This is a genomic window from Curtobacterium sp. MCPF17_051 (assembly GCF_003234595.1).
Classification (GTDB): domain Bacteria; phylum Actinomycetota; class Actinomycetes; order Actinomycetales; family Microbacteriaceae; genus Curtobacterium; species Curtobacterium flaccumfaciens.
Map to the genome: position 1 here is coordinate 1 of NZ_QKSE01000023.1, position 42,060 is coordinate 42,060.

The 42,060-nt window shown below is 69.0% G+C and carries 36 protein-coding genes and 1 rRNA gene; 20 read left to right on the forward strand and 17 right to left on the reverse strand.

Features of this window, described 5'->3' with window-relative positions:
- From rrf to DEJ35_RS15485, 4 genes are all read left to right on the forward strand, one after another.
- Window positions 1-103, forward strand: a 5S ribosomal RNA gene (gene rrf / locus DEJ35_RS15470); the annotation flags it as partial.
- Between the two features lie 127 nt (window positions 104-230).
- A complete protein-coding gene (locus tag DEJ35_RS15475; protein ID WP_111193099.1) occupies window positions 231-1,361 on the forward strand; it encodes an ROK family transcriptional regulator in 1,131 nt (376 codons plus the stop codon).
- Window positions 1,362-1,466: 105 nt separating this feature from the next.
- Window positions 1,467-3,482: a beta-galactosidase gene (locus tag DEJ35_RS15480; RefSeq protein WP_111193100.1), complete on the forward strand. Its 2,016-nt coding sequence runs from the start codon at window positions 1,467-1,469 to the stop codon at window positions 3,480-3,482.
- On the forward strand, window positions 3,479-5,638 hold the full coding sequence (locus DEJ35_RS15485; protein WP_258378509.1) for an alpha-galactosidase: 2,160 nt from the start codon (window positions 3,479-3,481) through the stop codon (window positions 5,636-5,638). The genes DEJ35_RS15480 and DEJ35_RS15485 overlap by 4 nt, the downstream gene beginning before the upstream one ends.
- Before the next feature lie 433 nt (window positions 5,639-6,071).
- Here DEJ35_RS15485 and DEJ35_RS15490 read toward each other — a convergent pair whose 3' ends face one another.
- Window positions 6,072-8,633, reverse strand: coding sequence for a glycoside hydrolase family 2 protein (locus DEJ35_RS15490; protein ID WP_111193101.1), 2,562 nt, complete (start codon window positions 8,631-8,633; stop codon window positions 6,072-6,074).
- A gap of 116 nt (window positions 8,634-8,749) precedes the next feature.
- Between DEJ35_RS15490 and DEJ35_RS15495 the strand changes: the two genes are divergently transcribed.
- From DEJ35_RS15495 to DEJ35_RS15530, 8 genes are all read left to right on the forward strand, one after another.
- Window positions 8,750-10,435 (forward strand): ABC transporter substrate-binding protein, encoded by a 1,686-nt coding sequence (locus DEJ35_RS15495; RefSeq protein WP_111193102.1) that lies wholly within the window; start codon window positions 8,750-8,752, stop codon window positions 10,433-10,435.
- A gap of 34 nt (window positions 10,436-10,469) precedes the next feature.
- Window positions 10,470-11,459 (forward strand): ABC transporter permease, encoded by a 990-nt coding sequence (locus tag DEJ35_RS15500; protein WP_110862798.1) that lies wholly within the window; start codon window positions 10,470-10,472, stop codon window positions 11,457-11,459.
- 14 nt (window positions 11,460-11,473) lie between these two features.
- Window positions 11,474-12,514 carry an ABC transporter permease gene (locus DEJ35_RS17485; RefSeq protein WP_110862799.1) on the forward strand — a complete coding sequence of 347 codons (1,041 nt, stop codon included), beginning with the start codon at window positions 11,474-11,476 and terminating at the stop codon, window positions 12,512-12,514.
- Window positions 12,511-13,467: an ABC transporter ATP-binding protein gene (locus DEJ35_RS17490; protein WP_110895219.1), complete on the forward strand. Its 957-nt coding sequence runs from the start codon at window positions 12,511-12,513 to the stop codon at window positions 13,465-13,467. Before DEJ35_RS17485 ends, DEJ35_RS17490 begins: the two co-directional genes overlap by 4 nt.
- Entirely contained in the window at window positions 13,464-14,357 is an 894-nt protein-coding gene (locus DEJ35_RS15515) for an ABC transporter ATP-binding protein (RefSeq protein WP_111193103.1), read from the forward strand. The genes DEJ35_RS17490 and DEJ35_RS15515 overlap by 4 nt, the downstream gene beginning before the upstream one ends.
- Window positions 14,354-16,447: a glycoside hydrolase family 36 protein gene (locus tag DEJ35_RS15520; protein WP_111193126.1), complete on the forward strand. Its 2,094-nt coding sequence runs from the start codon at window positions 14,354-14,356 to the stop codon at window positions 16,445-16,447. Before DEJ35_RS15515 ends, DEJ35_RS15520 begins: the two co-directional genes overlap by 4 nt.
- Before the next feature lie 265 nt (window positions 16,448-16,712).
- Window positions 16,713-17,018, forward strand: coding sequence for a hypothetical protein (locus DEJ35_RS15525; protein ID WP_111193104.1), 306 nt, complete (start codon window positions 16,713-16,715; stop codon window positions 17,016-17,018).
- Window positions 16,976-18,175 carry a hypothetical protein gene (locus DEJ35_RS15530; RefSeq protein ID WP_111193105.1) on the forward strand — a complete coding sequence of 400 codons (1,200 nt, stop codon included), beginning with the start codon at window positions 16,976-16,978 and terminating at the stop codon, window positions 18,173-18,175. Before DEJ35_RS15525 ends, DEJ35_RS15530 begins: the two co-directional genes overlap by 43 nt.
- On the opposite strand, the gene DEJ35_RS15535 is transcribed toward DEJ35_RS15530, so the two are convergent.
- From DEJ35_RS15535 to DEJ35_RS15560, 6 genes are all read right to left on the reverse strand, one after another.
- The gene (locus DEJ35_RS15535; RefSeq protein ID WP_111193106.1) at window positions 18,176-18,808 is read right to left on the reverse strand and encodes a response regulator transcription factor; all 633 of its coding nucleotides are present in this window, start codon (window positions 18,806-18,808) and stop codon (window positions 18,176-18,178) included. It lies immediately after the preceding gene.
- Window positions 18,805-20,007 (reverse strand): sensor histidine kinase, encoded by a 1,203-nt coding sequence (locus tag DEJ35_RS17410; protein WP_181435603.1) that lies wholly within the window; start codon window positions 20,005-20,007, stop codon window positions 18,805-18,807. The genes DEJ35_RS15535 and DEJ35_RS17410 overlap by 4 nt, the downstream gene beginning before the upstream one ends.
- 29 nt (window positions 20,008-20,036) lie before the next feature.
- Window positions 20,037-20,858, reverse strand: a complete 822-nt coding sequence (locus DEJ35_RS15545; protein WP_111091028.1) for an ABC transporter permease — start codon at window positions 20,856-20,858, stop codon at window positions 20,037-20,039.
- Window positions 20,855-21,694, reverse strand: coding sequence for an ABC transporter ATP-binding protein (locus DEJ35_RS15550; protein WP_181435604.1), 840 nt, complete (start codon window positions 21,692-21,694; stop codon window positions 20,855-20,857). Before DEJ35_RS15550 ends, DEJ35_RS15545 begins: the two co-directional genes overlap by 4 nt.
- Window positions 21,695-21,824: 130 nt before the next feature.
- Window positions 21,825-23,321 (reverse strand): M23 family metallopeptidase, encoded by a 1,497-nt coding sequence (locus DEJ35_RS15555; RefSeq protein ID WP_181435605.1) that lies wholly within the window; start codon window positions 23,319-23,321, stop codon window positions 21,825-21,827.
- A gap of 154 nt (window positions 23,322-23,475) precedes the next feature.
- The gene (locus DEJ35_RS15560; protein ID WP_111193110.1) at window positions 23,476-24,048 is read right to left on the reverse strand and encodes a hypothetical protein; all 573 of its coding nucleotides are present in this window, start codon (window positions 24,046-24,048) and stop codon (window positions 23,476-23,478) included.
- A 139-nt stretch (window positions 24,049-24,187) separates the two neighbouring features.
- Between DEJ35_RS15560 and DEJ35_RS17615 the strand changes: the two genes are divergently transcribed.
- Together DEJ35_RS17615 and DEJ35_RS15565 are read left to right on the forward strand one after the other, a co-directional pair.
- Window positions 24,188-24,367 carry a hypothetical protein gene (locus tag DEJ35_RS17615; protein WP_258378510.1) on the forward strand — a complete coding sequence of 60 codons (180 nt, stop codon included), beginning with the start codon at window positions 24,188-24,190 and terminating at the stop codon, window positions 24,365-24,367.
- Between the two features lie 9 nt (window positions 24,368-24,376).
- Entirely contained in the window at window positions 24,377-25,120 is a 744-nt protein-coding gene (locus tag DEJ35_RS15565; protein ID WP_258378511.1) for a zinc-binding dehydrogenase, read from the forward strand.
- An 81-nt stretch (window positions 25,121-25,201) separates the two neighbouring features.
- Here DEJ35_RS15565 and DEJ35_RS15570 read toward each other — a convergent pair whose 3' ends face one another.
- The gene (locus DEJ35_RS15570; protein WP_110862812.1) at window positions 25,202-25,723 is read right to left on the reverse strand and encodes a hypothetical protein; all 522 of its coding nucleotides are present in this window, start codon (window positions 25,721-25,723) and stop codon (window positions 25,202-25,204) included.
- Window positions 25,724-25,858: 135 nt separating this feature from the next.
- Here DEJ35_RS15570 and DEJ35_RS15575 point away from each other — a divergent pair, with 135 nt between their 5' ends.
- On the forward strand, window positions 25,859-26,365 hold the full coding sequence (locus DEJ35_RS15575) for a hypothetical protein (RefSeq protein WP_146244818.1): 507 nt from the start codon (window positions 25,859-25,861) through the stop codon (window positions 26,363-26,365).
- Window positions 26,366-26,371: 6 nt separating this feature from the next.
- Here DEJ35_RS15575 and DEJ35_RS15580 read toward each other — a convergent pair whose 3' ends face one another.
- Together DEJ35_RS15580 and DEJ35_RS15585 are read right to left on the reverse strand one after the other, a co-directional pair.
- Window positions 26,372-27,019, reverse strand: coding sequence for a nuclease-related domain-containing protein (locus tag DEJ35_RS15580; protein WP_111193112.1), 648 nt, complete (start codon window positions 27,017-27,019; stop codon window positions 26,372-26,374).
- Window positions 27,016-28,215 carry a hypothetical protein gene (locus DEJ35_RS15585; RefSeq protein WP_111193113.1) on the reverse strand — a complete coding sequence of 400 codons (1,200 nt, stop codon included), beginning with the start codon at window positions 28,213-28,215 and terminating at the stop codon, window positions 27,016-27,018. The genes DEJ35_RS15580 and DEJ35_RS15585 overlap by 4 nt, the downstream gene beginning before the upstream one ends.
- 213 nt (window positions 28,216-28,428) lie before the next feature.
- Here DEJ35_RS15585 and DEJ35_RS15590 point away from each other — a divergent pair, with 213 nt between their 5' ends.
- The 5 genes from DEJ35_RS15590 (at window position 28,429) to DEJ35_RS15610 (ending at window position 35,650) form a co-directional block, all read left to right on the forward strand.
- Window positions 28,429-30,588 (forward strand): McrB family protein, encoded by a 2,160-nt coding sequence (locus DEJ35_RS15590; protein ID WP_181435606.1) that lies wholly within the window; start codon window positions 28,429-28,431, stop codon window positions 30,586-30,588.
- A gap of 91 nt (window positions 30,589-30,679) precedes the next feature.
- The gene (locus DEJ35_RS15595; protein ID WP_146244819.1) at window positions 30,680-31,765 is read left to right on the forward strand and encodes an McrC family protein; all 1,086 of its coding nucleotides are present in this window, start codon (window positions 30,680-30,682) and stop codon (window positions 31,763-31,765) included.
- 252 nt (window positions 31,766-32,017) lie between these two features.
- Complete coding sequence (locus DEJ35_RS15600; protein WP_111193116.1) at window positions 32,018-33,136, forward strand: DNA cytosine methyltransferase; 1,119 nt, start codon at window positions 32,018-32,020, stop codon at window positions 33,134-33,136.
- Window positions 33,123-34,202 carry a DNA cytosine methyltransferase gene (locus tag DEJ35_RS15605; RefSeq protein ID WP_111193117.1) on the forward strand — a complete coding sequence of 360 codons (1,080 nt, stop codon included), beginning with the start codon at window positions 33,123-33,125 and terminating at the stop codon, window positions 34,200-34,202. The genes DEJ35_RS15600 and DEJ35_RS15605 overlap by 14 nt, the downstream gene beginning before the upstream one ends.
- Window positions 34,199-35,650 carry a restriction endonuclease gene (locus DEJ35_RS15610; protein WP_111193118.1) on the forward strand — a complete coding sequence of 484 codons (1,452 nt, stop codon included), beginning with the start codon at window positions 34,199-34,201 and terminating at the stop codon, window positions 35,648-35,650. The genes DEJ35_RS15605 and DEJ35_RS15610 overlap by 4 nt, the downstream gene beginning before the upstream one ends.
- A 44-nt stretch (window positions 35,651-35,694) precedes the next feature.
- Here the strand turns inward: DEJ35_RS15610 and DEJ35_RS15615 are convergent, their stop codons facing one another.
- From DEJ35_RS15615 to DEJ35_RS15645, 7 genes are all read right to left on the reverse strand, one after another.
- A complete protein-coding gene (locus DEJ35_RS15615) occupies window positions 35,695-36,486 on the reverse strand; it encodes a MupG family TIM beta-alpha barrel fold protein (RefSeq protein WP_181435607.1) in 792 nt (263 codons plus the stop codon).
- 231 nt (window positions 36,487-36,717) lie between these two features.
- Window positions 36,718-38,226 (reverse strand): PTS transporter subunit EIIC, encoded by a 1,509-nt coding sequence (locus DEJ35_RS15625; RefSeq protein ID WP_111193120.1) that lies wholly within the window; start codon window positions 38,224-38,226, stop codon window positions 36,718-36,720.
- A gap of 44 nt (window positions 38,227-38,270) precedes the next feature.
- Window positions 38,271-39,209 (reverse strand): N-acetylmuramic acid 6-phosphate etherase, encoded by a 939-nt coding sequence (gene murQ, locus DEJ35_RS15630; RefSeq protein WP_111193121.1) that lies wholly within the window; start codon window positions 39,207-39,209, stop codon window positions 38,271-38,273.
- 8 nt (window positions 39,210-39,217) lie between these two features.
- Window positions 39,218-40,105, reverse strand: coding sequence for a MurR/RpiR family transcriptional regulator (locus DEJ35_RS15635; protein WP_181435608.1), 888 nt, complete (start codon window positions 40,103-40,105; stop codon window positions 39,218-39,220).
- A gap of 64 nt (window positions 40,106-40,169) precedes the next feature.
- A complete protein-coding gene (locus tag DEJ35_RS17415) occupies window positions 40,170-40,763 on the reverse strand; it encodes a hypothetical protein (protein ID WP_181435609.1) in 594 nt (197 codons plus the stop codon).
- A gap of 5 nt (window positions 40,764-40,768) precedes the next feature.
- On the reverse strand, window positions 40,769-41,371 hold the full coding sequence (locus DEJ35_RS15640) for a hypothetical protein (RefSeq protein ID WP_111193123.1): 603 nt from the start codon (window positions 41,369-41,371) through the stop codon (window positions 40,769-40,771).
- A 101-nt stretch (window positions 41,372-41,472) separates the two neighbouring features.
- The gene (locus DEJ35_RS15645; RefSeq protein ID WP_111193124.1) at window positions 41,473-41,952 is read right to left on the reverse strand and encodes a DUF4395 domain-containing protein; all 480 of its coding nucleotides are present in this window, start codon (window positions 41,950-41,952) and stop codon (window positions 41,473-41,475) included.
- Between the last annotated feature and the right edge of the window lie 108 nt (window positions 41,953-42,060).

Here is a 42,060-nt window from a genome sequence, read left to right on the forward strand (position 1 = left end):
CGAGAGGGAAACGCCCGGTCACATTCCGAACCCGGAAGCTAAGCCTCTCAGCGCCGATGGTACTGCAAGGGGGACCTTGTGGGAGAGTAGGACGCCGCCGGACTTAACGTAGAAGAACCAGGGAACCCCTGACCATTCGTGGTCAGGGGTTTTCTGCATTTGCGGCCCGTTCTGGGTCCTTGTCGCCGGGGCCTGGACAGGCCGTAGGATCAGCCGACGACGGAGGAACGATGACCGAAGCCTGGCCGGCCCTGCCCGACGGCTCCCGATTGGCGCTGCGGGAGATCCTCATCCACGGGGTGCTCTCCCGTGCCGAGATCGCTCGGTCACTCGGGCTCTCACGGGCGAGTCTCACCCGGGCCATGCGCATCCTGGTGTCGCAGCGCCTCGTGGTCGAGGTGGGGACGGACGTGCGAGGTGCTACAGGTCGCCCGTCGGAGCTCCTGCAGGTGAGCAGTGGGCAGTGGGAGTTCCTCGGCGTCAAGCTCACGAAGGACCGCCTGTACGCCGCGGTCACGGACCTGGGCGGACGGGTCCTCGCCCTGCACGAAGAAGGCATCGACGACACCGCCGCCGAGCCGCTCGCGGAGCAGATCACGGCCGTTCTGGAGCGACTCCTGGTGGCCCACCCCGCGATCTGCGCGATCGGCGTCTCGCTGCCCGGTGACGTCATCGTCCGCGAGGGGGAGTCGGTGGTCGCCGGGTCGGTGTTCCTCGGGTGGCACGAGGTGCCCTTCGCCCAGATGCTCGAGGAGCGGACGGGCATCGCCACGTTCACAGCGAACGACGTCCACGCGTTGACGGCGAAGGAGCACTGGTTCGGCGCCGGCGCGGGTCGTGGATCGATGGTGCTGGTGACCGTCGGTGAGGGCATCGGCCTCGGGCTGATCGCGAACGGGCAGGTCTCGACCGGGGAGCACGGGCGCCTGGGACGGATCGGGCACCTGCCGGTCCTCGGCGGTGGGCCGGACTGCGGGCTCGGGCACGCCGGGTGCGCCTCGAGCTACCTGCCGAGCCCGGTCATCGTGCGGAACGCCGGGCACGAGGGGAAGACGTACGACCAGGTGGTCGAGCTCGCGCGGGACGGCGACGAGGGAGCCCTCGCTGCGTTCGAGGATGCCGGCCGCGCCCTCGGGGTCCTGCTCGCCACCGCGGTGCACATCGCCGACCCCGCGGCGATCGTGCTGACGGGGGATGGGCTGCCCGTGTACGACCTGGCGCGGGCGACCGTCGACGAGTCGATGCGGGCCGCCCTGGCGCCGTACAACGAGCCGGTCACGGTGGAGGTGCAGCCGTTCGAGTTCTCTGAGTGGGCACGCGCTGGGGCGGTGCTCGCCATCCGCCGGCTGCTGGGGGAGTGATCCGCTGAGTGACCAGGCAGAGGTATGGAGGCGTTAGTTACACACGTTGACAAACGCGCGCGCAGACGGGAGGCTTGAGCGGTCCACACCATCGAAGGAGATGCCGTGACCGCTGCCCCCACCGTCCCGTGGCCGACCGACGGCCTGTCGTTCGGCGGCGACTACAGCCCCGAGCAGTGGCCCCGGGAGACCTGGCTCGAGGACGTTCGCCTGATGCGAGAGGCCGGCGTGAACCTGGTCACCGTCGGGGTGTTCTCGTGGGCACTGCTCGAGCGGTCGCCGGGGGACTTCACGTGGGAGTGGCTCGACGACGTGCTCGCGCTGTTGCACGCGCACGGCATCGCGGTGGACCTCGCGACGCCGACCGCCGCCCCGCCGAACTGGCTGCTGACCGCACACCCGGAGATCCTGCCCGTGGACGCCACGGAGCGGCGGGAACGACCCGGTGGGCGACTCGGGTGGTGCCCGGCCTCCGAGCTGTTCCGGGAGCACGCGCTCCGCATGGTCGACGCGCTGGCCGAGCGGTACGGCCGACACCCGGCGGTGCGACTCTGGCACGTGAGCAACGAGCTCGGCGGCGGCAACGGCCGGTGCTACTGCGAGGAGTCGGCAGCGGACTTCCGTCACTGGCTCGTCGCGAAGTACGGCGACGTCGAGGCCGCGAACGACGCCTGGGGCACGGCCTTCTGGGGGCACACCTACACCTCGTTCGACGAGGTCTCGCCGCCGCGCGGGGTCGGCGGTGCGCCGAACCCCGGGATCGCGCTGGACTTCGAGCGGTACTCCTCCGACGCCCTCCTCCGCCAGTTCGACGCCGAGAAGGCCGTCATCGAGCAGCACTCGGACGTGCCGGTGACCACGAACTTCATGGTGGGAGCCGGCTCACAGGTCGTCGACTACGCCGGGTGGGCGAAGCACGTGGCGATCGTCGCGAACGACCACTACACGCTCGTCGACGACGCTCGCCGCGAGCAGGACCTCGCGCTGGCCGGTGACCGGATGCGCGGGATGTCGGCGGATCGCCGTCCCTGGCTGCTCATGGAGCACTCGACGGGTGGCCCGAGCTGGCAGCAGCGCAACCGCGCCAAGGAACCCGCGGAGCTCGTCCGGAACGCCCTGGCGCACGTGGCGCACGGTTCCGACGGGGCGATGTTCTTCCAGTGGCGGGCCTCCACCGCGGGCGCCGAGCAGTTCCACTCCGCGATGCTCCCGCACGCCGGCACCCGCACGCGCATCTGGCGCGAGGTGCTCGCCCTCGGCCGGGCGCTGCAGGACCTCGCACCCGTGCAGGGCACCCGAGTCCAGCCGGCCCGGGTCGCGATCGTCGTCGACGAGGCCTCCGGGTGGGCCGTGCAGTCGGGCCTCAAGCCGCACCGGGGTCTCCGTTACGGCCGGGAGCTCCGCGCCTGGCACCGCGCGTTCCACGACCGGCAGGTGCTCACCGACGTGGTCCCCGCCGACGCCGACCTGGACGGCTACGACGTGGTCGTCGTGCCGACGATGCTCGTCGTCGACGACGCGACCGCCGCGCGGTTGTCCGGCGTGCTGGACCGCGGCGCCACTCTGATCGTCACCTACCTGTCCGGCGTCGCCGACGAGACCGCGCGCATCCGCACCGGCGGGTACCCGGGAGCGTTCCGCCAGGTGCTCGGCGCCTGGAGCGAGGAGTTCACCCCGCTGCAGCGCGACGAGCGCTGGACCCTCGACGACGGTGAGGTCGTCACCGACTGGGCCGAAGCGGTCGTGCTCGAGGACGCCGAGTCCGTGCTCCGGTACACCGACGGCCCGCTCGCGGGCCGGCCCGCCGTCACGCGCCGCGCCGTCGGCGGCGGCGCCTGGTACGTGTCTGCGATGCTCGCGGACGACAGCATCCAACGGCTCGTGGACGGGGTGATCGCCCAGCGGGGGATCCTGCGGACGGTCACCGGGCCTCCCGGCCTGGAGGCGGTGCGTCGCGTCGGCGACGACGGTTCCGCCTTCCTGTTCCTCGTCAACCACCGTGCTGACGACGTCACGGTCGTCGCGTCCGGGACGGACCTGCTCGACGGGTCCGGCCACGGGCCGGACACCGTCGTGCCGGCCGGACGCGTCCGCGTGCTGCGCGAGGAGCGGGTCTCGTGACCGTCGTGGAGCGCGAGTCGACAGCCGTCGGTGCAGGCGATCGACGCGTGCACGTGCTGCGGTCCGCCGGGGTGTCGCTGGTGCTGGCATCCGCGGCGGACGGCCTGCCCGAGGTCCTGCACTGGGGTCGGGACGTCGGGCCCGTCGCGCCGGACGACACGGCCGACCTGCTGCTTGCACTCGGCCGGCCGCTCGGACCGAGTGCGCTCGACGCGCGGTGGCCGCTCACGGTGCTGCCGACCGAGCGCGACGGGTGGGAGGGGCGGCCGGGGATCGCCGGGCACGTGGACGGGATGCCGCTGGTGCCGCGGTGGCGTGACGTGATCGTCCTGGCGGATGACCGGCGGATCGTCGTGACCGCCGAGTCGGACCCGTTGGCGCTCCGGAGCGAGTTCGCGCTCGACACCGCGGGGGTGCTGCGGGTGCGGCACACGGTGACGAACACGCACGCCGAGCCCGTGCACCTGCAGGCGCTCGAGGCGACGCTGCCCGTGGGGGAGCGGATCACCGAGGTGCTCGACCTGGGCGGACGGTGGACCCGTGAGCGCACACCGCAGCGCCGGGCCGCGACCGCCGGGAGCCACGCACGCGAGAGCCGTCGCGGGCGCACGGGCCACGATTCGCCGACGTTGCTCGTGCTCGGGACGCCCGGGTTCTCGGATGCCGAGGGCGAGCTGTGGGCGGTGCACCTGGCCTGGAGCGCGGACTCCGTGTACCGGTACGACCAGCTCGCCGAGGCGCGGCCGCTGCTCGGCGCCGGGGAACTGCTGCGCGCGGGCGAGGTCGTACTCGTCGAGGGGGAGTCGTTCACCGCCCCCGACGCCGTGTTCGTGTGGAGCGACACCGGGATCGACGGGCTGTCCGACCGCCTGCACGATTCGCTGCGGAGTCGCCCGGGGCACCCGCGACGGCCCCGGCCCGTGGTGCTGAACACGTGGGAGGCCGTCTACTTCCGGCAGGAGCTCGAGCCCCTGGTGGCATTGGCCGAGACCGCGGCGGACATCGGGGTCGAGCGGTTCGTGCTCGACGACGGGTGGTTCCTCGGCCGGCGGTCGGATTCGACGTCCCTGGGGGACTGGCGGGTCGACCCGACGGTGTGGCCGGACGGGCTGGCGCCGCTCGTCGACCGGGTGCGTGCGCTTGGCATGGAGTTCGGGCTGTGGTTCGAGCCCGAGATGGTGAGCCCGGTGTCCGAGCTCGCCGCGGCGCACCCCGAGTGGATGCTGCAGCGCCCCGAGGACGACGTGCGGACGTGGCGGAACCAGTACGTGCTCGACATGGCGAACCCGCTGGCCCGGCACCACGTGCTCGAGAGCATGTCCCGTGTGATCGGTGAGCACCACGTCGACTTCGTGAAGTGGGACCAGAACCGCGACATCGTGCACGCGGTGCACGCGGGTCGAGCTGGCATCGACGCGCACACCCGCGGCGTCTACGCGTTGATGGACGAGCTGCGTGCGCGGCACCCGTGGCTCGAGATCGAGGCGTGCGCGAGCGGCGGTGCCCGGATCGACCTCGGCGTGCTCGAGCGCACCGACCGCGTGTGGCCGTCGGACTCGAACGACGCCTTCGAGCGACTGCCGATCCAGCGCTGGACCGAGGCGCTGCTGCCGCTCGAGCTGATCGGCTCGCACGTCGGGCCGGAGATCTCGCACACCACTGGCCGGCACCTCGACCTGGACTTCCGGATGGCGGTGTCGCTGTTCGGTTCGGCCGGCATCGAGACCGACATCACGAAGCTGTCGCCCGAGGAGCTCGACCGGCTCCGGGCCTGGACAGCGCTGTACCGCCGGGAACGCGGGCTGCTGCACTCCGGGCGGGTGCGGCACCTGGACCTCGGGGACCCGGGGACGGTGGCGACGTCGGTGGTGGCCGTCGACCGGTCGCGGGCGCTGGTGCGGGTGGCACGGACGGAGACGGGGCCGAGGTCGTTGCCGGTGCCGCTCCGGTTCCGTGGACTCGACCGGTCGCGGCGCTACCGGCTCGCTCCGGTGTCCGGGCTCGCTGTGCCGCACGGGCTCGACATGGTGCCGCCGGAGTGGATCGTGCGCGGGCACCTGGAACTGACCGGCGCCGTGTTCGAGGACGTCGGCGCACGGCTCCCGCTGCTCGCGCCCGCGACCGCGATCGTGCTGGAGCTCAGCGCGCTCGACTGAGCGCCGCCAGCCGCGCGGTCCGCTGCTGTCCGGCGCGAGCGGGCGGTGGGCGAGCGGGCGGAATGCCGGGGTGACGGCGGTGGGTGACTCGGGTGTTTCGCCCGTTCGTCGTGGGCGGTGAGCGAGCGGGCGGAATGCCGGGGTGACGGCGGTGGGTGACTCGGGTGTTTCGCCCGTTCGTCGTGGGCGGTGGGCGAGCGGGCGGAATGCTGGGGTGACGGCGGTGGGTGTCCCGGGTGTTTCGCCCGTTCGTCGTGGGTGGTGGGCTCGTGGGCGGTGGGCGAGCGGGCGGAATGCCGGGGTGACGGCGGTGGCTGACCCGGGTGTTTCGCCCGCTCGCGGGATGGGGGGCGAGGAGAGCGGGCGGGGGTGACGGTTCCGGTTCGCGAGCCCGGGGGATCGTGAACCGGAACCGTCAGGGCGCCGCACCGGGTCAGGGTAGGAGCGAACCCGCGTGGCGGAGGACGAGCGGGTGGACGAGGGCCTCCGTCGCGACGCCCGGCACACCCGTCACCGTGAAGGTCACCGACTCGCCGGGGAGCAGGGACACCAGGCCGTCGTCGACGCGGGCGGCCGCATCCACGCGGTCGGGGAACAGCGAGACGTCGCGTGCGTACGCCGTCGCCGTGACGGTCACCGTCGCGCCGTCGGCCGTCGGGGTCACGACGGTCTGCAGCGGTGCGGGCTCGAGCGCCTGGTCGACGACCTCGGCGAAGTCGTGCACCGTGCGGGTGCCGGCTCCCGTGACGACGAGGACCTCGGTACCGCTGTCGCCGGGCACCGCGAGCGACGACGGCAGCTGGACTCGGGCGGCATCGGCGGGGGCGGCTGCGAGCATGAACGACGACGACTCGAGCACGGTGCCGTCGAAGGCGACGCGGGAGACCGTGACCTCGTCGGCGACCGACGCCCCGGACGCGTTGACGAGGACGACGTCGAGACCGCCCTCGCCCCCGGACGACGGCTGCACGGTGAGCAGCACGGGCTGGTAGGCCTGCCGGACGGCGTACCAGACGGGCTTCCGGATGCCGGCGTGGTCGACGAGGGCCCAGGACACCACGGGCCAGTCGTCGTTGAGCTGCCAGACGATCATGCCGGTGTTGTCGGGCGTGCGGGAGCGGAACCACTCCATGCCGAAGCGGATCGCGTGCGCCTGGTTGAGCTGTGCGGCGAAGTGCCAGTCCTCGATGTTCGTCGGCGAGGGCAGGTGGCCGCGCATGCCGTCGGCGAGCTTCCGGTTGCCCTGGTCGGCCTTCTGGTGCACGAGCATCTCGTGGCCGTCCGGGTCGAGGGGCTCGTCGTGCACCACTGCGGTCAGGGTCGACCACGCCGGCGGGCCCTGGAACCCGAACTCCGCCACGAACCGCGGCTCCCAGTCGGCATAGGCGCGGTAGTCGAGGCGGTTCCAGACGTCCCAGATGTGCACGCTGCCGTTCCGCTGGTCGTTCGGCGTCAGGTACTCGTCGAACGAGAACGGGCTGCCCGGCGTGTACGGCCGGGTCGGGTCGAGCTCGGCGACGACCGACGGCAGCAGGGAACGGTAGTAGCCGTTGCCCCAGGTCCGGCCGACGAGCGACGGCCGCCAGCCCCACTCGGCGTAGGCGACGAGGTTCTCGTTGTTGCCGTTCCACACCACGAGCGAGGGGTGCGGGCTGAGGCGGGTGACGGCCTCGCGGACCTCGGGCTCGACCTCGTCGGCGAGCCAGGGCTCCTCGGCGTAGGCGGCACAGGCGAACAGGAAGTCCTGCCACACCAGGACGCCGAGCTCGTCGCACCGGTCGTACAGGTCGTCGGACTCGTAGATTCCGCCGCCCCAGATGCGGAGCAGGTTCATGTTCGCGTCGATCGCGTCCTGGATCCGGTCCGCGTACCGGGCGGGTGTCATCTCGGTCAGGTAGGCGTGGTCGGGGATCCAGTTCGCCCCGCGCACCATGACCGGACGGCCGTTCACGCGGAGCAGGAACGGCGCACCGCCGGCGTCGGCCGCGGTGTCGAGCGTGACCGTGCGGAAGCCCACGCGGCCGGTCCAGACGTCGTCGCCGACCTCGACCCGGACGTCGTACAGCGGCTGGTCGCCCTCGCCGCGGGGCCACCAGACGGCGACGTCGGGGACCTCGAGGCGGACGGTCGCTGCGCCGTCCACGACAGGGCGCGCGCCGACCACCCGGTCGGTGGTACCGACGGGACGGACGGGAGGCTCGGTGTCGGAACCCGGGCGCCCTGCGGACGCGGGGTGCGGGGCCAGGGTGATCCGGGCCTCCAGGCCGGTGCCCGCGGAACCGTCCGCGGACGCGACGGGCGCGCTGCCGATCGCCTGCGAGAAGGAGCCGGTGGAGCCGGCGTGCTCGACGTCGACGTGGGCCGTCAGCACACCGGTGGTGCCGTCGAGGTCGACGAGCGGGCGGACGGCCGCGATGCGGACGCCGCTCCAGGACTCGATGCCGATCGACTTCCAGATGCCGCTCGTGGCGACGTCGACGCCCCAGTCCCACCCGAAGTTCGACGCGTTCTTGCGGAGCGCGTTGTAGGGGTGGTGGTTGACGTGCGGCAGCTCGCCGCCGTGCAGGGCGGACAGGCGCTCGGCGGCGGGGACGGGCGCGTCGAAGGTGACGACGAGCTCGTTCGTGCCCGGGCGGAGCAGGTGCCCGACGGGGAACCGGTACGAGCGGTGCTGGTTGGCGGTGGTCGCGACGACGATGCCGTTGAGCGCGATCGTGGCGAGGGTGTCGAGGCCCTCGGCGACGAGGTCGTGGCGGGTCTCGTCGGGCGCTGCCCAGTCGAAGGTGCGGCGGTAGCGCCAGACCGTGTCGCCGATCCACTGGGTGGCGGCCTCGCCGTCGCCGTCGAACGGGTCGGGGATCCGGCCCGCGCGCAGCAGGTCGGTGTGCACGCAGCCGGGGACCTGCGCCGCGATCGGTTCGCGGTGCTCCGCCGACTGCTCGGGCCCGGTCACCGCCTCGAGGGTCCACGTGCCGTCCAGGGTGGTCCGCTCCATTGCGTCTCCTCATCGTTACGGGGCCGTGACCCGACCCCTTGACCGCCTTAGTTTACGCGTGTAACAATCACGCTCACAACGTGGACTCTGCGACGACGCAGACCGAGAGGACAACGATGTTCAACCCAACCCGTTCACGGCTCGCCATCGGCGGCGCCGTTCTCCTCGCAGCCGGCCTCGCGCTCAGCGGCTGCAGCTCCAGCGGCAGCGCCAGCACGAACGACGCCGCTGCCTCGACCCTGGTGGCGTACACCGGCCAGTCCGGCGACTACCAGATCAACTTCAACCCGTGGTCGCCGTCCAACATCGGCGGCGTCGGCACGATCTACGAGTCGCTCTTCTTCATCACCAACGTCAACACGAAGGACCCGAAGCCGCTGCTCGGCAAGTCCTACGAGTGGAACGACGACGGCACGCAGCTCACGATCACGCTGCGCGACGGAGCCACCTGGAGCGACGGCGAGCCCTTCACCTCGAAGGACGTCGTGTTCACGCTCGACATGCTCAAGAAGCAGAAGGCCCTGAACTCGATCGGCTACGACGGCACCGCCAAGGCCGACGGCGACGACAAGGTGGTCGTCTCGTTCGACAAGCCGTCTTTCGTACTCGGCCCGAACCTGCTCGGCAAGACCTGGATCGTGCCCGAGCACCTGTGGAAGGACATCGACCCGACCACCGACGTCGTGCGCGAACCCGTCGGCACCGGCCCGTACGCGCTCGGCACCTTCAAGGCGCAGGCGTTCACCCTCGAGGCGAACAAGAAGTACTGGGACGGCGCCCCGGCCGTGAAGACCATCCGCTACCTGTCGCTCTCCGGCAACACCGCCGGCGCCGACGCACTGAAGCAGGGGTCGATCGACTGGCAGACCGGCCCGGTGCCGAACATGGACGACATCCCCGCCAACTACAACGGCTACGACGGCATCACCGTCGGCCAGAACCAGATGGCCCTGCTGACCTGCGCGAACACCGACCTGGGCTGCGCCGGCCCGCAGACCGACCCGGCCGTCCGCCACGCCATCGCCGACGCCATCAACCGCAAGCAGCTCAACTCGCTGGCGTTCGAGAACACCGCGAGCGAGATCTCGCCGACCTTCGCGCTCACCACGACGCAGAAGGACACCATCTCGAAGGACATCGAACCGGCCGTCATGCCGGAGACCCCCGACACCGACGCAGCGGCATCGGCGCTCGAGGACGCGGGCTACGCGAAGGGCGCCGACGGCATCTACGCCAAGGACGGCAAGAAGCTGTCCCTGACGGTCGAGGTCGTCACCGGCTGGACCGACTACATCACCGCCATCGACACCATGACGCAGCAGCTCAAGGCCGCTGGCATCGAGCTCAAGGCGCAGCAGTCGTCGTGGAACGAGTGGACCGACAAGAAGACCAAGGGCAACTTCGAGCTCGCGATCGACTCGCTCGGCCAGGGCCCGACGGCGAACCCGTACTACCTGTACAACAACTACTTCACGACGGCGAACACCGCGAAGGTCGGTGAAGCAGCCCCGATGAACATCTCGCGGTACAGCAACCCCGACGTCGACGAGGCCATCGCGAAGCTCGCCACGATCAACCCCGAGGACACCGCGGCGACGCAGCCCGAGCTCGACACGATCCAGGAGCACATCGTCGAGGACCTGCCCTACATCCCCGTGATGACCGGCGGCACGACGAGCGAGTTCCACGCGGCGAAGTTCACCGGCTGGCCGACGGAGGACGACCTGTACGCGTTCCCGGCGGTCTGGGCGAGCCCGGACAACGCCGAGATCTTCAAGGCGCTCAAGCCGGCGAAGGGCTGACACCGATGGGATCGCGACCGAGGGGCACTCGACGATGACCTACTTCCTGCGCAAGATCGGCTTCTACGTCGTCGCACTGTGGGCGGCCCTGACGCTGAACTTCATCATCCCCAGGCTCCTGCCCGGCAACCCGGTGGACATCCTGCTCGCCAAGCTCCAGCAGCGCGGCGGGCAGGTGACCCCGGCGACCCGGGAGGCGTACGAGCTGCTCCTCGGTGGCGATTCCTCGGAGCCGCTCATCTCCCAGTACGGCCACTACCTGGTCAACGTGTTCCGCGGTGACCTCGGGGTGTCCGTCAGCTACTTCCCGGCACCCGTCACCGAGGTGATCGGCAGCTCGCTGCCGTGGACCATCGCGCTGGTCGGGATCGCCACGATCCTGGCCGCGATCATCGGCGTCGGCCTCGGGGCCTTCGTCGGCTGGCGGCCGGGCACCTGGCTCGACTCGTTCGTGCCGGCCACCACCCTGCTCGCCGCGGTGCCGTACTTCTGGCTCGCGCTGATCCTGGTGTACTTCTTCGCCACCGGGATCCACCTGTTCCCGGCGCAGGGCGGCTACGACGTCATCCTGACCCCCGGGTTCAACTGGGACTTCATCGCCTCGGCGATCAAGTACGGGGTGCTGCCGGCCGTGACGATCGTGCTCGCGTCGCTCGGGGGCTGGCTGCTCGGCATGCGCAACATGATGGTGTCGACGCTGTCCGAGGACTACATCACCACCGCGCAGGCGAAGGGTCTGTCGGACGGCAAGATCCTGCGGAACTACGCCGCCCGCAACGCCGTGCTGCCCTCCGTCGCCGGATTCGCGATCTCCCTCGGGTTCATCGTGTCCGGCTCCGTCGTCACCGAGCAGGTGTTCTCGTACCCGGGCATCGGGTCGAAGCTGCTGTCCGCCGTGACGAACAACGACTACGCGCTGATGCAGGGCATCTTCCTGTTCATCACCCTGGCGGTCCTCGGCGCGAACCTCGTCGTCGACCTGCTGTACGGACTGATCGACCCGCGCACGCGGGCACGGAGCTAGGGGAGGAGACGACCATGACCAACATCCAGCAGGAGACCGAGCCCACCATCGGCGCACTGACCGAGGAGGCCGACAGCACCACGTCGATCGCCACCCGGCGCGCGTCGAAGGGCGGCATCCGCAGGTTCCTCCCCACCCTCACCCCGTGGCTCGTCACGGGCATCGCGCTCGTCGCCGGCGTCACGCTGTTCGGGGTGATCGGACCGCTGCTCGTCGGCGACCCGACCACCATCCGCGACACCGGGCTGCAGGGACCGAGCGGCGAGAACGTCCTCGGCACCACCCAGACCGGTCAGGACGTCCTGGCCCAGCTCGCCTTCGCCACCCGGGGCAGCCTGCAGATCGGGCTCATCGTCGGCGTCCTCGCCACGGTGCTGTCCGCGTTCTTCGGGATCCTCGGCGCCTACCTGGGCGGGATCATGGACGAGGCGTTCTCGCTGTTCTCGAACGTGTTCCTCGTCATCCCCGGCCTGCCGCTCGTCATCGTCATCTCCGGCCTGGTGCCGCGTGAGGCCCGCGGGCTCTGGACCATCGCCGTCGTCCTGGCGATCACGTCGTGGGCCGGGTCCGCCCGGGTGCTGCGGGCGCAGACGATGTCGATCCGCAACCGCGACTACGTCTCCGCCGCCCGGGTCGCCGGCGAACGGCCCTGGCGGGTCATCGCCGTCGAGATCCTGCCGAACCTGCTGCCGGTGCTCGCGTCGCAGTTCGTGTTCGCGGTGATCGCCGCGATCCTCGGGGAAGCGGGGCTGTCGTTCCTCGGGCTCGGAGCGTCGAACTCGTCGACGCTCGGCACGATGCTCTTCTACGCCCAGAACGGCTTCGCGTTGGCGAACGGCGCCTGGTGGTGGTTCGTGCCGCCGGGCCTGCTCATCGCCCTGCTCGGCATGGGCCTGTCCCTGGTGAACTTCTCGATCGACGAGGTCATCAACCCGCGACTCGCGAACGTGCGTGCGCAGCGACGGCGTGACCGTCGTGCGAAGCGTGCGGCTCGCTCGGGAGGCCCGGCCCGCGTCGCCACCGCCGGTCACGACACGAAGGGGGTCGCCCGATGAGCGCCACCGACACCGCACGACCGGTCACCTCCGACGCCACGGGCGACGGTCGTCGCCCGGCCGTGCTGACGATCGACCACCTCGACGTCGTCTACGAGACCGAGCACCCCGTGCACGCCGTGAAGGACGTCTCGCTCACCCTGGCGCCCGGCGAGATCCTCGGGCTGGCGGGGGAGTCCGGCTGCGGCAAGACGACCCTGGCCTACGCCATCACCCGGCTGCACCGGCCGCCGGCGAAGGTCGCGTCCGGCAGCATCACGTTCCACGACCGGGACGGCACCGACGTCGACCTGCTCGGGCTTCCGCACGAGCAGCTCCGTGCCGTGCGCTGGTCGAAGCTCTCGATGGTGTTCCAAGGGGCGATGAACGCGCTCAACCCGGTCACCACGATCCGCGCCCAGCTCGACGACGCCCTGGTCGAACACCGCAAGGGCCTGCCGCGCAGGGAACGTCGGGCCATCGCCGAGGACGCCCTGCGCCGCGTCGGCGTCGACCCGTCCCGCATCACCGCGTACCCGCACGAGCTGTCCGGCGGCATGCGGCAGCGCGTTATGATCGCGATGGCGATGCTGCTCGAACCGCAGATCATGATCATGGACGAGCCGACCACCGCGCTCGACGTCGTGGTGCAGCGGGAGATCCTGCGCGAGATCGTCCGGCTGCGCGACGAGCTCGGGTTCGCCGTCGTGTTCATCACGCACGACCTGCCGCTGCTGCTCGAGATCAGCGACCGGATCGCGATCATGCTCCGCGGCGAGGTCGTCGAGTGCGACCGTGCCAGCGTGATCCAGCACGACCCGCAGCACCCGTACACGCGGAAGCTGCTGCAGTCGTTCCCGAGCCTGTCCGGAGCCCGCGGCGCGTTCATCCGCACCGGGGTCGAGGACGGCGCCGAACCCGAGACCGACACCCGGGCCGTCGTGGTCCAGGCAGCACAGGAGACGGACCGATGACCAGTGTGACCGTCAGCCACCTCGGCAAGGACTTCCACACCCGCAAGGGCCTGAAGCGCACCACCCTGCGGGCCGTCGACGACGTGTCGTTCGACCTGCTGCCCGGCCGGACCGTCGCGCTCGTGGGGGAGTCCGGTTCGGGCAAGTCCACCATCGCGCGGATGCTCGCCAAGCTCGAGACCAGGACGCGCGGCTCGATCGACGTGCGGCTCGAGGACGGCACCCCCGTCGAGGGCAGCATGTACCGGCGGCACGTGCAGATGGTGTTCCAGGACCCGTTCGCCTCGCTCAACCCGTTCCACTCGATCGAGCACCACATCGCCCGACCGCTGCAGCTGCACCACCGGGCGCGCGGCGCCGACGAGACCGCCGACAAGGTGCGGGAACTGCTCGGCCGGGTGAACCTCGACGAGGACTTCGCGTCGCGGCGGCCGCACGAGCTCTCCGGCGGGCAGCGGCAGCGCGTCGCCATCGCCCGCGCACTCGCTCCGGGCGCGCAGGTGCTCATCGCCGACGAACCGGTGTCGATGCTCGACGTCTCGATCCGGCTGAGCGTGCTCAACCTGCTCGGGCGACTGCAGCGCGAGGACCACCTCGCCGTGCTCTACATCACGCACGACCTGGCGACCGCGCGGCACTTCTCCGACGAGATCCTGGTGCTCTACCGCGGCCGGGTCGTCGAGCGCGGGCCGTCGGACGCCGTCATCCTCGACCCGCACCACGACTACACCCGGCTGCTCGCCGAGGCCGCCCCCGACCCGGAGCGCACCGAGCGTCGGATCACCGCGGGGCCGCCGCTCGACCGGACGAAGATCGACAACACCACCTGCTACGACCACACGGTCGGGGCCTGGGTGTGGAGCGAGCCCGCACCGGTCGGGGCGCGATGAGCGACCGGCCGACGTTCGTCGACTGGGTCACCGACGGGTTCTCGGCGCGGTTCCGGGTCGGCGCGGACCAGCCCGCGGCGCTCGTGTCGTTCGTCGCGAGCGGCGGGGTGCTCGCCGACGGGCCGGACGACCCGCAGCCGCTCGTCGAGCTGACGACCGTCGGGCACGGGCGGTTCCCGGGCGGGTTCCGGCACGTCGACTCCACGATCGGGGCGAGACTGCGACCCGTGTCGCACCACGTGCACGACGACGGGACCGACCTGTGGTTCCGGATCGTGCAGGCGGACGCGGCCACGGGCCTCCAGGCCGAGTCGGTGTTCCGGGCGCGCGCCGGCGTGCCCGCGTTCCAGACGTGGACCGAGGTGTCGGCCGAGCACGGCGAGCACATCGTGGACTCCGTGTCGTCGTTCGCGACCGGGGCGTTCCTGACCGACTCGGGCGCCACCGTCGACGAGCTCGCCCTCGTCCACGCGGACAACGACTGGGCAGCGGAGAGCCGTTGGCGGACCGATCCGCTGCGGTCGATCGGGCTCGCGGCGATCGACCGAGAGGCCCAGCACCACCCGCCCCGCAGCCGCGCCGTCGTGCAGAACCGCGGCTCGTGGTCGACCGGCGAGGCGCTGCCGATCGGCGTGCTGCGGGCGGACGAGTACACGCTCGTCTGGCAGGTCGAGCACAACGGGCCGTGGCTGTACGAGCTCGGGGAGACCCGGCGGCACGCGTACGTGCTGCTGAGCGGGCCGACCGACCAGGAACACCAGTGGACCACCGTCGTCACGCCCGAGCAGCCGTTCACCTCGGTGCCGGTGTCCGTCGGGATCGCCGCGTCGATCGACGACGCCTTCGCGGTGCTCACCCGGCAGCGTCGGGCGTTCCGGCACGTGCGGGAGGCCGACCGTGCCCTGCCCCTGGTGTTCAACGACTACATGAACACGCTCATGGGGGACCCGACCACCGAGAAGCTCCTGCCGCTCATCGACGCGGCCGCCGACGCCGGAGCGGACCTGTTCTGCATCGACGCCGGCTGGTACGCCGAGGGGCACTGGTGGGACAGCGTCGGAGCGTGGGAGGAAGCGGCGTCGCGGTTCCCGACCGGGCTCGGGGCCGTCATCGACCACATCCGAGCGCGCGGCATGCAGGCCGGCCTCTGGCTCGAACCCGAGGTCATCGGCATCCACTCACCGCTGGCCTCGACCCTGCCGTCGTCCGCGTTCGTCGAGCACCACGGGGTCCGGGTCGCGGAGCACGGGCGGCACCTGCTCGACCTGCGCTCGCCGGAGGCCCGCGCGCACCTCGACTCGGTCGTCGACCGACTCGTCGGGGAACTCGGCGTGACGTTCTTCAAGATGGACAACAACACGATGACCGGGCCGTTCGCCGGGACGCTCGACCACCAGCGGGCGCTGCTCGACTGGCTCGACGCCGTGCAGGAGCGGTACCCGGCACTGCTCATCGAGAACTGCGCCTCGGGAGCGATGCGCGCCGACTGGGCCATGCTGTCCCGGCTGCACATGCAGTCGACGTCGGACCAGCAGGACCCGTTGCTGTCCGCCACGATCGCCGCCGCTGCTCCCGCCGCGATGCTGCCCGAGCAGGCGGGGAACTGGGCGTACCCGGCGCCGACGATGGAGCCGGAGCTGTTCACGCTGTCGCTCGTGAGCGGGGTGCTCGGACGCATGTACCTGTCCGGGTACCTCAACGAGATGTCGTCGTCGCAGCGTGCGGTGGTCGGTGACGCCATCGCTGCGCACCGGCAGGTCCTGGACGTCGTCGAGTCCGCAGTGCCGGTCTGGCCCCTCGGGCTGCCCGCCTGGGAGGACCCGTGGATCGCACTCGGCCTGCACGCCGCCTCGGGCGACCTGTACCTGTCGGTGTGGTCGCTGCCCGGTGCGTCGGCGTCGGTGTCGTTGCCGCTGCCGGCGTTCACCGGGCAGGCGGTGGTCGTCGAGCCGCTGTTCCCGACGGCACTCGGGTCGTGGTCCGTGGCGTGGGACGCCACTTCGGGCTCGCTCGAGGTCACGAACGGCGGGGCGACCCCCACAGCGCGGGTGCTCCGCGTCCGGTCGCAGGAGGCGGACGCGGAGGCCTGAGCGAGCGCGCGTCGCGATGGCAGGGCGCGCGCTGGAGCGGACGGGAGGCACGGTGCGGGCAGGCACCGTGCCTCCCGTTTCGTCGGTGGTCGCGTCCACGGCGCGGGGGACGCGCGTTCGTGTCCGCGCGGTGACGGTTCTGGTTCAGGATCCCCGGGGATCGTGAACCAGAACCGTCAGGAGTGCCGCAGGACGGGATCCCCGCTCGTGCACAGCGCCGTAGGATCAGAGGAGGGGAGTTGCGGAGAACCGGGGGGAGTCGAGCGTGAGTGCACCGATCTGGCTGATCGCGATCGGCGGGGTGTTCGTCGGTCTCGGCGGACTGGCGTACGCCGGACTCTGGCGGTCGTGGATGCGGCGGAGTACACCGTCGATGCCCTTCGGCTTGTTCTGGCTCGGGCTGGAGCTCGCCTGCGAGGGCGTCGCGGCGTTCTGCTTCAACGGGCCTGTGGTGCTCGCCCTCGTCCTGATGGTGGCGTTCGTGCTGTGCGGCGTGCTCGGGATGTGGTTGCTGTTCGGCGGGGCTCGGTGGGCGACACCGCGGTGGTCGCGACGGGCGGCTCGCCGATGAGCCGGCACGTGCCGTGGGACCCCTGGCCTGACGTCCGCTGGGATGCACTGGCCATCGTCGACGGTCTCGTGTTCGAGGTGCCGGAAGGGTGGACGGCCCGTCCGGTCGAACCGGGCATCCGGCTTGAGCGCGACGACCACGCGGTGTCCATCGACGTGCGGTCCTTCTCCGGTGATCCGACGGCGGAGGTCGTCCGGCGACTTCGGGACCGACCGGACGCCCTGGTCCTCGAATCCACGGACGACCGGGTCCTCGTCGCCCTGCCCGAACCGGACGACGTCGTCATCCGTGATCTCCGGTTCCTCCGCGAACTGCGGGTCCGGATCGCGGTCCAGTGCTCCGCCCGTGACTGGCCTGGAGCCGGCGCGGTCGTCGACGGGCTGCTCAACTCGCGGTGGCGCCGTCCCCTCGACGAGCCGCCGGCCGGGAACGCAGCGCTCGCCGCAGCCGCCGGCCCGGGGCCGACCCTGCCGTGGCGCACTCCGGACGGGGTGCTCGACCAGCTCGTGCGGTTCCGCGACCGCGGCCTGGTGCCCGCAGCGGCGCGACGCTCGGGCCCCGGGGTCGTCGCGCGAGAGCTCGGGTTCGTCGGGCGGTTCGGCGGCCTCACCGACAAGGGCGACGAACTCGTCAGCCCGGTGGTCGATCACGATGCGCTGCTCGTCGTCGAGTCGAGCGACCCCGCGAGCGACGCTCCGCCACTGAGCTGGGCGTGCTGGATGCAGGGCCAGAAGTGCGTCGTGCGTGTCGGCCACGAGGACGGTTCGGAGTCGCTCGGTGTCGTTCGTCCAGGCTCCCTCGTGGCACACCTGCTCCGGTGGCTCGACGTCGATCCCGTCGACTCGGTCGGTGTCGGCGAGCCGGTGACGATCACGACGGCGCAGTACGAGGACCGCTCCGGTCCGTGCCCCAGCGACGTCGAGTGGTTCCAGCGCGCCTGGGCCGCACCGCGGTGGCGGTCCGTGAACGGCTGGAGCCACCAGGCCGGGAAGGGCGTCCACGGGCTGCTCGTTCCGGGTGTGGGTGCGTTGACGAGGGAGAGCGGTGACGGAACGATCACCCTGCGTCCGGAGCGCACCGCGGTGGTCGTTCGGGGTGCTGTCGAGGGAGTGAACGCTTTCGTTGGTCTCACCGACGGCGCCCGGCAGCAGCGCTGATCAGGGGAGGAGCTGGAGCTCCATCGCCCGGGTCACGGCACGGGTGCGGTCGTTCACGCCGAGCTTCTCGAACACGTGGCCGAGGTGCGTCTTCACCGTGGCCTCGCTGAGGAACAGGGCGCGGCCGATCGCCGGGTTGCTGTTGCCCTGGGCGACGAGGCGCAGGACGTCGAGCTCGCGCGGGGTCAGGCTCGGGCCGGCGGCGGCCGGAAGGGCGCCCGTCGCTCGGCGGACGAGCGCTGCGGCCGCGGAGGGCGCGAGCGCCGTCTCGCCCCGTGCCGTCGCCCGGACGCCGGCGAGGATCTCGGACTCCGGGGCGGCCTTGAGCAGGTAGCCGGTGGCGCCGGCCTCGATGGCGGCGAGGATCTGGTCGTCGGACTCGTACGTGGTCAGGATCAGGACGCGGACGCCGGGTTCAGCGGTGAGGATCTCCGCCGTCGCCGCATCGCCGTCGAGCACGGGCATCCGGAGGTCCATGAGCACGACGTCGGGGCGTTCGGCCAGTGCCACCGTCACCGCGGCGCGGCCGTCACTGGCCTGGCCGACGACCTCGACGTCGTCGGCGTCCTGCAGCAGGGCCACGATGCCCGACCGGACGATCGGGTGGTCGTCGGCGACCACGACGCGGATCACGGGGTCACCTCTGCCACGGGCTGACGACCGACGGCCTGGAGGCTCGGCTCGGGTCCGGTGGGCAGGCTCGCGTCGACGACGGTTCCCCGGCCCGGGGTGCTCGTGATCGTGCAGGCACCGCCGGACAGCGCCAACCGTTCGTAGAGACCCCGGAGACCGTGCCCGGCCGTGGGGACGCCGGTGTCGAAGCCGACGCCGTCGTCGGTCACGCGGACGCCGACGCGTTCGCGCGCGTGCTGCAGGACGATGCGCACGGAGCCGGCATCGGCGTGGGCACGGATGTTCGCGAGGGACTCCTGGACGACCCGGAGCAGCACGACCTGGGCGTCGCGGTCGAGCGGGCTGTCGGTCGCGTCGACGGCAACGGGTGTGCCGGTCTCGCGGGTGTACCGCTCGGCCAGGCGGTGCAGGGCGCCGGCCAGGCTGCCGCTCGTGGCACCGGCGACACCGGCGGCGATGAGGGCACGGGAGTCCTCGAGCGCCGCTCGTGCCGACTCTTCGAGGACCACCAGCCGTTCCTCGAGCGCGGCACCGCGGTCGTTCGCCAGGTCCTTGCGGGCACGTTCGGTGAGCATGACGATGCCGGCGAGGTTCTGCGCGACGGTGTCGTGGATCTCGCGGGCCAGGCGCTCCCGTTCGCTCGCGACTCCCGCGCTGCGGTGGGCCTCGGCAAGGGAGTCCTGCGTGGCGCGGAGTTCGTCGAGGAGTTGGCGGCGCTCCTCGGACAGGCCGGCGACGCTCGAGATCCACACGCCCATCGCGCAGGCGCCGATCACGCTGATGCCCTCGATGAGCACGGTGTTGACGAGCGTGTCCGGGCCGCCGGAGACCTGCAGGCCGATGCCGCTCGCGACGCCGACCGCGACCGAGAGCAGGACGGCGGTGCGGACCCGTTCGGACTGCACCCAGACGAGCGGGAACGCGATGCACTGCACGATCGCGGTGCTCGGCACGACGGCGGGCAGCACCAGGGCGGCGACGAGGACCAGCGGCAGGAAGGCCGCGGCGTCACGGGGGCTGTCGTAGCCGCGGTGGCCGAACACGGCGTAGGCGACGACGAGCACCACGACCGCGGTGAACGCCGGCCAGCGGGCGCCCCACGGAGACCACCCGAACACGGTGATCACCGCGGTGAGGAGCATCGTGCCCGCGAAGAAGACGTGCAACCACCGGTTGCGCATCCACGTCTCGCCGTTCATCTGCCCAGCATCCCACCAGCGGGGCGCCATCAGGCGTCCTTGCGGTTCCAACGGAACGTCAGCAGGCAGGCCACCGTGCCCAGGACCAGCCACGCTGCCAACACGAGGGCTCCGAGGCCGAGGTGCCACGCGCCTCCCGGCTCACCCGACTCGAACGCACCGGGCAGGAAGACGGAGCGCATGCCGGACGCCATCCAGCGCAGGGGGAAGACGGACGCGACGTCCTGCAACCAGGTGGGGAGCTGCGTGAAGGGCAGGTAGACGCCGGAGATGAACTGCAGCACCAGCACGATCGGGACGATGGTGGCGGTGGCCCGCCGGCCCTCGCGGGGGAGCGCCGAGACCGCGATGCCGAGGACACAGCTGGTGGCGATGCCGAGGACCATCACGCCGGCGAAGACACCCCACCGGCTCGCGTCAGTCGGCAGGTCGACGCCGAACACCAGGCTCGCGATCGCCAACAGCAGTGCGGTCTGCACGAGCGTGGTGACGAGGACCATGCCGATCTTGCCGACGAAGTACGACAGGACCGGCAGGGGCGTGCCGCCGAGGCGCTTCAACGTGCCGTCGCTGCGCTCGCCCGCGATGTCGACGCCGAGGGACTGCGTGCCGGAGAGCAGGATCCCCGTCGCTACCAGGCCGGGCAGGTAGTAGGTGGCGTAGTCCACGTCGACCGGTCGGCCGTTGCTCGCGACGGCACGGATCGGGTCGGCGTCCGCGAAGGCGACCGAGAACAACGCCAGCATGATGATGGGGAAGAGGAACGTGAAGAACACCGCGTCGGGGGCGCGGAAGTAGGAGCGAATCTCGTAGCCGATGCGGCTGGCGCTCGTGCGCGCTGCGGTGTTCATCGCTGGCCCACCATGTCGAGGTAGACGTCCTCGAGGGACGGACGGATGACTTCGAGGTCGTGCATGGGTGCGGTGCTGCTGCGGATGAGCGCCGTCGGGTCGGTCGTGCGCTCGTCGTGGTGTCCGCCGTCGTCGTCGCGCCAGCGGACCCGGGGTGTGCGGGCCTCGGCGCCGCCGATCTCGTCGATGGGTGCGAGGTCGAGGAGCTTCCCGTCGGCGATGACCGCCGCCCGGTCGGCGAGCTGGGCGGCTTCGTCGAGGTAGTGCGTGGTGAGCAGGATCGTCGTGCCGTCGTGCTGCACCTGGCGCAGGAGGTCCCAGAACTGCCGGCGGGCCTCGGGGTCGAAGCCCGTGGTCGGTTCGTCGAGGAACAGGACCTCGGGTCGGCCGATGATGCCGAGGGCGACGTCGACGCGGCGGCGCTGGCCACCCGACAGCCGGCTGATGCGGGTGTTGCGCTGCGTCTCGAGCCCCGTCGCGGTGAGGAGCTCCTCGACGCTGCGGTGCTTCGGGTACAGCGTCGCGAAGTGGTTCAGCTGCTCGGCGACGGTGACGTTCGGGGACTCCGCGCTGGTCTGCAGGACGATGCCGATGCGTGCGTTGTGGCTGCGGCTCGTCCGTGCCGGGTCGTGGCCGAGGACGCGGACCTCGCCGGCGGTGCGGGAGCGGTACCCCTCGAGGATCTCGACCGTCGTGGACTTGCCGGCACCGTTGGGGCCGAGGAGGGCGAAGGTCTCGCCGCGTTCGATCGTGAAGGAGACGTCGTCCACGGCGCGTTTGCCGGTGGCGTACTGCTTGCCGAGGTGCTGGACCTCGATGGCGGGGGACTCGGGCATGGGTCCAGCTTCGCCGCCGGGCCGCCGTGGCGGATCGACCGGGGCGGTGGTCTCGGCATCGTCCGATCGGAGGATGGCATGACCGTGCCCGCCGATCGTGGCGATCGGCGGGCACGGTCGGGCAGAGCGATCAGCCGATGCTCGGGCTCGCGGTCATACCGACATCGCCCGTGTGGGCGAAGCCGTCGGTGCCCGCGGTTCCGACCCACGTCCACAGTGAGCCGGTGTTGGCCTGCACGGCGACGGCGATGTCACCGCCGACGGCGTCGACGGCCGGGCTGGTGCCGACCTTCATGCCGACGCCAGCGGTGTGTGCGAAGCCGGCGTCACCGGGCGCACCGCGCCAGGTCCACAGGTCACCGGTGTTGGCCTGCGCTGCGACGGCGAGCTGCGAACCGACCAGGGTGATGGACGGGTTCGTGCCCGCCTTCATGCCCAGTGCGGTCTCCTTCGCGAGACCCGTCGTGCGCGGCGTCCCGCTCCACACCCAGAGCTTGCCGGTGTTCGCCTGCGCCGCGACTGCGATGGTCGAGCCGTTGACGCGCGTGACCGACGGGCTCGTGCCGTCCTTCATGCCGAGACCGGTGTCGGCTGCGGTGCCCTTCTGGGCTGCGGTGCCGTACCAGGTCAGCAGCTTGCCGCTGTTCGCCTGGAACGCCACGGAGACGCCGCTGCCGACGGTCGTGATCGACGGGTTCGTGCCGGCCTTCATGCCGTAGCCGGTGGACATTGCGGTCCCGGCCGATCCGGGCGTCCCCGTCCAGGTCCAGAGCTCGCCGGTGTTGGCCTGGAACGCGACCGCGTACTGGCCCCCACCGAGCGAGGCGATCGCCGGACTCGTGCCGAGCTTCATGCCGACGTTCGCCGAGCCTGCGGTCCCGGTCTGCCCGGCCTTGCCTCGCCACGTCACCAGGGAGCCGTCCGGCGCCGCGAACGCGGCAGCGGAATCGGTGCCGGTCGAGGCGATGGCGGGAGACGTGCCCTCCTGAACGGCTCGCCCGGAGTTCGCGGCGAAGCCTTCACTGCCCGCCTCGCCGGTCCACGTCCACAGCGTGCCGGTGTTGGCTCGGACAGCGACGTGCGACTGGACGATCGTGCCCGGGAAGTTCGGGAACGACCACGGGATCGGTGTGCCCTGGGTGACGATCCGCTTGCAGGTGAAGTAGTCGTTCAGGCCGTTCTGGCTCGTTCCGTCGCGCTTCACCTCGAAGTGCAGGTGGTTGCCGGTCGAGTTGCCGGTGGTCCCCACCGAGCCGATCCGCTCGCCCTTCGTGACGGTCTCCCCGACCGAGACGAGCGGGCTGCCGTTGATCATGTGTCCGTAGAGCGTCTGGTAGCCCGCGCCGTGGTCGATCACCACGTAGGTTCCGTAGCCGGTCGTGGCCGAGCTGTTGATGACCGTGCGGACCGTACCGGCCGCGCCCGCGACGATCGACGAACCCCCGGAAGCGGCGATGTCGATGCCGGAGTGCGGAGTGCCATTGCAGTGGGCTCCCACGTACCCGGTCACCTCTCCGGACGTCGGCACGATGACGTCCCCCGTTGCCGCCTGCGCTGGTGCCACAGCGATCAGGCTCAGTCCGGCTGCCAGAGCAACCGTCGCCGATAGGGCGAGAATCTTCTTCATGTGTTTCCCCTCAACGACCGCCGACGGTGGCGGTCGGTGGAACTCTCGCAGGGAGTAGAACAACATTTCCACCCCCCGATCGGGCCATGGGGTCTGCGGGGCGTCGGTACTGGTTCGCGATCGTCGGGGATCGTGAACCGGAACCGCCACGACTTCAGTACTGCGGGCGGATCCAGTCCGTCGGTTGCACGAAGCGGGCACGGGGCAGGACCTCGTCCGGCTCGGCGGTCCGCACGCTCGTGATGATCGTGGCCTCGCCGTGCTCGTACGAACGGCGGGCGATGCCGTCGCGCTCGTCGATCACCAGCGTCGAGCGGAACGCCGGGTCCTCGCCGTGCTCGAAGGTCACCAGGACCGAGCGCTCGCCGATGTGCTGGATCAAGATCGGGTGGACGTCGTCCGTGGCGCGGCCCCACCGGAGCATCAGATCGGGCACGGCCATCCGGACGACGGGGGACGGGACCATGCTCCGGGCGAACGACACCTCGATCGGGCCGTCGTCCGGCTCGTGCAGCACGCCGTCGCGGTAGGAGACCGGCTTGGCACGCTGTCGGACGAGTGTCCAGGTCTGTGCGGGCTCGTCGATGTCGACGCGGAACTGCGAGTACTTCTGCCGGGACTCCTGGTGGACGCCCTCGAGCACGTACCGGGCCGGTCGGCGGAGGGCGGCGAGCTCCTCGGCGATCGCGGGACCGTCGGACCGGGTGAGGAGTTCGTCGAATCGCACGGTGCCAGCATGGCGCACCACGTGCCGTGGACCGCATCCCCTGACGGGCGGGAGGCGCGGGGCGGGGTGGTGCCGGGCCTCCAGGCCGTGGGGTGGTCGCGTCAGGTTGCGTCAAGCAACGTGCGCGTAGACGGGGAGGATGCAGGTCGTCGGAGTCGAACAGTTCGGAGGGCCCGAGGCCCTCGCCGTCCACGAGGTGCCGGAGCCGCACGCCGGTGCGGGGTCCGTGCGGATCCGGGTGCAGGCGTTCGCCGTGAACCCGACCGACACGGGGGTGCGCGCCGGGCAGCGGGACAGCTCGCAGGCCTCGCCGCCGTAGGTGCCGGGGATGGACGCCGCCGGCGTCATCGACGAGGTCGGGTCCGATGTCAACGGCTGGCAGGTCGGTGACGAGGTCATGGCGATGGCGCTGCCGCTCAGCGCCCACGGTGGCGCCTACGTGCAGGAGCTCGTCGCGCCGGTGGGGTCGTTCACGCGGATCCCTCGCGGGACGTCGATCGAGGCCGCGGCGACCGTGCCGATGAACGGGCTGACGGCGTTGCAGATCCTGTCGCACGCCTCGCTCGCGCCGGGGCAGACGCTCGCCGTGACCGGGGCCGCTGGGCTGCTCGGGAACTACGTGGTGCAGCTGGCGAAGGCCGCCGGGCTGACCGTGATCGCCGATGCCGCTCCGGCGGACGAAGTGCTCGTCCGGTCGCTCGGGCCGGACCACGTGGTGCCGCGAGGTGCTTCCTTCGCCTCCGCTGTCCGTGCGCTCGTGCCGGACGGGGCCGATGCGCTCGCCGATGCTGCCGTGCAGCGCGACGAGGTCGTGGACGCCGTTCGCGACGGGGGAGTCTTCTTCGACGTGCGGGGGTGGCAGGGCAACGGGGCTCGGGGGATCGAGTTCGTGCAGGTGATGGTGTTCTCGGAGTACCGCTCGTTCGACAAGCTCGAGCAGCTGCGGCACGCGGTGGAGAGTGGGACGTTGACGCCGCGGGTGGCGGAGGTGCTGTCGGCTGCTCGGGCTGTGGAGGCGCATGAGCGGTTGGAAGCCGGGGGGACGCGGGGGCGGTTCGTCCTGACCTGGTAGGTGCGGGTCAGGACGCTCCGGACGTCGGGCCCCGAGCGAGTCCGCCCCCTTCAACTCCGGCAGCGACCGCGAAGAGCGCGCTCACACGGGACGCACGCCGCGTCCGGCTTCGTACTCCCAACGCTTGCCGAGCGCGTCCGTGAAGGACATCGAAACGAGGGTCCACTTCTCGGCGACGGTGAACGGCCGCATACCGTGATCGCTGCGGACGAGTTCGGAGCAGCTCGAGAGGAGCGCCCAAGCCCGCGCCTTGTGGGGCCGGTCCTTCGGGTGGATCCACTCCGAGTACGACTCGCCGGGCGGGCAGACCTTCGCGCTGAACTCGACCTCTTCGGATCCGTTCATGACCGCCTTCGCCCGGACGTTGTGGATCGCGGCGTCCGAAGCGTTCCGGACGACGAGCACGTTGTTCCAATGCGTACGGTCCTCAGGGTCCTGGTTGGAGAACACGAACGACACCCATGCGCTGACGCGAGCTGCTTCGCGCTCGTCGCGATCGGCGCGAGCCGTCCGATCGGCGCGCCGCGCGAGGACGAGACTGTAGACCGAGATGGCGAGTGTGATGGCGACGCCGAACCATGCGGCGAGAGCTTCGTTGCTCATGGAGATCCCCCTTGTGATCTGGTGGTGAAGAGGAGCGTACCGAAGTATTACCGTTGAGTACCACCGATAGGCCAGTCGAGAGGTATCTTGCCCCTCGCGGCCGGTGCTGGATCAGTAGTGAGGACGGTGCCCTTCATGGCTTCTCGGACGACTCATCGAAGCGAGGTCGTGTACCGGAGCCCAGCGGACCCTGGAGTCGCCGTCGGGACGCTGCTGATCTTCGCGCCTATTGGCGTGATGGCCCTCGCCGGGGCCGCGGTGAAGGGGTTCGACAGCGCATCGCTGATCGTGCTCGCCGTGGTGCTCGTGTCCCTGATCTCGGCGATGGTGCTCGCTTCGCGCGCTGCGGCGTTCGTGCGGTGTTCGCCGCAGTTGGTGACGGTCGGCGTCGCGCCGTTCTGGAGGTCACGACTGCTCCGTTGCGACATCGTCGATGTTGCGGTCGTCCAGGTCGATGCGTGCGCAGACTACGGCGGATGGGGCATCAAGGGCTCGGCTCGAAGCTCTCGTGGCCGCCTGTACTCGGTGGGTGGGACCGACACTGTGCAGATCGTTATGCGGGACGGGCGGAGGTACTTCGTCACGTTCAAGGACCCCGCGACGCCAGATCGCGTTTGCGCTGCGCTTCAGAGCAGCAGCTGAGAAAGGTCAGGCCGGCGTGAATCGTCGCTCGAGCAGTTGAGCCGTTGCTTCGACAGGAGTCGAACCGGCTGACTTGTGGAGGAGCGCCTCGAGCTTTCGCGGCCACAGCACGTTGATGCCATCCACAGTGAAGCTCCCCCCGAAGAGCGGCCAATCTGCGTCAACGAAACAGAGGGCGCCGAACACGGGTGCGCTGACCGCGGCACGGACGAGCTCCAACTGTCGCTGAACCCCTGCGACCAAGGTGGGTTTCTTCCGCCCGCCGACAGTCAAGTGCTCGACGCGTGGCCGGAACAGCCCACCTTCCACTTGCAGCGACGGACGCCTGCCTCGGTACCGCTTCGAGTCGATCACCCACACCCCAGCTGGGGTGACAACGAGGTGGTCGATGTTCGCGCGCGATCTGGGCACCCGGCGATCGTGGAGGACGCGCGTCGATTCGGACGCCAAGCGATCGAGACAGGCTCCCACGGTTTCCTCCCCAACCGCTCCGGATCTCCAGGCCGCGGTGCTCTGACGCTCGTCGCTGAGGGCGACCGCGACGTTCCCGAGACGACCCCACCGGTCTCTCAAGGCTGCTTCGTCCCTCGCCTTGCGTCGCTCGTGCTCGCGCCGCGCTGACGCTCCTGCACCCGTGGTCGGCGAGCCGCTCACTCCTTGTTCTTCTTCTTGAACAGTCCGGCGACGCGACCGCCGACTGCATCGGCAGCCCCGACGACGGAACCGCCGAGGTTCTTCACCGAAGTCAGCGCCTGCGGTTCGTCAGGGACTCCGTCGCCGTCGAGGTCGACACTGCGGAACGCCTTGGAGATGCTTCCCGCCGCGTTGGCCACACCACCGCCGACAGCTCCGGCGGCGTCGCTGACCCAGGTACCGGTGGACTTCGCTGCCTCTTCCAGCGCTGCGAAGGCCCGACTTTCACTCTCGCCATCCGTGCCATCTGACTTCAGCGGCGCAGTGAGGTGATCAGGAAAGGACTCCGGTGCCTCCGGGAACGCCGTCCTCGAGGACTTGACGACGTCCCGTCCGAACACGAACCGCGCGACGCCTCCGGTGACGGCTCCGACGCCGTACTCGATCGTGGCTCGCTGCTTGCCGGTCAGGTTCTCGCGGACCGGATCGAGTTCGCCCGTCTGGATCGTTCGGATCAGGCTCTGCGCAGCACCGCCGGGGAGCGCATCGGAAAGCGTGCTCGCCCAGTGGGACCAGTCCTCTCGCCCCGACGCGATCCGTTGGCCGGTGGTGACCACGCTGTCCGATGAGATCGACGCCACGTCGCTCGCCATGGCGGCGATCTGCTGTTGTGCGACGCGTTCATTCGTGAGCCCGTACACGAGAGCTTGTGCCTGGTCCTTGTCGAGATCCATGCCGTGGATGTCCGCGACTGCGAGCCCGAAGACCGCGGTGATCTCGAACTGCAACTGCTGGTCGCCAGCAGGCAGGAGCTTCGCGACCGCACCCTGGGCGCCAGTCTTTGCGGCACTCTTCGCGAGGTTCTTCGCGGCGAGCTTCGCGGCCTCCTTACCGGTCCGCTTCGCAGCCTGGGCACCGATGCTCTTCGCGCCGGCGGCAGCGGGACCGACACCGGGGATCATCGCGATCGCGATGTCCGCAGCGATCGACCCGACTGAGATCGCTGCACCGGCAGTCGTGATCGACGTCGTGTAGTGCCGTTCGAGCAGCTGGATCACTTCTGCAGGGGTGGCCTCGGGATTGCGGCTCCGCACCCACTTCACGTACTTGCGCGCGATCGCGCGGCGACCGCTGACAGCCCGCGCGATGTCGACTGCTGCCTCGTCCGCGGGTACTTCCGCTTCGAGGGCGACTTCCGTAGTGGAGTTGTCAGTCATGGTCCTGCTTTCGCTCGCTCACGAGCCGCGGACGCAGGGGACTCATGTTGAGGTACCCCTGTGAGCCTGCCTGCTCTACCTTCCCCGAATCGTATGGGCCGGTTGCAACGCAGACAGCAGCCCAGAACGAGGGGTGCGGGTTCGCGCACGGTCGTGCGGAATACGTCGGCCGCTTACTCAGATCCGCTGCCAGCCTCGGGACACTCGGTCGTCATGCAGGTCGAGCTCGACCGCCTCGCGGGGGCTTGCGCGGGAGTTGCTGTGCGACAGACTTTGCTCGTGAGTCGACCAGAGAACCGAATGACCCGCCTCCGCGAGGCCCTGCGGTACCTCGACGATCACGACCGCGAGGGGCGGCGTCTCGAAGTCTGGCAGAACGTGCTGGCGGCAGTTCCGCTCGAGGGGGAGGAGCTCGAGCTCAACTCGAAGCGTCGACCGCAGGGTGAGTCCGACTTCCTCTGGGGAACGACGGCGCTCGTCCACGCCGGCTACCTGACGAAGCAGAACCGAGGCGAGTGGCACCTGACCGACGACGGTCGTGCCGCAGCCGCCCTCGAACTCGACGACTTCACACGGATCCTCAACGAGCGCGAACGTGCCTTCCAGAGGGCGCAGCGGGAGGATGTCGCGCTGCGCCTCGCGACGGAGATCGTGCCTCCCGATTGGCGAGCAGAAGTCATCCGAACCACGAGCGCGCTCTTCGTCGGCCGAGGCCTTCGTCAGCTCGATTCCGTGTTCGCACCCGGCCGCGGTGTGTGGCGTGAAGAGACTGCGGTCGAGCTCGACCGCGTGTTCCTCAGTCGACCCGACATCGCCGGTGACGACTTCCTGACGAAGATCGGCGCGCAGTTCGCAGACGCGAGCGATGACGCAAAGCTCCTCATGGCCGAGCTGATCTGCTGGCAAGTCCTGCCTTTGCAGACGCCGGGCGAGCGGAAGAAACGCGAGCGCGTTCAGTTCCTACTGGATCTCATGGAACATCCCGTCACGATTCCGAACGAGGTCGACGAGGCATTCCGGTCGTGGTCGTTCAACCCTGGCCAGGCCCTCTCGGGAAGCCATACCTTCTCGGCTCTCTCCGTCGTCGTCCGCGCAGCGTCAGCTTGGATCGGTCTCAGTGATGAGGCTCGCGCTCGAGCCCTTGAGGACCCGTGGGCCTGGCGGGACGTGGTCACCGGGATCGAAGGCACGGCTCTTCCGATCCAGCGGAACGAGCTGCTGTTCCTCGTGCACCCGGGTGTTTTCGGCGAGGTCGTTTCGGCGGACAACCGTGAGGCCATCCGTATCGCCTTCGCGGGCGAGGTCGAGGGCCAGATGGACGACGACCCCGACGCGGCGTTCCAACAGATCACGATCGCGCTGCAACAGAAGGCCAAGGGGCCCGCTCTGTACTACGCCGAGCCACTTGCGTCCCGTTGGCAGGTCACAAGCCGCCCTGAACCGTTGCCTGGTCCGGATCCCGAGCCGACCCCGGCGCGCGATGGTTTTCCGGATGCGAATGCGTCACTGGTCGATTCGCTCCACATGCCGCTTCCGTGGCTGCAGGACACACTCGACCTCATCGAGCGCCGCAAACAGGTGATCCTCTACGGCCCTCCGGGCACCGGCAAGACCTTCCTGGCTCAAGCGCTCTCGAAGCACGTGACGGACGGCACCGACGGCGAGACCACCATCGTGCAGTTCCACCCGACGTACTCGTACGAGGACTTCTTCGAGGGTTTCCGCCCCGTCGCCAACGACGACAGCGGCAACGTCGCCTTCACGCTCCGGAAGGGTCCGCTCCGGCGCCTCGCCGACGCGGCCGCCGCCAACCCGGAGGCGAACTACTTCCTGGTCATCGATGAGATCAACCGCGGCAACATCGCGAAGGTGTTCGGTGAGCTCTACTTCCTGCTCGAGTACCGGGACAGCGAGATCTCCCTGCTCTACAGCGACGAGCCGTTCACCCTTCCGAGCAACATCTTCGTCATCGGCACGATGAACACCGCCGATCGCTCGATCGCGATGCTGGACGCCGCCATGCGGCGACGATTCGCGTTCATCGAACTGCATCCGGAACGCACGCCCGTGCAGAACGTGCTGTCGCGCTGGGCGGCGACCAAGGGCCTCCAGGATGACCGTGCCGCGTTGCTGACACGACTCAACGCACAAATCCAGGACCACGATGCCAAAATCGGCCCGTCGTTCCTGATGCGCGACCTCGAAGGAACAGGTCTGCAGGACGTGTGGCGGTACGAGATCCTGCCGCTCCTGGCGGAGCACCACTACGGCGAAGGCGTCGACCTGGAGGCGCGGTACGGCCTGGTAACGCTGCGTCGTCAGGCGACGCGCGACGCTGCGGACGGGGCCGAAGGTGCTTCCGTCAACGATTGAGCTGCGGGAAGCAGACCAGCCGGTGGTGCACCGGCTGCCGCGCGCGGTGGCGGTCGGTCTTGCGTCAGCGAACATCGCGACGGTCGCACCGATGCTCGGCGCAGACGAGTACCGCGTGAGCGGTGTCCGGAAGGTCGGCGTCGTACGGATCGCCGGGCACACGGTGTGGTTGAAGCCGAAGACGCCGGTGCGGCGGCTGTTCGCGATGCTCGGGTATGCCCGTGCCGGAAGTGCGATATGGACCGAAGAGGACTTCGGCTTCGAGGAGGACGATGACCTCGTGCCGGCGTTGGCGCACGCGTTCGTGCGGCAGGCCTCGCGGGCGTTGGCTGGAGGACCGCTTCGCGGGTACGTCACGCGCGAGGACGCGCTGCCGCTCGTGCGTGGTCGGTGGCGGATCGGGGACCAGCTGACCCGGCGGGGTGGGCAGCCGCTGCCGGTCGAGGTGTCGTTCGACGATTACGTCGAGGACATCGCGGAGAACCAGGTGCTGCTGACCGCAGCGACGCGGTTGTTGCGACTGCCAGGTGTGCCGGCCGATGTGCTCGGGACGCTGCGACGGATCGTGCGGGTGCTCGATGGAGTGTCGGTGATCCCCGTCGGGGCGCCGGTGCCGGTCGTCCGGCTGGATCGACGAAACGCGCGGTACTCGTCGGCGCTGGCACTGGCGTCACTCGTACTGTCGGGGTCGTCTGTCGAACAGCGCGCCGGGTCAGTCGTCGCGTCGGGATTCCTCGTCGACATGTGGTCGGTGTTCGAGGACTTCGTCTCGGCCGCTCTGCGCGAGGCGTTCAAGCCCTATGGGGGAGTGCTCGTGTCGCAGTACCTATCGACGCTCGACGTCGAAGGCACGGTGAAGATCGCGCCGGACCTCGTGTGGCTCGTCGACGGAGAGGTACGGGCGTGCATCGACGTCAAGTACAAGGTCGAGAAGCACGGGCAGTACCCGAACGCTGATCTGTACCAGATGGCGGCGTACTGCAGGAGGTTCGGCCTTGGCACAGGCCATCTAGTCCACGCCGGCGCCTCACGAACGATCACCTCACCTCAGATCCGTGGTGGCCCAAGAATTCTTGGCCGAGGACTGGCGCTCGACCAAGCTTCCAAAGTCTTGGAGACGCAACTCGCGGACATCGCAGAAGACTGCGCAACTGAAGTTCGAGCGGCGAGAGTGTGACCTCCGGACCCGAAAGCGGGGCAGGGAGGAAGTGCAGCTCGACCCGGCGACCCGTTGGGGCCAACTTCCAGACGGCAGCAACCCTGCACGGCCCCAGAAACGAGCATCGCTCCAGTACGCACTGAAGGCCACGTGTGATTCCACCTGGATGCCGCCTCGGGTCCGAGCGTGACCCACACGGGGAGCGTCCGATGACGCAGTGTCGGAGGATGTCCGTAGTCTTGACCGGCAACTAGATCGAAGGAGCACCACGTGTCGCAAGGCAAGATCCCCGTAGTCGACCTCTTCGCAGGTGCAGGGGGCTTGGGACTTGGCGCTGTCGCCGCCGGTGGCGATCTGCGACTGTCGGTTGATAACGACTTTTACTCGTGTGAGACATTGCGGCGAAATCAGGCCCACCCGGGTCAGGTACTTCAAGCGGATGTGACAGCCGTCACCGGTGCAGACCTGCGAAGTCGTGCAGACCTTGGGGCCGCTGATCCTGTTGTCGTAGTCGGGGGAGCTCCTTGCCAGCCATTCAGCAAGGCAGCTTATTGGCTCGACAAGGGTGAAGAGGCTGCCTTCCGCCGTGCACGAAGCAGAGGTGAGGTCGCCGAGCGGCTGCATGCCCCTATTGAAGCTCGACCGGACTCGCGCAGGACGTTGGTGTCCGAGTACATGCGACTTGTCCTTGAAGTGGACGCTGAAGGGTTTGTCTTCGAGAATGTGCCCAGTATTCTGCACCCGCGTAACAAAGCAGTATTCGAGGCTCTGGAACAGGACGCGTCAGATGCGGGATATCTGACTCGGCGCGTTGTTGCTACAGCAACGCAGTATGGGGCGGCACAGAGCCGACAGCGCGTTTTCCTTCTTGGCTCGAAGCACCGGGTGCCCGACACGCCGAGCCCGACCCACGGCGGGGAAGGGCTGCTGCCCGTAGTCACGGCAGGGGAAGCAATCGGAGATCTTGACCGGGACGAGTATCAGGAAGACGGTGAAGTGGTAAGCGGAAGATGGGCAGATCATCTTCAGCAGATTCCGCCCGGTATGAACTACAAGCATCATACCAAATGGGCAGGGCATCCCAGCCCCACGTTTGAGGCAGAGACTCGCTACTGGAACTTTCTACTCAAGCTGAGTCCAGACAGGCCCTCCTGGACTATTCCAGCGAGTCCTGGGCCATGGACCGGCCCCTTCCATTGGACAAGCCGTCGTCTGAGAATCCGCGAATTGGCTGTATTGCAAAGTTTTCCACAAGGATATAGTTTCGCGGGGCCGCGGCGAGAGCAAATTAGGCAAATCGGTAACGCGGTACCGAGCGTTATGGGTGCAGCAATGGTTGCATCAGTGATCTCGGCAGTTGAAGGGAAGGGGAGCGATGAAGGCCATTAGCCTATTTTCGGGATGTGGCGGACTCGACCTAGGAGTCGAGCAGGCGGGATTTAACGTAATAGCTGCGAACGATAACGATCCCCGGGCTGCCCGGGCTCACGCTCGTAACTTTCCAAGCGTAGCCTTTCATCTGGGTAGTGTGACCGAATTTACCGAGGACCGGGTGAAAGAACTCGTCGGTCCTCAAAATCTCGGAGATATTGACCTGCTGGTTGGAGGTCCGCCGTGTCCGCCTTTCTCCAAGAGTCGTTTTTATCTGAAGAACAAGCCAAGGGCGATGGAAGACCCGATTGGTGAAGAGACAATCACAGGCTACCTAAATACCCTCCGATGGTCTCGGCCCCGCGCCTTCATCCTCGAGAACGTCGCAGGTATGGCATTCAAGGTTCATGCAAGCACCGTCGACTACATAATCAAGACGGCGGAAAGCTTGGGGTACGCCTGCACATCTCGTGTTCTGAACGCGGCAGATTTCGGCGTCCCACAGATTCGCCAGCGATTTTTTATAGTTGGAATTCATCGGGAGGCCGGTGCTGCTGAGTTTCGTTGGCCAGAAGCCACTCATGCTGAAGCGCCTGCCGAGACGGGTCTTTTGCCATGGGAGCCCGTCGGTAAGTGGATTGGGGATCTTGACACCGAAGAAAACGCAGCAGATGTTGGGCATGTGGCGGGAGGGAAACATCGGGAGCTATTGAAGCAGGTGCCGCCCGGGGACAACTATTTGTTCTTCACGGCGAAGCGGGGGCATCCTAATCCTCAATTCGAATGGCGGAGTCGGTATTGGTCGTTCCTTTTGAAGCTATCGCCTGAGTTGCCGTCCTGGACGATACAGGCACGGAGGTCCAATAATATGGGTCCGCTTCATTGGCGCAATAGGATGTTGCGCATTGAAGAGGTAAAGCGGATCCAGACGTTCCCGGACGATTGGTATCTGGATGGAACGATCGAGCAACAGTGGCGCCAGGTTGGGAATGCGGTACCAGTCGGTCTTGCTCGGGTGCTTGCCGCTTGCGTTCGGGACGCACTTTCTTCGGTCGGTAGCGGAGAAGCGGATCTTGCGGCATGATGTCTGCAACCAAGCGGCGAATCATCGCTGCGAATGAATTCACTCCTGGGCAACTGGGAGGAGCGGAATCGGCTCTCATTTTTTTGCTTGAGGCTGTCGGCGTGCCGCCCATTTCTCAGGCGGAATTTTCGGAAGTAGTTCGAGTTAAATGGTTTTCGTCTTCCGCGCACCACCGAATTGATCCGGTCGAGCGCACAAATCAGCAACTGAAGCGTAGCGCAAATGTCATTACCGGAATGCGGCAGTATGGGCTTCTTGGCCCGGGCAAGAATGTCTTGTCCTTAACGCCCCTCGGTGAGGATATTCGGTCCTTGCTTGCACAAGGCAGCGGCCGAGAAGCCGCCGATCTGTTGGCATCCTATCTCCTCACCGAGGCCAGTGGTATCGATGTTTTGCGCGCCGCGGAAGCGGTAAGGCGGCGAGACGGATTCGTCCGTGGACAGGCCGTCGCTAACGAAATGAGGCTTCGAGGCTACGATATACCGAACAACAATTCGTCCGCGTCGAAAATGCGCCAATGGCTAGAGTGGTCAGGGGTGGTGGATGCTGAGTGGAAGGTCGACAACGGTCGCCTTCGCGCGCTGGTCGGGTATGGGCTGGATGAAGTGGCTGATTGGCAGTCACTGACGTGGACTCAACGGGCGTATCTGGAAGCTCTTCACGACGTGTCAACTGTGACGCCTGAAGCTTGGTTCCCGGCTAAACAAATCCTGTCGATTATTGACGAGCGCGCGGTGCAATTCGATCGAGCTCAAGCGCGCAAAACTATTTATGAGCCGCTTGCGAAGGCCGGCTGGATTGAACTGAGTTCCTCGAGTGACGGTCGGCACTCGAAAGGTGGTGACATAAAGCAAGCGCCTAAGAGTCTTTCGTTTGAGTTCGCCGCGGTAGGTATCCTTCCAGCTGATCCGCTACCGGCTTCTCTCCAAGAAGCGCTGAACCAGGATCTGACGTCCGTGCTCGCGGAGTTGAAAAGTGATGACACGGGCCGGAAAGGCATTGCATTGGAGGTTCTTGCGGCCCGTATTGCTCGCGATCTAGGTCTAGTGCCACGTCAGTTGCGCGTTCGCGGGGTCGAGACGGGTGGTGCGGAGGTTGACCTGCTGGCGGAGCGAAGCGGCTTTTCTTTCGAACGTTGGACAGTTCAGTGTAAGAATCAGCACGCTCCGGTATCAGTTTCTGTTGTCGCGAAGGAGGCCGGTGTTGCGGCCGTTCTCCGTTCCAACGTTGTGCTTATCGTAACGACCAGCACTTTCACGAAAAGCGCGAGAGCATTTGCTAAGTCGGTCAACGAGATTTCAGCAGCACAGATTATGTTGCTGGACGGAGCCATGGTGACGGATTACGCGAATCGTGGACCTCAGGCGATTCAAGAACATCTTCATGTATTAGCTAAAGAAGTGGGGAGTCACAAAGCACTTCAAAGTACTGAAATTGCGGAGTTGTAGTCGTTCGCCGCCGCTATCTGCTGGTCATGGAGTCGCGTTTAGGCTTATTGCATTGGATGCTCGAGGTGCATGTGACGGCCGGTAGATGAAGTGATCGAGGTTGATCCGCACACTGCGATTTTGCGATCAGGCGGCAGATCGCGGAGTGTGATCGCGACCTCGCCGAAGTTCCTCCCTGCCGACGCCAACTGCAAGGTTACCGAGCCGGCGGGTCTCGGCTGCCCCCCGGCCTCGGGCAGCGGCAGCCCGGCGAACCGCTCCTGCGAGTGCTCCAGCCGAATCATGGCCTCGGCGGCGTCGGGACGGTTTCGATCGGGGATCGCCAGCGCCTCGAGGACCGCCGGATGCACACCCGGGGCCGCAGGCCCGCCGAGCACGACAACGTCATCGAGCACGAAGGACCCCAACCGCGACCACGAGTGATCGGTCAGCGCCGGATCCCCTATGTACACGTCGTCCAAGCCGGCATCGACGAGCGCCATGGCCTGGAACAACGATGGTACGGTGCGGTGCTCCTCGACGGTCGGCATTCCCTGGCCGAGCGGCCCACGCCGCAGGGAATCAGGGGCGATGAAAGCCCCGACCCGCCGTCCGTACTGCCGAGTAACGGCGACTGAAGACGTCACTGACGACAGTGCCAGCCTGGTCCACTCCCGCGGGTAGAAGTTGTGGATCAGCTCGACGTCCAGGTCAGCGAACGGCGCGGGGTCAGCCGCGCGCAGCGTGATCGCGTTGAGCGCGATCGGCAGAACTGCAGCGATCGCCAGTATCTGGGGACCGAGAGGCCGAAGTCGATGCGCACCCGCGCCACCCCGATTGACCGCAAGAATTCCCACGGCGAATCGCCGGCAGCCGAGCGGTGTTGGGGGAGACGTCCGTGACGACCGACAGCCCGGACGACGCAGCGGCGGACACGATCGCGGTCGCAGCAGCCCGGGCTTCCGCAGGAGAGCCCTCTGGGATGTGCAACGAGGTGAACGCGAGCGTCGCACTTGCGGCCGCGGCGGCCTCGAAGGTCGGACCAGCCAGCGGACCGTGCGCCAGGTACGTGCTCGCGCCAAACCGCTTCAGCGCGCAGCTCCCACGGAGTCCGCCGGATTGAGGTGCACGTCGAGCGGCGCATCCGGAGCGACAGGGTCGCCGGACGGCATTGACGACTGTGCCTCCAGGTCTGCCCGCACCGAGCCGGACACCCCGAACAACAACGTCGCCACGAACCCCACGACATAGGCCACCACGAGCCCCGACCCGTACCCGAGCAGCGCCCACCCGTACCCGGACGAACCGTTCAGCAGCGGGAGGAGCGACAGGTCCGAGGCCCCGATGGCGATCGCCCCGACGGAGTGCCCGAGCTGGTCGAACAGCCCGACGACACCGCCGCCGAACGCTCCACCGATGCAGGCGGTGATGAACGGCCGACCCAGGGGGAGCGTCACGCCGTAGATCAGGGGCTCCCCGACGCCGAGGAACCCGGCCGGCAACGCACCACGGATGGTCCGCACGAGTGAGGCGTTCGACCGGAACCGCACCCACAACGCGATGCACGCGCCGATCTGCCCGGCGCCACCCATCGCCAGCACGGGCAGCAGTACGGTCCACCCGGTCTGGTCGATGAGCGTGGTGTGGATCGGGATGAGCCCCTGGTGCATCCCGGTCATGACAAGCGGCAGGAAGAGGCCTCCGAGCACGAAGCCGGCGAAGGCCCCACCGTTCGCGAGCAGCCAGGTGGCAGCGGTACCGATCGCGACCGAGACGACACCGGCGACGGACATGAGCACGCCGAGGGTAATCGAGCCGGCGACCAGGACGGTGACGGTCGGCACGACGATGAGCGCGATGACGTCCGGCGTGACCCGGCGCATGAACCGCTCGACGTAGGCGGCGAGGATGCCGCCGGCCAGCGCACCGAGCACACCGCCCTGCCCGGGAGCCAGGGTCTCGCCGAACACCGTGACGTTCGCGACGCCGGCCGCGACGATGATGCCGCCGACTGCGCCGCCGAGGATGGGCGTGCCGCCGAACTCCTTCGCGGCGTTCATCCCGACGAACACGGCGAGCAGCGACAGGAACCCGGACGAGAGCACGCCGAGGAACGGCGTCACGGCGGGCACCCAGCCGAGGTTCGTCAGGATGCCGTTGATCCCGGCGATCAGCCCGCAGGCGATCAGTGCGGGGATGAGCGGGATGAAGATCGCGGAGATCTTCCGGATCGCGCGCATCGTGCGCCCGTCGGAACGGGACCGCGCGGTCGCCTTGATGGACGCACCGCGAGCAGCGAGCTCCTCAGGCGACGCACCAGGCCCACCAGCCGCAGCCGACGGGGCGGCCGCGCGCAGGGCCTCCAGACCGTCGGCAACGCGGTCGACGAGACCCGGGCCGAGCACGATCTGCAGGTTCGAGCCGGCCGCGATGGCGGCCATGACGCCGTCGGTGGCCTTGAGGTCCTCGAGCGCGACGGAGGAGTCGGACACGACCTCGACCCGCAGGCGGGTCATGCAGTTCTCGACGTCGGCGATGTTCGCGGAACCGCCGACGGCGTCGAGGATCTGCTGGGCGAGTTGCTGTGCATCGGGCATTGCTGTGCTCCTCGGGGGAAAGGAAACGAACGGGGGAACGGGGTCTACAGCACGGCGCGCAACGAGCCGGCAGCAGCATCGAGGCGCTCGCGGGCATCGGCAGCCGAGGCGCCGGTCAGGATCACGGCGATGGCGGTCTTGACCTCGCCGTCCGAGGCGTCGAGTGCCGCCTGGACCTCGGTCGAGGCAGCGCCGGTGACGTCCTGCACGAGCGAGAACGCCCTGGCGACGAGCTTCGCGTTCGTCGCCCGCACGTCGACCATGCGGTTGCCGTACGTCTTGTGGCTGCGCACCATCGCGAGCGTGGTGAGCATGTTCAGCACGAGCTTCTGCGCGGTGCCCGCCTTCAGGCGGGTCGAGCCGGCGATGAACTCGGGGCCGACGACGACGTCGATGGCGATGTCGGCCTCCCGCCCCGCGGCCGAGTCGGGGTTGCACGCGACGGAGACCGACAGGGCGGACCGTCGCCGGGCCTCCAGGACGGCCGCGATCACGTAGGGCGTCCTGCCGGACGCGCTGATCCCGACGACCACGTCGTCGGCCGTCAGGCCGAGCGCGTCGAGGTCGCGGACGGCGGCTGCTTCGTCGTCCTCCGCGCCCTCGACCGCGGTGGTCAGGGCGGGGTCGCCGCCGGCGATCACGCCGACCACCTGGGTCGGGTCGGTACCGAAGGTGGGTGGGCACTCGCTGGCGTCGAGGACGCCGAGCCGGCCCGGCGTGCCAGCGCCGACGTAGACGAGTCGGCCGCCGCGCGCGAACGCTGCGGCGATCGAGTCGGCCGCCAGGGCGATGGCCGGGAGGCACGGCTCCAGTGCCGCAGGCACGCTGCGGTCTCCGGCGTTCATGCGCTGGGCAGCTTCCAGCGTGGAGATCGTGTCGATGTCGTCCAGCGAGTGGTCGGTCGCCTCGGTGGTGAGGGCCGCGAGTTCGTCGCGGAGGGCGTCGTGAGCCTCGGTTGTGTGGGTTTCGGGCGTCTGGTTCATGGTGGTGCTCAGTTCCGGTGGTGGGTGCGGACGGCGTCGCGGCTGCGGGCGAGGAGCGGCTGGGAGCGCTCGTCGGTGCGTTGCGCGACGACGATGAACAGGGTGTCGACGATGGCGAGCTGGCTCATCCGGCTGCCCATGGCCGCGGGGCGCAGGGCACTCTCGGCACCGGCGACACCGAGCAGGACGTGATCGGCGGTGGTGGCGAGCGGGGCGGAGGCGTGGCCGGTGATCGCGATGATCGTGGCGTGCTGGGCTCGGGCGGCGTGGGCGACCTCGAGGGTCTCGACGGTGGAGCCCGAGTGGCTGACGAGCACCAGGACGTCGTGCTCGCCGATCACGCTCGCCAGGGTCAGGGCGTTGTGCGGGTCGTCGGCGATCGAGCTGACGATGCCGATGCGCTCGAGCTTGAGGTGCAGGTCGCGGGCGACGATGCCGCTCGCGCCGACCCCGTACAGGACGACTCGGCGGGCGTCGCTCACGGCGGCTGCTGCTGCTTCGAGTGCGTGTCGGTCGAGTGCGGCGCGGGTGTCGGCCATCACCGCTCGGACGTCCTCGGTGACCTTCGCGATCACGGTGGCGACGTCGTCGTCGACCGCGACCCCGGCGTGGATCTCGGTGGACTCACGCTCGTGGATCCCGCGTTCGACGGCCCGGGTCATGCTGCGCTGCAGGGTGGCGAAGTTCGCGAAGCCGAGGTGCTGGGCGAAGCGGGAGACGGTGGCGGGGGAGACCCCGGCTCGGCCGGCCAGGTCGGTGGCGTTCGTGGTGGCCGCGGCTGCCGGGTCGTCGAGGACGGCGTCGGCGATGGCGCGCATGCTCGACGGCATGCTCGCCGACTGGGTGCGGACGAGGGCGAAGGCGTCGGCGCGCTCGGATCGCTCGGTGATCGTCATCCCGCCATGAAACCCTCTTTCGCGGACGAGTGCCAGTGCCGAAAGTAAATTGCGTGTTACGTGGTCAGCGCTGGCGAGTGGGTGGCTCGGTGGCTGCCTGCAAGTAACGTCGGGCAGCCCGGGTCTGGCGGAGGAGGAGCGGCGTGAAGGCGACGGCCGCCAGGAGGAGTGCGCCGCAGAGGACCCGACTGAACCCTGCGATGAAGGGGTCGTCATCGACGAGGTTCGGGAGCTGTGGCCCGGCGATGCCGAGGTAGAGCAGCAGGAACTGGCCGAGCGCGATCGGTTGGGAGACGGCGCGGAGACGGGCGAGGTCGAACGCCCGTCGAGCGAGGTCGGAGTTGGCCGGTTCGATCGGGGCCCGCTTGGCGATCGCCTGCGAGACGGTCTTGCGGCCGGAGCGCGAGAGTCCTGCGAGAGGCGCCTGCAGCTGAGGAGTCATGCGGAGGATGGTGGCGATCAGCGAGAACGCCCCCGCGAGCCCGCCGACAGCCGCGGTGCACCCGACGACCATGAGCAGCCGTCCTGGTCCAGCGCCCACGCGCTCGAGTACGACGCCGAAGATCGCGCCGACCACGGCTCCGCCGAGTGCGATCCAGACCGTGCGGCGCCAGGCTCGGCCGGCAATCGCTTCGGGCGTCTCTGATCCCTCCGTCACGGTCGTCATACGACGGAGACCGGCGTGTCGGTGCGGCGTTCGTTCTCGGCCGTGGCGGCTTCCGTGTAGCGCCGAGCTCGGCGGCCTCGGACGACCAGCAACGGTACGAGGAACACCGCTTCGACGACGAAGAGCGCCAGGAAGATCCGGCTGATGAGCGCGCCGCCATCGCCGGTGACGACCCGGGCGAACTGGGGCGCGGCGGCTCCTGCGAACAGCAGGAGGTTCTGGCCGAGGATCAGTCCGTTGAACATGGCGGTCCCGCGGGCGAGGGTGAGCGCGCGGTGCTGCAGTTCCGGGCCCGCGTCGTCCGCAAGCGGAACGCCCGAGCGGATGGCTCTCTTGATGATCTTGCGACGGTCTCTCGTCAGGTCCTCGGTCGCCTGCGTGATGATCGACGACGCGCGTGCACTGGCGGGGAGCAATGAGAGCATCCCGGCCAGGCCGACCAGCACGGCGACACACGTGAAGGTCGCCAGGGCGACGGTCCAGCCGTCCTCGTCCCGCGACGTTGCCCAACCCGCCACCGCTCCGGCGACCGCGGCGATCGACACGACCAGGGCGGTACGACGCCAGGCACGCCGGATGATTCGTTCGTCTTCCCCCATCCGCTCACCCTACGTGGCGGGGCGCAGCCGTTCTGGAGCCGAGCGCCCGTCGGACGCTGGCGGTGTTGTCGAGGTGAGGCGGCCCTCCAGGCCGGACGCCGTCAGGCGACGCCGCGCCGCGGGCGGAAGACCCCCGCGCGGACCAGCCACACGTAGAGCAGGCAGCCGATGCAGACGTCGAAGACGGCGTTGAGGAACGCGGCGACCAGGGCGACCGCCGCACCGATCGGGGCGGCGTACGGCACGCCGAGCAGTGCGAGGAGCAGGGCGACCGCGGTCACGAACAGGCCGACCTGCTGGGCGAAGGTCGGGGGTTCCGGAGCCTCGAGTTCGGCGGGCGGGGCGAGGCGTGGGCGGACGACCCGTCGGAAGAGTGCGCCGTAGGGGTGTCGGCGGATGCCGGCGATGCCTCCGACGGCGAACAGCACGACGATGACCGCGAGCAGCACGATGCCGGCGACCCACGTCTCGGGGATCAGCGTGAGGACGATCGTCGCGGCGAGGAGCACCGTGGTGATGGCGGCGCCGAAGCGTGGGGAGCGCGGGTCGATGCCGCGGTCGGTGTCGGTCGTGGTGGTCATCGGGACTCCTGGGTGCCGGTCGTGTCTGCGGTGCCTGTGGTGCCCGTGGTGCCCGTGGTTCCTGCGGTGAGGACGGTGTCGAGGGCTGCGGCGAGCTCGGGTGGGCGG

Excerpts from the sequence above, each read along its gene's own strand:
- DEJ35_RS15610 (WP_111193118.1), top strand. The coding sequence starts at position 34,199 with ATGATGTCTGCAACCAAGCGGCGAATCATCGCTGCGAATGAATTCACT.
- DEJ35_RS17485 (WP_110862799.1), top strand. The coding sequence starts at position 11,474 with ATGACCAACATCCAGCAGGAGACCGAGCCCACCATCGGCGCACTGACC.
- DEJ35_RS15640 (WP_111193123.1), bottom strand. The coding sequence starts at position 41,371 with ATGGGGGAAGACGAACGAATCATCCGGCGTGCCTGGCGTCGTACCGCC.
- DEJ35_RS15490 (WP_111193101.1), bottom strand. The coding sequence starts at position 8,633 with ATGGAGCGGACCACCCTGGACGGCACGTGGACCCTCGAGGCGGTGACC.
- DEJ35_RS17410 (WP_181435603.1), bottom strand. The coding sequence starts at position 20,007 with ATGAACGGCGAGACGTGGATGCGCAACCGGTGGTTGCACGTCTTCTTC.
- DEJ35_RS15635 (WP_181435608.1), bottom strand. The coding sequence starts at position 40,105 with ATGACGATCACCGAGCGATCCGAGCGCGCCGACGCCTTCGCCCTCGTC.
- DEJ35_RS15585 (WP_111193113.1), bottom strand. The coding sequence starts at position 28,215 with ATGACTGACAACTCCACTACGGAAGTCGCCCTCGAAGCGGAAGTACCC.
- DEJ35_RS15500 (WP_110862798.1), top strand. The coding sequence starts at position 10,470 with ATGACCTACTTCCTGCGCAAGATCGGCTTCTACGTCGTCGCACTGTGG.
- DEJ35_RS15475 (WP_111193099.1), top strand. The coding sequence starts at position 231 with ATGACCGAAGCCTGGCCGGCCCTGCCCGACGGCTCCCGATTGGCGCTG.
- DEJ35_RS15605 (WP_111193117.1), top strand. The coding sequence starts at position 33,123 with ATGAAGGCCATTAGCCTATTTTCGGGATGTGGCGGACTCGACCTAGGA.
- DEJ35_RS15625 (WP_111193120.1), bottom strand. The coding sequence starts at position 38,226 with ATGCCCGATGCACAGCAACTCGCCCAGCAGATCCTCGACGCCGTCGGC.
- DEJ35_RS15550 (WP_181435604.1), bottom strand. The coding sequence starts at position 21,694 with ATGCCCGAGTCCCCCGCCATCGAGGTCCAGCACCTCGGCAAGCAGTAC.
- DEJ35_RS15575 (WP_146244818.1), top strand. The coding sequence starts at position 25,859 with ATGGCTTCTCGGACGACTCATCGAAGCGAGGTCGTGTACCGGAGCCCA.
- DEJ35_RS15565 (WP_258378511.1), top strand. The coding sequence starts at position 24,377 with ATGGACGCCGCCGGCGTCATCGACGAGGTCGGGTCCGATGTCAACGGC.
- DEJ35_RS15590 (WP_181435606.1), top strand. The coding sequence starts at position 28,429 with ATGCAGGTCGAGCTCGACCGCCTCGCGGGGGCTTGCGCGGGAGTTGCT.
- DEJ35_RS17490 (WP_110895219.1), top strand. The coding sequence starts at position 12,511 with ATGAGCGCCACCGACACCGCACGACCGGTCACCTCCGACGCCACGGGC.
- DEJ35_RS15555 (WP_181435605.1), bottom strand. The coding sequence starts at position 23,321 with ATGAAGAAGATTCTCGCCCTATCGGCGACGGTTGCTCTGGCAGCCGGA.
- DEJ35_RS15570 (WP_110862812.1), bottom strand. The coding sequence starts at position 25,723 with ATGAGCAACGAAGCTCTCGCCGCATGGTTCGGCGTCGCCATCACACTC.
- DEJ35_RS15595 (WP_146244819.1), top strand. The coding sequence starts at position 30,680 with ATGCTCGGCGCAGACGAGTACCGCGTGAGCGGTGTCCGGAAGGTCGGC.
- DEJ35_RS15645 (WP_111193124.1), bottom strand. The coding sequence starts at position 41,952 with ATGACCACCACGACCGACACCGACCGCGGCATCGACCCGCGCTCCCCA.
- murQ (WP_111193121.1), bottom strand. The coding sequence starts at position 39,209 with ATGAACCAGACGCCCGAAACCCACACAACCGAGGCTCACGACGCCCTC.
- DEJ35_RS15545 (WP_111091028.1), bottom strand. The coding sequence starts at position 20,858 with ATGAACACCGCAGCGCGCACGAGCGCCAGCCGCATCGGCTACGAGATT.
- DEJ35_RS15515 (WP_111193103.1), top strand. The coding sequence starts at position 13,464 with ATGACCAGTGTGACCGTCAGCCACCTCGGCAAGGACTTCCACACCCGC.
- DEJ35_RS17615 (WP_258378510.1), top strand. The coding sequence starts at position 24,188 with ATGCAGGTCGTCGGAGTCGAACAGTTCGGAGGGCCCGAGGCCCTCGCC.
- DEJ35_RS15495 (WP_111193102.1), top strand. The coding sequence starts at position 8,750 with ATGTTCAACCCAACCCGTTCACGGCTCGCCATCGGCGGCGCCGTTCTC.
- DEJ35_RS15520 (WP_111193126.1), top strand. The coding sequence starts at position 14,354 with ATGAGCGACCGGCCGACGTTCGTCGACTGGGTCACCGACGGGTTCTCG.